The 57,229-nt window shown below is 58.3% G+C and carries 53 protein-coding genes and 1 pseudogene (1 of these 54 cut by a window edge); 26 read left to right on the top strand and 28 right to left on the bottom strand.

The features are described 5' to 3' along the window. The 3 genes and pseudogenes from QN399_RS13270 to QN399_RS13260 form a co-directional block, all read left to right on the top strand. Positions 1–876 carry the 3' portion of a HAMP domain-containing sensor histidine kinase gene (locus tag QN399_RS13270; RefSeq protein ID WP_322181759.1) on the top strand. The gene continues 405 nt to the left of window position 1, outside the view, so only the last 876 of its 1,281 coding nucleotides appear in the window; the start codon falls outside the window, past its left edge; it ends in the stop codon at positions 874–876. A 243-nt stretch (positions 877–1,119) separates the two neighbouring features. After that, positions 1,120–1,215 (top strand): annotated as a pseudogene (locus QN399_RS13265) (InaA protein); the annotation flags it as partial. Continuing rightward, positions 1,215–1,442, top strand: coding sequence for a hypothetical protein (locus QN399_RS13260; protein WP_330201029.1), 228 nt, complete (start codon positions 1,215–1,217; stop codon positions 1,440–1,442). The pseudogene QN399_RS13265 and the gene QN399_RS13260, both read left to right, overlap by 1 nt. A gap of 48 nt (positions 1,443–1,490) precedes the next feature. On the opposite strand, the gene QN399_RS13255 is transcribed toward QN399_RS13260, so the two are convergent. The 9 genes from QN399_RS13255 to QN399_RS13215 form a co-directional block, all read right to left on the bottom strand. Continuing rightward, complete coding sequence (locus QN399_RS13255; RefSeq protein WP_330201028.1) at positions 1,491–4,538, bottom strand: multidrug efflux RND transporter permease subunit; 3,048 nt, start codon at positions 4,536–4,538, stop codon at positions 1,491–1,493. A gap of 14 nt (positions 4,539–4,552) precedes the next feature. Then, positions 4,553–5,704 (bottom strand): efflux RND transporter periplasmic adaptor subunit, encoded by a 1,152-nt coding sequence (locus QN399_RS13250; protein ID WP_322217915.1) that lies wholly within the window; start codon positions 5,702–5,704, stop codon positions 4,553–4,555. 132 nt (positions 5,705–5,836) lie between these two features. Then, positions 5,837–6,949: a DUF1513 domain-containing protein gene (locus QN399_RS13245; RefSeq protein WP_322181753.1), complete on the bottom strand. Its 1,113-nt coding sequence runs from the start codon at positions 6,947–6,949 to the stop codon at positions 5,837–5,839. Position 6,950: 1 nt separating this feature from the next. After that, on the bottom strand, positions 6,951–8,015 hold the full coding sequence (locus tag QN399_RS13240) for an imelysin family protein (protein ID WP_322181751.1): 1,065 nt from the start codon (positions 8,013–8,015) through the stop codon (positions 6,951–6,953). A 36-nt stretch (positions 8,016–8,051) separates the two neighbouring features. After that, entirely contained in the window at positions 8,052–9,437 is a 1,386-nt protein-coding gene (locus QN399_RS13235) for a di-heme oxidoredictase family protein (RefSeq protein WP_323566115.1), read from the bottom strand. Positions 9,438–9,630: 193 nt separating this feature from the next. Then, positions 9,631–10,959 (bottom strand): imelysin family protein, encoded by a 1,329-nt coding sequence (locus tag QN399_RS13230; protein WP_330201027.1) that lies wholly within the window; start codon positions 10,957–10,959, stop codon positions 9,631–9,633. Positions 10,960–11,131: 172 nt separating this feature from the next. Next, positions 11,132–13,183 (bottom strand): EAL domain-containing protein, encoded by a 2,052-nt coding sequence (locus QN399_RS13225; RefSeq protein WP_322181747.1) that lies wholly within the window; start codon positions 13,181–13,183, stop codon positions 11,132–11,134. A 310-nt stretch (positions 13,184–13,493) separates the two neighbouring features. Next, complete coding sequence (sodB, locus tag QN399_RS13220; protein WP_219062217.1) at positions 13,494–14,090, bottom strand: superoxide dismutase [Fe]; 597 nt, start codon at positions 14,088–14,090, stop codon at positions 13,494–13,496. A 277-nt stretch (positions 14,091–14,367) separates the two neighbouring features. Further along, entirely contained in the window at positions 14,368–14,970 is a 603-nt protein-coding gene (locus tag QN399_RS13215; protein WP_219062216.1) for a LysE/ArgO family amino acid transporter, read from the bottom strand. A 156-nt stretch (positions 14,971–15,126) separates the two neighbouring features. Here QN399_RS13215 and QN399_RS13210 point away from each other — a divergent pair, with 156 nt between their 5' ends. The 4 genes from QN399_RS13210 to QN399_RS13195 all read left to right on the top strand — a co-directional run bounded on the left by QN399_RS13210 (position 15,127) and on the right by QN399_RS13195 (position 19,113). Beyond that, a complete protein-coding gene (locus tag QN399_RS13210) occupies positions 15,127–16,026 on the top strand; it encodes a LysR family transcriptional regulator ArgP (protein ID WP_322181743.1) in 900 nt (299 codons plus the stop codon). A 71-nt stretch (positions 16,027–16,097) separates the two neighbouring features. Next, positions 16,098–17,090, top strand: coding sequence for an NAD(P)-dependent oxidoreductase (locus QN399_RS13205; RefSeq protein ID WP_330201026.1), 993 nt, complete (start codon positions 16,098–16,100; stop codon positions 17,088–17,090). A gap of 79 nt (positions 17,091–17,169) precedes the next feature. Further along, positions 17,170–18,024 carry an ATPase gene (locus QN399_RS13200; RefSeq protein ID WP_322181739.1) on the top strand — a complete coding sequence of 285 codons (855 nt, stop codon included), beginning with the start codon at positions 17,170–17,172 and terminating at the stop codon, positions 18,022–18,024. 318 nt (positions 18,025–18,342) lie between these two features. Then, positions 18,343–19,113 (top strand): hypothetical protein, encoded by a 771-nt coding sequence (locus QN399_RS13195; protein WP_330201025.1) that lies wholly within the window; start codon positions 18,343–18,345, stop codon positions 19,111–19,113. Positions 19,114–19,238: 125 nt separating this feature from the next. Here the strand turns inward: QN399_RS13195 and QN399_RS13190 are convergent, their stop codons facing one another. From QN399_RS13190 to QN399_RS13180, 3 genes are read right to left on the bottom strand one after another with little or no spacing between them, the layout of a single operon-like run. Beyond that, positions 19,239–20,288 carry an alkene reductase gene (locus QN399_RS13190; RefSeq protein WP_322181734.1) on the bottom strand — a complete coding sequence of 350 codons (1,050 nt, stop codon included), beginning with the start codon at positions 20,286–20,288 and terminating at the stop codon, positions 19,239–19,241. 20 nt (positions 20,289–20,308) lie between these two features. Then, positions 20,309–21,475: an MFS transporter gene (locus tag QN399_RS13185; RefSeq protein WP_322181732.1), complete on the bottom strand. Its 1,167-nt coding sequence runs from the start codon at positions 21,473–21,475 to the stop codon at positions 20,309–20,311. 28 nt (positions 21,476–21,503) lie between these two features. Beyond that, on the bottom strand, positions 21,504–21,806 hold the full coding sequence (locus tag QN399_RS13180) for a helix-turn-helix transcriptional regulator (RefSeq protein WP_322181730.1): 303 nt from the start codon (positions 21,804–21,806) through the stop codon (positions 21,504–21,506). 161 nt (positions 21,807–21,967) lie between these two features. Here QN399_RS13180 and QN399_RS13175 point away from each other — a divergent pair, with 161 nt between their 5' ends. Continuing rightward, positions 21,968–22,561: an ACP phosphodiesterase gene (locus QN399_RS13175; RefSeq protein WP_322181727.1), complete on the top strand. Its 594-nt coding sequence runs from the start codon at positions 21,968–21,970 to the stop codon at positions 22,559–22,561. On the opposite strand, the gene QN399_RS13170 is transcribed toward QN399_RS13175, so the two are convergent. Together QN399_RS13170 and olsB are read right to left on the bottom strand one after the other, a co-directional pair. Beyond that, the gene (locus QN399_RS13170; protein ID WP_322181725.1) at positions 22,525–23,310 is read right to left on the bottom strand and encodes a lysophospholipid acyltransferase family protein; all 786 of its coding nucleotides are present in this window, start codon (positions 23,308–23,310) and stop codon (positions 22,525–22,527) included. The genes QN399_RS13175 and QN399_RS13170 overlap by 37 nt on opposite strands. Beyond that, a complete protein-coding gene (gene olsB / locus QN399_RS13165) occupies positions 23,310–24,065 on the bottom strand; it encodes an L-ornithine N(alpha)-acyltransferase (RefSeq protein WP_322181722.1) in 756 nt (251 codons plus the stop codon). The genes QN399_RS13170 and olsB overlap by 1 nt, the downstream gene beginning before the upstream one ends. Before the next feature lie 217 nt (positions 24,066–24,282). On the opposite strand from olsB, the gene QN399_RS13160 reads away from it, so the two are divergent. The 6 genes from QN399_RS13160 to QN399_RS13135 all read left to right on the top strand — a co-directional run bounded on the left by QN399_RS13160 (position 24,283) and on the right by QN399_RS13135 (position 28,581). After that, on the top strand, positions 24,283–25,398 hold the full coding sequence (locus QN399_RS13160) for a serine hydrolase (protein WP_322217896.1): 1,116 nt from the start codon (positions 24,283–24,285) through the stop codon (positions 25,396–25,398). Then, complete coding sequence (locus QN399_RS13155) at positions 25,395–25,724, top strand: amidase (RefSeq protein WP_322217894.1); 330 nt, start codon at positions 25,395–25,397, stop codon at positions 25,722–25,724. The genes QN399_RS13160 and QN399_RS13155 overlap by 4 nt, the downstream gene beginning before the upstream one ends. 94 nt (positions 25,725–25,818) lie before the next feature. After that, positions 25,819–26,412, top strand: a complete 594-nt coding sequence (locus QN399_RS13150) for a YceI family protein (RefSeq protein ID WP_322181716.1) — start codon at positions 25,819–25,821, stop codon at positions 26,410–26,412. A gap of 1 nt (position 26,413) precedes the next feature. Continuing rightward, a complete protein-coding gene (locus tag QN399_RS13145; RefSeq protein WP_330201024.1) occupies positions 26,414–27,571 on the top strand; it encodes a phosphatidylserine/phosphatidylglycerophosphate/cardiolipin synthase family protein in 1,158 nt (385 codons plus the stop codon). Between the two features lie 113 nt (positions 27,572–27,684). Continuing rightward, complete coding sequence (locus tag QN399_RS13140; RefSeq protein WP_322181712.1) at positions 27,685–28,266, top strand: DJ-1/PfpI family protein; 582 nt, start codon at positions 27,685–27,687, stop codon at positions 28,264–28,266. A gap of 9 nt (positions 28,267–28,275) precedes the next feature. Continuing rightward, positions 28,276–28,581 (top strand): ribbon-helix-helix domain-containing protein, encoded by a 306-nt coding sequence (locus tag QN399_RS13135; protein ID WP_322181710.1) that lies wholly within the window; start codon positions 28,276–28,278, stop codon positions 28,579–28,581. Positions 28,582–28,653: 72 nt separating this feature from the next. Here the strand turns inward: QN399_RS13135 and QN399_RS13130 are convergent, their stop codons facing one another. After that, complete coding sequence (locus QN399_RS13130) at positions 28,654–30,177, bottom strand: fumarate hydratase (RefSeq protein ID WP_322181708.1); 1,524 nt, start codon at positions 30,175–30,177, stop codon at positions 28,654–28,656. A gap of 485 nt (positions 30,178–30,662) precedes the next feature. Between QN399_RS13130 and QN399_RS13125 the strand changes: the two genes are divergently transcribed. Then, positions 30,663–31,769, top strand: a complete 1,107-nt coding sequence (locus tag QN399_RS13125; RefSeq protein ID WP_322278449.1) for a GGDEF domain-containing protein — start codon at positions 30,663–30,665, stop codon at positions 31,767–31,769. Further along, a complete protein-coding gene (locus tag QN399_RS13120) occupies positions 31,762–32,700 on the top strand; it encodes an iron-sulfur-binding ferredoxin reductase (RefSeq protein ID WP_322181706.1) in 939 nt (312 codons plus the stop codon). The genes QN399_RS13125 and QN399_RS13120 overlap by 8 nt, the downstream gene beginning before the upstream one ends. A 118-nt stretch (positions 32,701–32,818) precedes the next feature. Here the strand turns inward: QN399_RS13120 and pyk are convergent, their stop codons facing one another. Continuing rightward, positions 32,819–34,270, bottom strand: coding sequence for a pyruvate kinase (gene pyk, locus QN399_RS13115; RefSeq protein ID WP_322181704.1), 1,452 nt, complete (start codon positions 34,268–34,270; stop codon positions 32,819–32,821). Positions 34,271–34,427: 157 nt separating this feature from the next. On the opposite strand from pyk, the gene QN399_RS13110 reads away from it, so the two are divergent. Both QN399_RS13110 and QN399_RS13105 read left to right on the top strand, forming a co-directional pair. Next, positions 34,428–34,802, top strand: coding sequence for a tetratricopeptide repeat protein (locus QN399_RS13110; RefSeq protein ID WP_322181702.1), 375 nt, complete (start codon positions 34,428–34,430; stop codon positions 34,800–34,802). 308 nt (positions 34,803–35,110) lie between these two features. Continuing rightward, positions 35,111–35,470, top strand: a complete 360-nt coding sequence (locus QN399_RS13105) for a PilZ domain-containing protein (protein ID WP_322181700.1) — start codon at positions 35,111–35,113, stop codon at positions 35,468–35,470. Between the two features lie 45 nt (positions 35,471–35,515). Here the strand turns inward: QN399_RS13105 and QN399_RS13100 are convergent, their stop codons facing one another. The 6 genes from QN399_RS13100 to QN399_RS13075 are packed head-to-tail and all read right to left on the bottom strand — an operon-like array spanning position 35,516 to position 42,346. Further along, positions 35,516–36,859, bottom strand: coding sequence for a DUF58 domain-containing protein (locus tag QN399_RS13100; protein ID WP_322181698.1), 1,344 nt, complete (start codon positions 36,857–36,859; stop codon positions 35,516–35,518). Continuing rightward, positions 36,856–37,866, bottom strand: coding sequence for a MoxR family ATPase (locus tag QN399_RS13095; RefSeq protein ID WP_322278445.1), 1,011 nt, complete (start codon positions 37,864–37,866; stop codon positions 36,856–36,858). Before QN399_RS13095 ends, QN399_RS13100 begins: the two co-directional genes overlap by 4 nt. Before the next feature lie 11 nt (positions 37,867–37,877). Beyond that, the gene (locus tag QN399_RS13090; protein WP_330201023.1) at positions 37,878–39,071 is read right to left on the bottom strand and encodes a DUF4350 domain-containing protein; all 1,194 of its coding nucleotides are present in this window, start codon (positions 39,069–39,071) and stop codon (positions 37,878–37,880) included. Next, a complete protein-coding gene (locus QN399_RS13085) occupies positions 39,068–40,657 on the bottom strand; it encodes a DUF4129 domain-containing protein (protein ID WP_322217889.1) in 1,590 nt (529 codons plus the stop codon). The genes QN399_RS13090 and QN399_RS13085 overlap by 4 nt, the downstream gene beginning before the upstream one ends. Beyond that, positions 40,644–41,624 carry a stage II sporulation protein M gene (locus QN399_RS13080; protein ID WP_322181692.1) on the bottom strand — a complete coding sequence of 327 codons (981 nt, stop codon included), beginning with the start codon at positions 41,622–41,624 and terminating at the stop codon, positions 40,644–40,646. The genes QN399_RS13085 and QN399_RS13080 overlap by 14 nt, the downstream gene beginning before the upstream one ends. After that, positions 41,621–42,346, bottom strand: coding sequence for an RDD family protein (locus tag QN399_RS13075; RefSeq protein WP_322181689.1), 726 nt, complete (start codon positions 42,344–42,346; stop codon positions 41,621–41,623). The genes QN399_RS13080 and QN399_RS13075 overlap by 4 nt, the downstream gene beginning before the upstream one ends. Positions 42,347–42,537: 191 nt before the next feature. Between QN399_RS13075 and sbcB the strand changes: the two genes are divergently transcribed. Next, positions 42,538–43,968, top strand: coding sequence for an exodeoxyribonuclease I (gene sbcB / locus QN399_RS13070; RefSeq protein WP_330201022.1), 1,431 nt, complete (start codon positions 42,538–42,540; stop codon positions 43,966–43,968). 126 nt (positions 43,969–44,094) lie between these two features. On the opposite strand, the gene mvaT is transcribed toward sbcB, so the two are convergent. Then, positions 44,095–44,472 (bottom strand): histone-like nucleoid-structuring protein MvaT, encoded by a 378-nt coding sequence (mvaT, locus tag QN399_RS13065; RefSeq protein ID WP_322181685.1) that lies wholly within the window; start codon positions 44,470–44,472, stop codon positions 44,095–44,097. Between the two features lie 361 nt (positions 44,473–44,833). Here mvaT and purU point away from each other — a divergent pair, with 361 nt between their 5' ends. Continuing rightward, a complete protein-coding gene (purU, locus tag QN399_RS13060; RefSeq protein WP_322181683.1) occupies positions 44,834–45,685 on the top strand; it encodes a formyltetrahydrofolate deformylase in 852 nt (283 codons plus the stop codon). 101 nt (positions 45,686–45,786) lie between these two features. After that, positions 45,787–45,969, top strand: coding sequence for a hypothetical protein (locus QN399_RS13055; protein ID WP_322181681.1), 183 nt, complete (start codon positions 45,787–45,789; stop codon positions 45,967–45,969). Here the strand turns inward: QN399_RS13055 and QN399_RS13050 are convergent, their stop codons facing one another. The 5 genes from QN399_RS13050 to QN399_RS13030 form a co-directional block, all read right to left on the bottom strand. Beyond that, a complete protein-coding gene (locus tag QN399_RS13050; protein ID WP_322181678.1) occupies positions 45,970–46,965 on the bottom strand; it encodes a lysylphosphatidylglycerol synthase transmembrane domain-containing protein in 996 nt (331 codons plus the stop codon). Continuing rightward, on the bottom strand, positions 46,962–47,732 hold the full coding sequence (locus tag QN399_RS13045) for a polysaccharide deacetylase family protein (RefSeq protein WP_322181675.1): 771 nt from the start codon (positions 47,730–47,732) through the stop codon (positions 46,962–46,964). The genes QN399_RS13050 and QN399_RS13045 overlap by 4 nt, the downstream gene beginning before the upstream one ends. Further along, positions 47,725–48,837, bottom strand: coding sequence for a glycosyltransferase family 1 protein (locus QN399_RS13040; protein ID WP_322217882.1), 1,113 nt, complete (start codon positions 48,835–48,837; stop codon positions 47,725–47,727). The genes QN399_RS13045 and QN399_RS13040 overlap by 8 nt, the downstream gene beginning before the upstream one ends. A 194-nt stretch (positions 48,838–49,031) precedes the next feature. Continuing rightward, the gene (locus QN399_RS13035; RefSeq protein WP_322181673.1) at positions 49,032–50,504 is read right to left on the bottom strand and encodes an inorganic phosphate transporter; all 1,473 of its coding nucleotides are present in this window, start codon (positions 50,502–50,504) and stop codon (positions 49,032–49,034) included. Positions 50,505–50,744: 240 nt separating this feature from the next. Then, entirely contained in the window at positions 50,745–50,942 is a 198-nt protein-coding gene (locus QN399_RS13030) for a hypothetical protein (RefSeq protein WP_219062180.1), read from the bottom strand. 902 nt (positions 50,943–51,844) lie between these two features. Here QN399_RS13030 and pcaR point away from each other — a divergent pair. From pcaR to QN399_RS13005, 5 genes are all read left to right on the top strand, one after another. After that, the gene (pcaR, locus tag QN399_RS13025) at positions 51,845–52,687 is read left to right on the top strand and encodes a pca regulon transcriptional regulator PcaR (protein WP_219062179.1); all 843 of its coding nucleotides are present in this window, start codon (positions 51,845–51,847) and stop codon (positions 52,685–52,687) included. A gap of 207 nt (positions 52,688–52,894) precedes the next feature. Further along, on the top strand, positions 52,895–53,752 hold the full coding sequence (locus QN399_RS13020) for a CoA transferase subunit A (RefSeq protein WP_322181670.1): 858 nt from the start codon (positions 52,895–52,897) through the stop codon (positions 53,750–53,752). Next, positions 53,753–54,532, top strand: coding sequence for a CoA-transferase subunit beta (locus tag QN399_RS13015; protein WP_330201021.1), 780 nt, complete (start codon positions 53,753–53,755; stop codon positions 54,530–54,532). Continuing rightward, complete coding sequence (gene pcaF / locus QN399_RS13010; protein ID WP_322217880.1) at positions 54,529–55,734, top strand: 3-oxoadipyl-CoA thiolase; 1,206 nt, start codon at positions 54,529–54,531, stop codon at positions 55,732–55,734. The genes QN399_RS13015 and pcaF overlap by 4 nt, the downstream gene beginning before the upstream one ends. Positions 55,735–55,872: 138 nt before the next feature. Further along, positions 55,873–57,186 (top strand): MFS family transporter, encoded by a 1,314-nt coding sequence (locus QN399_RS13005; protein ID WP_322217878.1) that lies wholly within the window; start codon positions 55,873–55,875, stop codon positions 57,184–57,186. Positions 57,187–57,229 lie beyond the last annotated feature (43 nt).

Genomic DNA, 57,229 nt, shown 5'->3' with positions numbered 1-57,229 from the left:
GTGCTGGTCGGGTTCGTCCTTGCGCTGGGGCTGGCAGTGTTCCTCGGCTGGATATTGGCGCGAAAAGTAATGGCGCCGGTGGTAAGGCTGGCCAGACAGGTCAGGCATCGCGATCAACTGTTGGGGCTTGCGCCGCTCTTGGCGCCAGACTATGCCGCCGATGAAGTGGGTGAGCTGGCCGTGGCCTTTGATACCACGCTCGGGCGTTTGCGTCAGGCCCTGACGCGAGAGCGCTTGTTCACCAGTGATGTCAGTCATGAGCTGCGCACGCCGCTGATGGTACTTGCCAGCTCCTGTGAGTTGCTGCTTGAAAATCCGGCCCTCGATCAGCGCGCACGCGCTCAGGTGCAGCGTATTGCTCGTGCCTGTGAAGAGATGCGTGATCTGGTGCAAACCTTTCTCATGCTGGCGCGGACCCAGCGTGAGGATTCGGACATGGCGCCGAAGCTATCCCTCGCTGCGGCAGCTGATCAGTTGATAACGTTGTGGCGAGAACCCATTGAGGCCAAAGGTTTGACACTGTTGTTTGAGCCTGGTCAGTCTTCGGACACAGGCTACAACGCCACGTTCCTTCATGCGGTGATGGGCAACTTGCTGCGCAACGCATTGCATTACACCGACAGCGGGTTTATCCGGCTTACGCTAGAAGCAGAAGGCTTTGTGGTCGAGGACAGCGGTGTCGGGATTCCCGAGGAAAAACGTGAAGCCATGTTCCAGCCGTTCGTGCGCGGCAACGAGCAGCGAGGTGAAGGGTTGGGCTTGGGGCTTTCACTGGTCCAGCGGATCTGTGAAAACCAGGGCTGGAGCGTGAGTCTGAGCAACGTAGAGCCAAATGGCTGTCGTTTTAGAGTTGACTTGAAGGTGGCGCCACGCTGAGTTTTGGCGGAGGCGCGGCCCAATGCCTTGTAATACCATTTGCAAAATAAAGGAACCGTTTCGCTCGCAGAGGTGTCCCACGTTGGCTTTGCTGCGTGAGTTTCTGCGGGTAAGGCCGAGTTTATTTATTGCGCAAGAGGTAACAGGATGACGGTGGACTTTGTCGCAGAACCGAATGTTGCAGTTCAGGATCGTTTCGCGTACTTCTGGACCCGGCGAGGAGAGTGGGTCGACGAGCCCGATCTTCGTCGCCATTCGTCGTTCAGTGCAACAGCATGGCAGAAACTCGTCTACTTTTACGAGACGGCGTTTGGCAGCGCTATCAAAGGCTTGCATTAATGAAACTCGAAATAGCCCGAGGTTTTTTTTTGGTGGGGGCTTTAGGGATCGCATCCTTGGCGCTGGCCCTCTGGGAGCAACCTGGGCCCAAGATATTGAGTGCGCAACATGGCGAGGGTCGATGCCTCTTGCCACGTGTGGCCAAGGTTCAGGAGTCTATGAGGCCCGATCATGACCTATTACTGTTTATGTATGGCTTGACTCAAGGGGTGAGACAAGAAAATTGAAAACTTTCGTCAATCAAAAGGCTCCGTTTTTACGGGGCCTTTTGGTTTCTACAGATCAAGGGCCAGATCAGCCCTCTTGTCAGGTGCCGCCAGCAGCGTGTACACGCACGGCAGCACGAACAGGGTGAACAGCGTGCCGATCGACATTCCCGTGGCAATCACGGTGCCGATGTCGAAGCGGCTGACGGCCCCGGCACCGGTAGCAAGAATCAGCGGCACCATGCCAAATACCATCGCAGCCGTGGTCATCAATACCGGACGCAGACGAATCGCAGCGGCTTCTTCGACCGCTTCGCGGGCGCTCAGGCCCTTGTCGCGGCGTAATTGGTTGGCGAACTCAACGATCAGGATGCCGTGCTTGCTGATCAGCCCTATCAGCGTCACCAGTCCCACCTGTGTATAGATGTTCATGCTCGATAGCCCCAGAAACAACGGAATCAGTGCCCCGCAGATCGATAGCGGGACCGTCACCAGAATGACCAATGGGTCTCGAAAGCTTTCGAACTGCGCCGCCAGCACCAAAAAAATAATCGTCAGTGCCAGAGCAAAGGTCATCCACAAGGCATTGCCTTCCTGCACGAACTGCCGCGCAGCGCCCGCATAGTCGTAGGCATAACCGTGTGGTGCTTCTTCTGTGGCGATCTGGCGAACGGTCTCGATAGCCTCGCCCATGCCGACAATCGGGAAACCCTGAATAATCGCCGAATTCAGTTGCTGAAACTGGTTCAACTGACGCGGTTTGGCCCGGTCATGGACCTTGATCAGCGTCGACAGTGCCAGGAGTTCGCCTTTGTTGTTCTTCACGTAGTAATTGTTCAGCCAGTCAGGATTGTCCCGATACGGCCGTTCGACTTGCGCGATGACCTTGTAGCTGCGGCCATCAAGGGTGAAACGGTTAATCTCCGCTTCGCCGAGCAATGTTGCCAGCGTGCCGCCCAGATCGAGCATGGACACACCCATCTGCGCCGCCTTGGCCCGATCGATATCGACCACTACCTCGGGCTTGTCGAAGGCCAGATCAATATCGAGAAACGCAAACTTGCCTGACTCGGCCGCGCGCGTCTTTATCCGGGTGGCCACTTGCAGCAGCGACTCATAGTCGTTCGGCGTATTGATCACGAACTGGAAAGGCAGGCCTTCGCCCGTACCCGGCAGCGACGGCAAGTTGAAACCGAACACTTGCAGGCCCGCGATCTTCGCGACTTTGGCCTGCAGCTCAGGCAGAAGCTGCATCTGCGTGCGGTTGCGCTCGTTCCACGGCTTGAGCAGGAAACCGCCGATACCGGTCTGCACCCCGTCAAAGCCATTGATCTGGAACGAGGAGTAATACTCGGGAAACGTCCTGAAGATCCCGATGAACTCATCGGTGTAGGCGTTCAGGTAGTCGAGATTAGTCGGTTGTGGCGACGTGGCCATCATGAAAATGATGCCCTGGTCTTCATCGGGCGCCAATTCCGATTTGGTGAACTTGAGCAGCGCCGGAATCAGGCATAACACGATCAAGGCAAACACCAGCACCACGGGCCGCGTATTCAGCGTGCTGTGCAGCATGCGTTGGTAGCGGGCCTTGAGGCGTCCGAAGGTCTGATCAAGTTTGTGCGACAGGCCACGAGGATTCTCGTTGTGACGTAAAAGCAGGGCGCACATCATCGGCGACAACGTTAGCGCTACCACTCCCGAAATAACCACCGCGCCTGCCAGCGTCAGGGCGAACTCCTTAAACAGGGCCCCGCTCAGGCCTTGAAGAAAACCGATGGGTGCATAGACGGCTGCCAGGGTCAGGGTCATCGACACCACCGGCCTCGCGATTTCCCTGGCGCCTTCAATGGCCGCGTTGAACGGCGTCTTTCCCTCCTCGATATGCCGATGGATGTTCTCCACCACCACAATCGCATCGTCCACCACCAGCCCGATCGCCAGCACCATCGCGAGCAAGGTCAGCAAGTTGATCGAGTAACCCATCAGTTGCATGAAGAACAACACGCCGATCATCGACAACGGAATGGTAATCACCGGGATCAGCACCGAACGCAGGGCGCCGAGGAACAGGAACACCACGACAATCACGATCAACACCGCTTCGATCAGGGTTTTCATCACCTCATGAATCGATGCCTGAATAAACAGGGTAGCGTCATAGGCAATGGAAATTTTCAGGGTGGGCGGCAACTGGTTTTCCAGCTCCGGCAAGATCTTGCGCACTTCCTTGATCACGTCCAGCGGGTTGGAACTGGGCGTACCCCTGATAGCGATATAGACCGACGGCGTGCCATCGAAAGAACTGATCGCGTTATAGTTTTCCGCCCCCATTTCCACTCGGGCGACATCGCTGAGCAGCACGCGGCGGTCGCCCGAGATTTTCAGCGGGATGGCGGCAAAGGCTTCGGCAGACTTCAATTCGGTGGCAGCATTGATGCTGGTGACCACGTATTCGCCTTTTACTTCGCCGGCAGCGGACAGGTAGTTGTAGCGGCGCACGGCCGCAGTGACATCACTGGCGGTCAGGCCGTAACCGGCGAGGCGCACTGGGTCGAGCCACAGGCGCATGGCAAAGACTTGATTGCCGATAATCTCTGCTTCGGCCATGCCCGGCAGGGTCGCAAGCTTGGGCTGAATCACCCGTGACAGATAGTCGGTGATCTGCGGGTTACTCAATTCGCTGCTATAGAAGCTGATGTACATCAGGGCGGTTGAATCGGCGGCCTGCTTGTTCAATACAGGGTCTTCAGCGTCTTGCGGCAGCTTGTTCTTGACCTCGTTGGCCTTGGCCAGCAGCTCGGTGAAGAGCCGGTCGCTGTCCGCACCGATGCGTGCATAAATCGACACCACCGAAAAGTTCTGACGACTGACCGAGGTCATGTAATCAATGCCTTCGGCGCTGGCCAGACTCTGTTGCAACGGCTGGGTGATATAGCCCTGGATAGTCTCGGCGTTGGCCCCGGGGTAAGCCGTTGTCACAGTGATCAGGGCGTTTTCCATCTGCGGGTATTGGCGAATGGTCAGCTTGCCGAATGCCTGGAAGCCCAAGAGTACAATCAGCAGGCTGATGACGGTGGCCAGCACCGGACGACGGATGAACGGATCTGTAAACGCCATGAAGAATTCCTTGATCAGTCAGCGCGTGGCGGGCTGTTCTGTTCGGCTTGCAGTGTCTTGTCGGCACTGATGGCGACATGGGCTCCAGTGTCCAGTTTGAGCTGGCCAGCGCTGACCACCCGTTCACCGGCGCTCAGCCCTTTGCTGACAACCACTCGACCATTGCGGTGCTCGCCCGTCTCGACGAAGCGCCGCTCCACGGTCCATTGCGGCTCGCCTTTGGCGTCTTTTTCGGGCTCGCCCCCGGCGGTTTTTTTCGCCACCACGAGATACACCGAATTGCCGTAGAGGGTATAGCTGATCGCGCTTTCCGGGACCACCACGCGGGTGCTGGCGCCGGGTAGCAATACCTGCAGACTGGCGAACATCCCCGGCAGCAGCTCGCCGCCAGGGTTAGGCAGCGTGGCGCGGACCAGTATGTTGCGCGTGGCGTCATCGACTTTCGGGTTGATTGCGCTGATTTTCGCCTCAAAGGTTTGTGCCGGATAGGCCGCTACGGTGACCAGCGCTACCTGGCCAACCGCCAGTTTCGGCACCGCTTGCTCAGGTACATAGAAGTCGACGTACAAACTGCTCAAATTCTGCAACGTGGCGATCATCGTGCCGCTCGCGAGGTAATCACCGACATCCACCTGACGAATGCCGATGGTGCCGCTGAAGGGGGCGAGGATGCTTTTTTTCGCCAACGCGGCATTTAATTGTGCGACCGAGGCGTAGGCTTTTTTCAACTGTGCGGCGAGCCGGTCGAAATCGCCTTTGGAGATGGCCTGGCTACCGACCAATTGGCTGCCACGTCCGTGCTCAATCTTCGCCAGGCCCAATTCAGCTTCAGCGGTGCCCAACAGCGCCCTTTCAACATCGCTGTCCAACTGCAGGAGCAGCTGACCAGCAGTGACCTTCTGCCCGGACTCGAACTGCAAGGCCTTGACCGTCCCTGCAATCTCCAGGCTCAGATCGACCCCTTGCAAGGCCTTGAGGGTGCCAATCGCCGGGAGCTGACTCTGCCACGGTTGTTCGTTGGCGGTAACGACGGCAACATTGATGGGCGGTTTGGGGGTGGCGAATACCTGGATCTGCCGATAGACGGAAAAGGCTTTATAGCCCGCTAGGCTCAGCGCCACGAGCAGCACAACCCCCAACATGATCAGCATCCGGCGACGCAGCATATTCCACTTCCTTGGAAAAACCGTTGAATCGGGCTAGCACATGAATCCCGCCGCCCCGGCGTTGTCTCGGGGCGATACTGCAGGAACTACGGGCGTGCTGGTTCAGGATAAGCCAGCTTTGCTGGCCCTGCATCAAACCAGATGCAGATGGTTATCCCAGAGCCCCGCCGGCAATTCAAGAGGCTTTGCCAGCAGCTCTGTTTGCCGACAATCGTAGAATCGACAGCGTCCCTGGCCTGAGGTGACGACGAAACCATCCGTCACTGCGCCGACGCCTGCGCAGTCGGCCAGTGACGCATCGAGACGCACTTCGCCGCTGTCCAGATCCCAGATAAAAAAGCGGTTGCCGCGCGGTGCGGTGAGGGCCACCAGACGCAGTTCGCTGTGCACTGCAACGCTGGCGGTGTAGTGATTCATCGCCTGCGATTGGCTGTCGGCCACCGGGAACGCCACGAAGGGCTGGCCGGGGCGTTTGATCGCCAGCAGTTCAGACGACTCGTGTGCTTCGCCCATGAACTGCTGCCCCGCGACAATCGTGCCGTCGCTGGCGATGGCCAGATGGCGGATGCTGTTCATCGACTGGCTGAGGGCTTCTTTGCTCAACAAGGTGCCATCGCGCTGCATCAGCACCAAGCTGGGCTGCATGGCATTGAGGTTCATTTCGACCCGGCTTTCGGCTTCGGTGCGAATCCCGCCGTTGGCGACCACCAGGGTTTCGCCATCGGGCATCCACGACACCTGATGAGGGCCGACGCCGTGGGTAGGGATTTCGCCACTGTGTACCAGGCGTTCGTTGACGAACTGATAGACGCTCAGCACCCCGCGTCCTGGGTCGGTGGTGTCGTTTTCAGTGGCGTACAGCCATTCGCCACTTTTGTGAATGACGGCGTGGCCGTAGAAGTGCCGGTTGGGCCGGGACGTGAGGGTCTGGAGCAAACGACCGTCCCGCAAGTCGAGCAGGTAGCTTTGCGTCCCGGGCCTGCGCGCGACGAACAGCGCCAAGGGCAGGTCAGGGTGATTGATGATGTCATGGCAACGTTGGCCGACCTGAGTGGCGAAGACTTGGCTGCCGTCCAGACGATACCCCACGGCATAGTGCTTGCCGTTGCCATCGTCCCGAGCGGAAAGCAGCAGAGGGTTCGCCCCTTTTTGCCGAAACCCCTTTTGCTGAAAGAGTGTCCAGCCGCCCAGCGTACAAGCGCCGAGCAGCAGACTTCCAAGGGCCAGGGCCTGACGTCGCAACATATCAGTCACCATCATTAGCGTTGAAGCCAAGCTGGATATCCAGCGCCTTGGCGAGTTCGCCTTCATGCAAACGATGGAGGGCGTTGAGGCTGTCGTAGAAGGCATTGAGCTGCTGACGACCAGCGTCGGTGGCGAGCAGGTCGGTCAACGGAGGTTTCAACGCTGAAAGCAGCTGGCGGCTGGCGGCATAAGCGGCATCGATTTTGTCGGCCAGTGGTTTTTGTTCGGCGGGCAGCAGGCCACGCAGGCCGTGGTTGTCGACGCCAGACCACACCGTCTCGGCGCTGATCAAGCTGGCTTCCAGGCTACTGAGCGATGCCTTGCTGCGCCAGGCGTCGGCCTGGAACGGCTGTGGTATGCCCTTGGTCTGACGACCCAATGGCGTGCCAAGTTTTTTCTTCAGGCTGTCCAGTGCGGTGACCTGCACCCGAAGCAATTCAGCGATGGCTTCATGGGCGTCGGCATAACGCGGATTAGGGAACTTGCTCAATTGTGCGAGCATGCCATCAGTGCTGTTCCAGCCGGTCAGGATCTCCTCGGCCAGCGCTTTCTGGCGCTCACCGATAGCGATCAGCAGGGGGCAATAACGGGTTTTTTGCTCGGTGTTGGCCATGTCGACATTGGCGTCGAACAGGATGTATTCATACGCCGAAAGGCCCTGCACCACGACGCTGGACTTGCTCAGTGCGTCGGCATTGATCTGCGGTTGTGCGCTGACCAATTGCTCTACCTGGCGCCCCACTAGGTTCTTTTTGTCTGGCCAGAACTGGACTTGCCAGGCGCGATTGCCTTCGGCCAATGGACCAATCAGCAATGGCTGTAATTCAGCCCAGGCTTTTTGCGCGTGCAGGAAGTCGGCGCGGGCGGTGTCCAGGTCTGACGTGCCCTGACAGAACGCCAACGCGCTGATCGACAGTTGGCGGTCGGCATCGACCCAGCGACTGTAGGTCGGCAGTATCACCTGTTTGGCGATGGCGGCAGACGTCACGGCCTGTGGGTCTTGTGGCGAGCAGGCGGCGATGGCAAAGGCGGCCAGGCTGGTGAATAACAGTTTGGGGCGGAACATGTCCGGCTCCTCTTCTCATCAATAGGGATTACATCGTTAAAGCGAGTTCAAAAACGCTAATAATGCAGTGCGCTGTTCGGCGCTAAACGCCAATACTTGTTGCTGCGCGGCGTGCGCTTCGCCACCGTGCCAGAGCACGGCTTCAAGCAGGTTCCGAGCGCGACCGTCGTGTAAAAACTGTGTGTGCCCGCTGACTGTTTCGGTCAGGCCAATGCCCCACAACGGCGGAGTACGCCAGTCGCGGCCAGTGGCTTGAAACTCGCTGCGATGGTCGGCCAGTCCTTCGCCCATGTCGTGCAGCAACAAATCGCTGTAAGGGCGGATCACTTGATTGGCCTGCTCGGGTTCGGCGGCGTTGGCACCCGTGGTGAACTGTGGCGTATGACACTGCTGACAGCCTGTTTGATAAAACAGAGTCTTGCCGGCCAGCACCTGTCGGTTGTCGACATCCCGTCGCGCGGGCACTCCCAGGTTGCGGCTGTAAAACAGCACCAGACGCAGGATGTTATCACTGACCTCCGGTTCGCCTTCAGGGCCTTTACCGGTTGGCGCGTTGAGGCAGTCGATTTGGGTCGAGGTGCAGTCATCGGCGGTTTTGAGGCCGGTGGTCAGGCCCATATCGCCCGAGAAGGCGTGCGCATTTTGCTGGTTGAGATTCGGCTGCCCGGCTTTCCAGCCAAATCGCCCCAGCACGATTTTCTGTTGTGCGTCGTCCCAGACCCGGTTGGGGCGCCCGGTAATGCCATTGTTCCGTTGGTGTTGAGTGTCGGCGTTGGCCAGAATTGCCGCATCCGGGATCGCCTCCAACAGACCTAACCCAATCATCGGTGGTGCGACCCGCGCGGAGAAAAGGGTGCCGGGGTGCATCGGTCCATAGCCGAGTTGGGTAATCTGCAGTTTGGGCTGACGTAATTCGATCCGTGTGCCGTCCTTGAAGGTCACCGGCAACAGCTCATAGTCGACGCGAACCTTACCTTCCGGTGCGACGCCGGGGATCGCCATGTCCTGCAGTTGCCCGCCATACACCGGTTCGGGCAGCACGCCCGATTGCTCAATGAGTGTGGCGTAGGCGGGATCATTGGGGATCGACAGGCGCACCAGCATCGACACCGCATTGCTGTCGCCTGGTGCAGGTGGATGGCCGCGGCCGTCCTTGATGTGGCAGTTCTGGCAGGCGTTGGTATTGAACAGCGGGCCCAGGCCGTCACGGGCGGTGGTGGTCGACGGCGCGATCACCCACGGGCTGCGAAAAAAGCTATTGCCGACGCTGAAATCCAGACGCCGTACAGGCGAAAGATTGGCTGAGGGCAGCGAAAAAGCATTCCGGTCTGTCTTGCTCACCGTCGCGCTTCCCCCCGACAACGCTTCACCCGGCTCGGCTTTAGTGAAACGCGGCGCGTGATCGCACGCACTCATGGTCATGACCAGGAGCAGGGGAAGGGATAGGCGGGATAGCAAGGGAATCACTGGAGCATCCTGATAGTGCGGTTTTGGCCTGACATACCGCTTTCGTGAATGAGTTCACTCCCACAGGGAATCGCATGTTTTCTGTGGGAGTGAATTTATTCACGAAGAGGCCATCACACTTACCTATGTAATGGGTATGAACCTTGAATCAGAGCTCGTGATCAGCGTTGTCCGGGTTCAGGTCGGTGATGCCGAGCTTGGTCGCAGCTTGTTCGATGGCGCCGGTCTGGGTGACCAGTGATGCGATGGCATCGCGCACGATCTGGTTGCCCTGGGTGTTGCCGGCAGCGATCAGTTGATCGAAGTGCTCGCTCTTGTTGGCATGGTCGACGATCACTTGCAGCTTGGCCTGCGTGGCGTTCAAGTCGGCCTTGAGCGTGGCGTCGGCGGTGGCGTCCGCTTTGGCGACCAGCGAGGACAGGCTTGGGCCGCTGATTTTGTTGCCGTCCACACGGGTGTATTCACCCAGATAGACGTTGCGGATGCCCAGACCATTGTAGAAGTGAGAGTTGTGCGTGTTGTCGCTGAAGCAGTCGTGTTCGTCTTCGCTGGAGTTGGCTTCCAGCGCGACTTTCATGCGTTCGCCGGCCAGTTCGCCGAGGGACAGGCTGCCCATGCCGAAGAGCATTTTGCGCAGACCGCTTTCGCCGGACTCGGCTTCCAGCGAGGCGCGGTAGTTGCCTGCAACACCTGGTTTCCAGTTGTCGACCATTTTTTCCAGATCGCTGACCAGCAGGTCGGTCACTGCTTTGAGGTAGGCGCGACGACGATCATTGTGGCCGCCAGTGCCCGCTGCGCCTTCGACGTAATCAGTGGCCGGGCGCTCGCCGGCACCTGGACCGTTGCCGTGCAGGTCCTGGCCCCAGAGCAGGAACTCGATGGCGTGGTAGCCGGTGGCGACGTTGGCTTCGGAACCTCCCAACTCGTTGAGGCTGGCCAGTTTTTCGCCGGTGATTTGCTTGACGTCGACTTTGTCTTCGCCAACCTGGATTTCGGTGTTGGCGATGATGTTGGCGGTCGCGCCCGGGTTGCCCAGCGCGTGCTGGTAATCGCCAGCTACGTAGTCGATCAGGCCTTCGTCCAGGGGCCAGGCGTTAACCTGACCTTCCCAGTCATCGATAAGGGTATTGCCGAAGCGGAAGACTTCACTCTGCATGTAAGGCACGCGAGCGGCGACCCAGGCAGCACGGGCTTTCTTGAGGGATGCGTCGTTGGGGGTGGCGAGGAAGTCGTTCACCGCCGTGCGCAACGTTTTCGCAGTGGATTCGGCATCGCTGAACACGGCGAAGACCATGTTGGTGTAGTTGGCGACCACTGCCTTGGCCGCGACGTCGTCGAGCTGGCCTGCGGCAACAGGTGTTGTGGTAGCAGCAACCGGGGCTTGCGGCGCGGCGGCTTTGTCCTTGCCTTCGCCGCAGCCAGCGAGCGAGATAGCGAAGGCCAACAGACTAGCGGTTGCGAGAGGCATACGAATCATGACGAAATCCTGCGTCGAGAAGTGAATAACACGCGTTAGCAATTGGAAAGGCGGCGCCATAATGCGAAAGATATGCATTCTATGTAAAGGGGCCGCGCAGAAAAACTTGGTTACTCAGCATTTCGGCGTGTAACTGCGGGGGGAAGGAGTGGTAGAGCGGGGCCGTTCCGGGTTACAGGATTTCCGCGTTGGAGCGCTGGGCTTGCTTCAAGTAAGCCAGCAGTTCACGGGCGGGCAGGGGCTTGCTGTAGAGGTAGCCCTGGCCTTCGTGACAGCCTTCAGAAATGATGTAAGCCTCTTGTTCGGCTGTTTCTACGCCTTCGGCAATCACCTGCATGCCGAGACTTTTACCCAGCTGGATGATAGCGCGCACGATAGTGGCGTCATCGTCGTCATCAATCAGGTCCTGGACGAAGCTCTTGTCGATCTTGATTTTGTCCAGCGGCAAGCTCTTGAGGTAACTCAAGGAAGAATAGCCGGTGCCGAAGTCATCAATAGCGATCAACGCGCCGGAGCGGCGCAGGCTAAGCAGATGCTGGGCTGCGGTGCTGATGTCTTCCATCAGGCCGGTTTCGGTGACCTCCAGTTCCAGGCTGCGCGGCGGCAGGCGGTAAATCTGCAGCAGGTTGTTTACCACGCGCGGCAATTCGGCGTGGTGCAGTTGCACGGTGGACAGGTTGACTGCCATGCGCAGGTCACTGAACCCCTGGTCGTGCCATTCGCGTAACTGCCGACATGCCTGATCGAGTACCCACTCGCCAATCGCGATGATCGTGCCGTTCTGCTCGGCCAGCGGAATGAACAGGTCAGGCGGTACCAGGCCGTGCTCGGGGTGCTGCCAGCGTATCAAGGCTTCAACCCCGACGACGCGGTGATCGCGGTAGCTGATCTGCGGCTGGTAGACCAGATACAGCTGATCGCGTGGCAAGGCTTCGCGCAGGTCTTTTTCAAGCTCACGGCGTCGACGCATTTCGCTGTCGACGCTAGCGATATAGAACTGATACCGATTGCGCGACCTGGACTTGGCCAGGGTCATGGTCTGTTCGGCTTTTTGCAGCAGCTTCTCGGTGCTGTCGCCATCTTCTGGGAACAAGGTGATGCCGATGGTCGCGCGCAGACGGATTTCCTGCTGGTCCAGCGCAAAGGGGGCTTCCAGATCGTCGAGGATATTCTGCGCCAGCTCGGCGGCCTCGTAGGGCTGTTCGATATCGGCTTGTACCAACGCAAACTGATCGCCGCCCAAACGGGCGAGGGCACCCAGTCGGCCGCTATGGCCACGCAGGCGGTCAGCCAGCGCCAGCAACAGTTGGTCGCCAGCCTGGTAACTGAACTGTTCGTTGATGCCTTTAAAGTCATCAAGCCCGACACACAGCACCGCAACCCGACGTTGCAGGCGGCCGGCATCGACCAGAATTTTGTCCAGTTGTTGTTGAAATTGTTGGCGGTTGGGCAGTCCAGTGAGGAAGTCGTACTGGGACATGCGCAGCAGGCTGTTCTCGGCTTCGTGGCGCAGATGCGTGTTGCGTTCAATCGAGGCCAGCAATTGGTTGGCGGTGGTGACCCAAATGCCTAATTCATTTTTTTCATGACCCTTGAGCAGCGGCAGTTGATACTGGCTGGGGCGGTCGGGGTTGATATGGGCCAGGTGTTCAATGATTTTCGACAGCGGTTTGGTCAGCAGCCAGTGATAGACCAGGTACAGCACCAGGCCCATGGCCAAGGCTCGCAGCACGCCGGAAATGAAGATGATCACTGAACTGACGATAAAACTTTCGCCATAGGTGGCGGTATCGAGGGTGATGCGCAGGTCGCCGTAATACTCACTGTACGGGCCATGACCGACCAGCTGAGTAGTGAAGCTGCGCTCCTGTCCGAGGATCAGGTCGGTCAGCCAGCGGGTGGACGTCTGTTTCAGTTCCCGGGATTTCTCCGCGAGCATGGTTTCGTTCGGATGCCCAATGGACGCCATGCGCACCGCATTGTCCTGAAACAGTCCCTCGATGACCTGCATGCCCATCTCCCGGTCCAGGCTGTACACCGCCTGGGTCGAGGGGTCTCGGAACATATCGAGGATGCGTCCGGCATCACTGGCGACGGCTTGTCGGGTCTTGTAGGCGTCGAAGACGATCTGCGCACAACTCAAGACCACCCCTACGATCAACGTCGAGAGCAGCACCACGCGCAGCAGCTTTACCGACAAGCTGTTTCTGAGTTCCAGCTTCAAATGGTTATTCCTTAATCCGTGCTGGGAGCGTGTGACCGTGTGCGAGTATTGGTAAACACAAGCGGCTCGTCAAAGGGGCAATCACATCTGTAGGTCAGTTGCGTGTACCCGGCGTTAACGCTGTTCTAGAGACCGAGGTAAGGCTGTCCCTATTTATGTCGGTCGAATACAGGTGGAACTTGAGCGCTGATCTGTAAAGTTGTCAAGAAACTGATATTAGTCTGCTATCGCATGGTGACAATACAGAAAAGAGCCAAGCACAAACGAAAAAAAACCCGGCAATGCCGGGTTTTTTTGTCTGGATCAGCGCTTAGGCTTTGAAGGTTTTGCCTTCAAATTGCTCAGCGACGAACTTCCAGTTGACCAGATTCCAGAACGCTTCTACGTACTTCGGCCGCACGTTGCGGTAGTCGATGTAGTAAGCGTGTTCCCACACATCGCAGGTCAGCAGCGGTGTTTCGCCGCTGGTCAGCGGGTTGCCGGCACCGATGGTGCTGGCCAGAGCCAGGGAACCGTCAGCCTTTTTCACCAGCCAGCCCCAACCGGAACCGAAGGTGCCGATGGACGTTTTGCTGAACTCTTCTTTGAACTTGGCGAAAGAGCCGAACGCAGCGTTGATCGCGTCAGCCAGAGCGCCGGTAGGTTCGCCGCCAGCGTTTGGCGCCATGCAGTTCCAGTAGAACGTGTGGTTCCATACTTGAGCGGCGTTGTTGAAGATACCGCCCGAAGAAGTCTTGATGATCTCTTCCAGGGTCTTGCCTTCGAACTCGGTGCCTGGCACCAGGTTGTTCAGGTTCACGACGTAGGTGTTGTGGTGCTTGTCGTGGTGGTATTCCAGGGTTTCACGGGAAATGTGCGGCTGCAGGGCATCGTGTGCGTAGGGCAGCGCTGGCAATTCAAAAGCCATGGTTAATCTCCTAATCAGGTCAGTTGCGGTGAGCGCAAGGCCGATCACGGGCGGCCAGACATAAACATGCGTCGGGGAGTTTGTACTCTTTGCGACGCAGGGGCTGGATCATAGCACCCGGCCTGCGCCATAACCACGCAACAACTGTGTGGAATAGAGGTTCCAGAGCCTTGTCGTAAACCTGATGATAAATATTGATCAGCCAACGAGACCTGATAACAATCGCAGATGGGGGGTCGATCCACGGGGTTTATGCGTTGCCCCGAACACTCCGCACTCAGCTCGCTCGAATCAATTGCGCCGCCACACTGAACATCATCACCGCCACCAGTAGATCCAGCATGCGCCAGGTCGCTGGCCGCGCGAGCCAAGGGGAGAGCCACGCCGCACCCACGGCCAGCGTGGTGAACCACAACAATGAGGCACTGGCGGCACCGACCACATAAGCGCCGGGCACACTTTGCTGCGCGCCAAGCGAACCGATCAACAGCACGGTGTCCAGATACACGTGGGGGTTGAGCAGCGTTACCGCCAAAGCACTGAGCAGCACTGCACGCCGTGAGCGCAGCCCGGGTTTTTCATTGAGTTGCAGGCTTTGCCGGGAGCACGCGCGACGCAGCGCCAGGCTGCCGTACCACAGCAGAAATCCGGCCCCGCCCCAGCGGGCAATCGACAATAACAGTGGATTTTGTGCCAGCACATTCGCCAGCCCGAAAACCCCGGCGGCCACCAGCAGGGCATCACATACGACGCACAGTGCCGCCACGGGCAGGTGATGTTCGCGGCGCAGGCTTTGTGCGAGGACGAACGCGTTTTGCGTGCCGATCGCCATGATCAGCCCAGCGGCCACCAACAGGCCATTGAGATAACTTTGCCACATATCCGTCATTCCTCTGTAAAGCTACTCATGTTTGCGCGGCCATCGGCGTCAAAAATGGAGACGTAATTCCTTGGTTGATGCAGTTTGTGTGGCGAGTGTGGGGTGCTTGGCTGTATAAGAAAAACAAATAATGCTCATCACTCATTAGAAAAAATGATGTTCGACTATAAATTGCTCTCCGCTTTGGCGGCTGTCGTCGAGCAGGCGGGTTTCGAGCGTGGCGCTCAGGTCCTGGGCCTGTCCCAATCAGCGGTATCGCAACGGATCAAATTGCTTGAGGCGCGGGTCGGTCAGCCCGTGTTGATCCGTGCCACCCCGCCGAGCCCGACAGAGATTGGCCGACGCTTGCTCAACCATGTGCAGCAGGTGCGTCTGCTTGAACGAGACCTGCAAAGCCAGGTGCCAGCACTGGACGAAGAAGGCATGCCCGAACGCCTGCGCATCGCGCTTAACGCCGACAGTCTGGCGACATGGTGGGCAGCCGCAGTCGGGGATTTTTGCGCCGAGCAGCATCTATTGCTGGACCTGGTGGTCGAGGACCAGGACGTGGGCCTCAAACGGATGCGTGCCGGTGAAGTGGCCGCTTGTGTGTGCGGCACCGAGCGCCCGGTGGCAGGCGCGCGCAGCGTGTTACTGGGTGCCATGCGCTATCGTGCCGTGGCCAGTCCCGGTTTTATCACCCGGCACTTTCCGCAGGGTGTTGCCGCCGTGCAATTGGCGCGCTCACCGGCGCTGGTGTTTGGTCCCGATGACTTTCTTCAGCACCGTTACCTGGCATCGCTGGGCGTGGAGGGTGGCTTCGAGCATCATTTGTGTCCGTCGTCCGAAGGGTTTCTGCGCATGGCCGAAGCGGGGCTCGGTTGGGGGCTGGTGCCGCAGGAGCAGGTGCGTGATCAGATGCAGCGCGGCCTGTTGGTGGAACTGTTGGCTGATCACCCCATCGATGTCCCGTTGTATTGGCATTATTGGCGCAATGGCGGTCAGTTGCTGACGCAGTTGACGGAGCATCTGACCCACCGGGCAGGTCAATGGCTAGTGCCGCTTAACATTTCGTGAGCGTCACTTGCTTCGAGCCACGCAATAAACAACACACGTAATGAACACACACACAGTTAACGGAGCGGTAAATGAAGATTCTGGTCACCGGCGCAAGCGGCTTCATCGGCGGACGCTTTGCGCGTTTCGCGTTAGAGCAGGGCTTTACCGTGCGGGTCAACGGCCGTCGTGCCGAGGGCGTCGAGCATCTGGTGCGCCGTGGTGCGGAATTCATTCAGGGTGATTTGTCCGATCCCGAACTGGTACAGCGGCTATGCCATGACGTCGAAGCTGTGGTGCATTGCGCCGGAGCCGTGGGGGTTTGGGGTCGACGTCAGGACTTTCAGCAAGGCAACGTGCAAGTGACGGAAAACATCGTCGAAGGCTGCCTCAAGCAGCAGGTGCGGCGGTTGGTGCATCTGTCGTCGCCGTCGATTTACTTCGACGGTCATTCGCATCTGGGGATCAAGGAAGAACAGGTGCCCAGGCGCTTCATCAATCATTATGCGGCGACCAAATACCTGGCAGAGCAAAAGGTTTTCGGTGCCGAAGAGTTCGGGCTGGAAGTCATCGCCTTGCGCCCGCGCTTCGTCACGGGCGCAGGCGATAACAGCATCTTCCCGCGGCTGTTGAACATGCAGCGCAAAAAACGCCTGTCGATTGTCGAAAATGGCCTGAACAAGGTCGACTTCACCAGCATCCAGAACCTCAATGACGCACTGCTCAGCAGTCTGCTGGCGGCCGGTTCCGCCTTGGGCAAGGCCTACAACATCAGCAACGGCATGCCGGTTCCACTGTGGGATGTGGTGAATTATGTGATGCGTCAGATGGAACTGCCACAAGTCACCCGCTACCGCTCCTATGCGCTGGCTTACAGTGCCGCCGCCTTGAACGAGGGGGCTTGCCTGTTGTGGCCGGGGCGCCCGGAACCGACGTTGTCGCGGCTGGGCGTGCAGATGATGAGCAAGGATTTCACGTTAGACATCAGCCGGGCCCAGCATTATCTGGACTATCAGCCACGGGTCAGCCTGTGGACGGCACTGGACGAGTTTTGTGGCTGGTGGAAAGCGCAACAGTCGATTTGAAGCAGGACCTCTTGGTCGGCGGGTCAGTGGTTATACTGCAATCCTTTTCAGTTTCCAGCAGCTTCCAAAAGGTTTAACCATGCGTAACGACCCGCACGATGACTTCCATGATGTGCCGAACCTCAGTGCCAAAGACGACGATGACGATTTTGCACCGACCGCCGCTGCTCGTGAGCGCACGACGGTGTATTCGCGCAGCACGCCAGTGGTAAAGGTCAACCGCGCCAACACCGGGCCTATCTGGGCGTTGGTCGGCGCATTGTTCATTGCCTTCGCTGGGCTGGCCTGGTGGAGTTTTCAGCAGGTTTCGTTGATGGAGCAGCAACTGGTTGCGACTCAGGAAAGCTTTGCTCGCATCAGCGAGGAAGCAGCAGGGCGGTTACAGGATATCTCCGGGAAAGTGGTGGCAACCCAGTCGGTCGCCAGCAATGGCAGTGAGGCGTTGAAACTGCAAATTCAGAAGCTGGAAAGCAAACTGAACGATCAGGACAAACAGCAAGAGGGCGTCGTCGGCCAACAAAGTGGCTTGGGCAAGCGTCTGGAGCAGATGTCTGCGCAGACTGCCCAGTTGCAGACCGCCAATGCTCAGCTAGAAGAGCAAGTGAAAAGCCTGGGTAGCGAACTGGCGGCATTGAAAGGTGCCCAGCCCGACGTGAAGTCCACGCAGTCCATTCAAGCCCAGCTTGATGCCCAGATGAAAAGCCTGAGCGCTGATGTGGCCGCGCTGAAAAAGCAGGGCAATCCAAGTGTGGCCATCGACCGTCTTGAGCAAGAGGTATTGGTGCTCAAGAGCGAGCAGGACAATCGTCCGGCTGCTGCGGCTCAAGGTGGCAGTACCGCTGAGTTTGATGCGTTCCGTGGGCAAGTCACGCGCAACATTAGTACCTTGCAAAGCCAGATTCAGAATCTGCAACAGCAGATTAACGCCCGTTAGTCAGCAGTGAGCACATAAAGGCGCGCACGCATTGGTGTATCGATAAAACCGGTGCGCAGCGTGGCCCTAAGTATTTACAGTGATTGGAATTAGCTCGGTTGCGTGTGGGGCTTTTCTGTTTATTGATGTTTCTTGATAATGAGCCGTGGAGAGGCTTGTCTTTTGTTAGTTATTTTGTAAGGTGTCTTTAGCGACTGAGTTGTTCTGGGTCGAAGCGGGTTATTGAAGTGCTGCATGCCCGTTAAATAAATAACCTTGCGATAAATAATTAACACCCGGTCAGGCTATTTGTTGCGGGCCGGGTAAAAGGAAAATGTGATGAATGCACCACTCGATAGTATTGGCTCTGGCCTTGGGACTGATGTTCCTCATGCGGAAGCTTTGATTGCGTCCCCTGCCAGACCGCCTGGTGATAAGTTTAAAAAGCCGATAAAAAAAGATACGTCCGGGGACAAAACGTCGACGTCCAAAGATAAGCCCAAGGGCCCTTCAACCAAGCCACCGCTGACTCTGGACAAGCCAAAAGGCCCTCCAGCCAAACCATCGATTTCCCTGGACAAGCCAAAAGCTCCACCCGCCAGGCCACCGATGGTCTTGGACAAGCCAAAAGCTCCGCCCGCCAAGCCTCACGTCGATCAGGCGGGCTTGCCAGCCCGAGAGCTTCCGGAAAAACCGGCGCCCCGCAGTATCCTGGAAAGCGTTAGCACTGCCTTTGATATAGCCGCTAACGCCTTTTCGATCGCTTCCACCATCAAGGATTTGTCCACTGGCCAGCCCGCTCCCATCGTTAAGCTGGCCGATGGAACCGTGGTCAATAACGAAACGTCGACCGTTACACTTCCCGATGGGAAAGTAATCGATGACGCTAACAAGACAGTGACTCATCCAGATGGAAGTAAACAATACGCAGACGGGACGACCGAGTATCCGGATGGGTCAATCAAAGACCCTGTCGGTGATATCAAGTACCCGGATGGAAGGTGGTATTACTCGGCAGACAAAGTGATGCGTCATGTTGACGGCACTTTTGAATATGAAGATGGCACGGTAACCGACGCAGACGGTAAACCCGTCGGCAAGCGTGCGTAGGGCGCGCGGGAATACATATTGACTGCTCTGGCGCTGTTTGTAATGGGCGCTAGTTGTTTGTGTGGTCATTAGATAAAAAGCCCCGGCTCTAAGGATCGGGGCTTTTTTAGTGTGGCGTGAACGTCTTACATTCGTGGGTAATCGATATAACCGACCGGGCCCTTACTGTAGAAAGTTTCCAGATGTGCGGGGTTTAGCGGTGCATCTTGTTGCAGACGCTCCGGCAGATCCGGGTTGGCGATGAACGGCACGCCGAACGCAACGGCATCGGCTTTGCCACTGGCCAGCCAGGCGTTGGCGCTGTCTTTGGTGAAGCGTTCGTTGGCGATGTACTGGCCGCCGAAGGCTTTTTTCAGCTGTGGGCCAAGGCTGTCGCCAGCTTCTTTTTCACGGGAGCAGATAAACGCGATCCCACGCTTGCCCAGTTCACGGGCTACGTAGGTGAAGGTTTCGGACAGGTTCTCGTCGCCCATGTCATGGGAGTCGGCACGTGGCGCCAGGTGCATGCCGACACGGCCCGCGCCCCAGACTTCGATCACCGCATCGGTCACTTCCAGCATCAGGCGTGCACGATTTTCCAGCGAGCCGCCGTATTCGTCGGTGCGGTGGTTGGTGCTGCTTTGCAGGAACTGATCGAGCAGGTAACCGTTGGCACCGTGGACTTCGACACCGTCGAAACCGGCGGCCTTGGCGTGTTCCGCTCCTACGCGGTAAGCATCGACGATCTCGGCGATTTCAGCGGTTTCCAGGGCGCGCGGTACCGGGTAGTCAGACAGTGGACGAACCAGGCTGACGTGGCCCGCAGGGGCAATCGCGCTCGGAGCGACCGGGGTTTCACCGTTGAGGTACGACGGATGGGAAATCCGGCCAACGTGCCACAGTTGCAAAACGATACGGCCGCCTGCAGCGTGCACGGCTTTGGTAATGTTGCTCCAGCCCCGTACCTGGTCGTTGGACCAAATACCGGGCGTGTCAGGGTAGCCGACGCCCATTGGCGTGACCGAGGTCGCTTCGCTGATGATCAGGCCCGCCGAGGCGCGCTGAACGTAATACTCAGCCATCAGTGCATTGGGGACGCGACCTTCATCGGCGCGGCAGCGGGTCAGCGGCGCCATGATGATGCGGTTCGGCAATTTCAGATCGCCCAGTGTAATCGGGTCAAAAATAGTGGTCATGGTGTAGAACCCTCTAAGGATCAGTCGGTAGCAGGTGCCAGATCGGGGTTAACGCTCTGGCGAAAAGTAAGCAGGGTCACCAGCAGTGCGAGCACCGCCAGCGCTGCAGCGGCCACAGGCACGCGGGTCAAGCCGAAGCCGTGTGCGATTACGCTCCCACCCACCCAGGCGCCCAGGGCGTTGCCGATGTTGAAGGCGCCGATGTTCAGGGTCGAAATCAGGTTGGGCGCGGCCTTGCCGAAGGTCATCACGTTCACTTGCAGGGCGGGCACGGCTGCGAAGCTGGCGGTGGCCCAGAGGAACAGGGTTATTTCAGTTGGAATGAGCGCGGTGCTGGTCCAGGTCAGCACGGTGGAGACCACCGCCATGACGATGAACACGCCGATCAGGGTCAGCGACATGTTGCGGTCGGCCAGCTTGCCGCCAATCACATTGCCCAGGGTCAAACCCAGGCCGATCAGCAGCAGGGTCCAGGTCACGCCGCTGGGTGATACCCCGGTGACGTCGCCGAGCAATGGGGCGATGTAGGTGAACAGGGTGAACACGGACGCGGCGAACAACACGGTCATGCTCAGTGATAGCCAGATTCCGGCGCCAGTCAGGGCGGCCAGTTCGGCACGCATGTCGAGTTTTTCCTCGTCATGTTTGGCCGGCAGGAAGCGGATCAAACCGATCAACGAGATCACGCCGAGCAGCGTCACCGCCCAGAAGGTCGAACGCCAGCCCGCCAACTGCCCCAGCGCGGTGCCCAGTGGCACGCCCAGGACGTTGGCCAGGGTCAAACCGGTGAACATCATGGCGACGGCCGAAGCGCGACGATTGGGCGCGACCAGGTTGGCCGCAACGACCGAGCCGATACCGAAAAATGCACCGTGACACAGGGCGGTGACAATCCGGGCGAACATCAGCAGGTTGTAGTCGCTGGCGAGGGCGCAGAGCAGGTTGCCGATGATGAAAATCACCATCAGCGAAACCAGTGCGGCCTTACGGGGCAGTCTGGCGGTGACCAGGGCCATGAACGGCGCGCCGATAGCCACGCCCAGGGCGTAACCGGTCACTAGCCAGCCAGCGCCAGGGATCGAGACACCGAGGTCAGCCGCGACATCGGGCAGCAGCCCCATGATCACGAATTCCGTGGTGCCAATAGCGAAGGCGCTCAAGGCCAGCATCAGTAGCGAAAGAGGCACGAAGCGTCTCCTGAAAAGTGGGAAGAAATCAGAGCTGCTTGTTCATTTCTTGCAGGAACGCCTGGATGGCGTCTTCGTTGCGTTTGAAAAAGTGCCATTGGCCGACCTTTTTGTTGGTGATCAGACCGGCACGTTGCAGGACCGCCAAGTGCGCAGAAACGGTGGACTGGGAGAGGCCGGCACGTTGGTCGATCTGTCCGGCGCAAACGCCGTTGTCCAGCGAGTGATCCTGATTGGGAAAGCAGGCGTGAGGGTCTTTGAGCCACGCGAGTATTTCGCGGCGAACAGGGTGGGCCAGCGCTTTTATTATTTCGTCGAGGTCGATAGACATGTCGTTCTCAAATCCGTGTATAGCGGTATATCGCGATTCAGCGAACTTTATATCTATATTTCGCGATATACAAATATGAATGGGTGCTAAGCATCGCATAAAACGCTATATCGGGTTATATCGATATAGGCCTCGGTGCGGAATAGGCGTACGCTTGGCTCATGAATTATCTCGCACACCTCCACTTGGGCGGTCAGCGCTCGGCGCAATTGCTCGGCAGTCTGTACGGCGATTTCGTCAAAGGACCGCTGCCGGGACGTTTTACCCCCGAACTCGAAGCGGCGATCCAGCTGCATCGCAGCATTGATTCGTTCACCGATACGCACCCGCTGATCAAGCAGTCCATCGCCCGCTTCCCGCTGGAGCGACGGCGTTTTGCCGGCATCGTCCTGGATGTGTTTTTCGATCATTGCCTAGCGCGGGACTGGGCGGTGTATGCCGAACAACCGCTGGATGCATTCACCGCCAGGGTTTATCGGGTGCTGGCCGCCGAACCGGCGTTACCGGAGCGTCTGGCCCTGATCGCGCCGCGCATGGCGGCCCAGGACTGGCTGGGCTCTTATCGGGAGTTCGAGGTGCTGGAGCAGGTGCTGAGCGGGATTTCACGACGCCTGTCGCGACCGCAAGGATTGGCCGGCGCCATGCATGAATTGCAGGCGCTGTATCAGCCATTAAGTGCGGATTTCGCAGAGTTTTACCCGCTGTTGCAGGATTTTGCTCAGGCTGCTTTGGCCGAGCGCTCAGCCCTTGGCTGAGCGACCTCGCCAAACAGGGCCAGGTGCACGGCTTGCTGAGCCTGAAACGCCAAAGCAGCGCGTTCTTGATGTTGGCTGGCGATCGGAGGGAGTAACTGGATATGCACATCACCCTGCTCGTTGGCGAACAAACGGCGCAGGTGTGAGAGCAGGTCGTCGTCGCCGATGAACGGCGCTATAGGGTCAGGCTTGCCGTCACGCAGATAACGAATGGCAACCGGCTGCAACGGCACGCCTGCATCGATTGCGCTGGACAGCAGGCGACCATGGAAGGTGCGCAGGCTGCGGCCGTCGGTGGTGGTGCCCTCGGGGAAAATCATCAGCGCATCATTTTCTTGCAAGTGCCGGGTCATTTGTCGCTGGATCAATCGGCTATCGCCCGAACCGCGACGGATAAACAAGGTGCCCGCTTTCAACGCCAGCCAGCCAGCCACCGGCCAGGTCCGCACTTCAGCTTTGGACAGAAACGACAGAGGGGCGAGCATCCCCAGCAAAGGGATATCGGTCCACGACACATGATTGCTGACCCACAGCATCGGCTCACGCGGCAGCTCGCCGCTGACGGTTACGCGAAAGGGCAGGGCGCCACTCAAGTGGGTCATGAACCAACTGGCCCAGCGTTGCCGACGCGCCATGGAGTTGCCGATGCGCAAGCGTTCAAGCACACCGAACGCGCCGGCAATGGTCAGCCCCAGAGCAATCACCCACAGCACCCGCGCAACACGGGCATAGCCGCGTACCCGGCTCATCACACGGCCGCCTTGAAGTGGCGGGCGTAACGGGGGCACAGCTCGTCGCGTTTGAGCAGAATGAAAACGTCGGCCACCTGGAAGTCTTCATCCCAGCATGGCTCGCCGCAGATTTTTGCCCCTAACCGCATATAGGCTTTGAGCAGTGGCGGCATTTCACAGATGACGTTCTTGGGCAGGTCGAAGACTGGCAGCGGATTTTTCGGCTCGGCACGCAGATGTTCAGTGCTCAGGTAGCGTTCGCGCAAGCGCTGCATGATCGCGTGGGCCTGGATGCCACCATCTTGCATCGGAATGCTGGCACAGCCCATCAGGTAGCTGTAGCTGCCTTCATTGAGGATTTCCGCCAGCTCACTCCACAACACCGCGATGGTGCCGCCGTTGCGGTACGCCGGATCAACGCAGGTACGCCCCAGCTCCAGAATCGGGCCTTGCAGATGGCCGAGGCCGTGCAGGCTGAATTCCTCTTCGCTGTAAAAACGTCCCAAGGTGTTGGCGGCTTTATGGTCGAGCAAACGGGTAGTCGCCACCAGACGGCCCGTGGTGAGGTCGCGTACGCCGATGTGCGCACAGTGCACATCGTAGTCATCCCTGTCCAGGCCAAGTTCGGCGCCTTTGAGTTTGGCGTTGAACTCGCCGCTGAACACGCTGAAGCGTAAGGACTGGGCTTCATGCAGTGCCTGTGGTCCAATTAGGCGTTCAGCCTGAAGGCGACGTTCGGCACCTGTGTCACGACTGCGGGCGATCTGGGTCATGGGTCGTCTCCGTAAGCCAGCCATGGGTTTGCGGCCGGTCGACTGTGTGGTACGGAGTTAGGCTAGGGAGAGCCGATGTCACCACCATTAAGCTTTGGTGATGCTTGTATGACAGGACCGCCGGAGGGTCATCGCGGCCTGACAGAATCGGAGCGGTCCTCTCAGGCTTGTCACGAATCGCTGCTAGGGTTATAGAGACTTCGCAAGAGATTACTCCATGAATCTTCGGCTTTTTTTGCGTTTGTGCCAGTCCGTGGCATTGGGCTTGTGCGCCTGTTCGGCGTTGGCGCAAAACTGGCCCGGCGAACAATGGTCAAGCGCCCCTGCGGCACGGAGCCCGGCGGTGCTAGCGTTGGAGGATTACGCCTTCCCAGCACGTGATGACGCGACCCGCAAAGGCATCCGCACCGATGCGCTGTTGGTGATCCGCGACGGACAACTGGTTTACGAGCGCTATGCGGCAGCGACCACGGCCAACACGGCGCATTTGACTTGGTCAGTCAGCAAAAGCGTGATGGCCAGCGTGCTTGGTGTCGCGTTTGGTGAAGGGCGTTTCCAGCTGGGCGATTCAGTGAGCACATTCTACCCACCGTTCAAGGCCCACCCGGACATCCGTGTGCAGGATTTGCTGCATTGGGCCTCGGGTCTGGATTGGCAGGAAGACTATGAGTACGCGCCGCTCAACTCCTCAGTGGTAGCGATGCTTTATACCCGAGGGCACCGCGATATGGCCCGATTCACCGCTGGGCATGGCGTGGCCTGCGCGCCGGGAGCCGTCTACCGTTATTCCAGCGGTGACAGCAACGTATTGTCTGCAGCCTTGAAAGGCATGGTCGGTGACAAGGCCTACCCGGACTATCCCTGGACTGCGCTGTTCGAGCCGCTGGGCATTCGCAGCGCGGTGTGGGAAACCGATGGGAGCGGCATCTTCGTCAGCTCGTCTTATGCCTACATGAGCGCGCGGGATCTGGCGCGTATCGGCCTGCTGATGCAGCGTGGCGGTCGCTGGCAGGACAAGCAGTTACTGCCTAAGGCCTGGGTCGACTTCAGCCTGACGCCATTCGCTCACAATCAATCTGCGTCAGATAATGAAGTGCCGGGCGGACAGTGGTGGTTGAATCGCCTGCCCGATGCCGACACCTCAATAAGGCCTTGGCCCGATGCACCGCCGGATGCCTTCGCCGCGCTCGGGCATTGGGGGCAGGCCTTGTATGTGGTGCCCAGCGCCAATCTGGTGATCGTGCGTTACGCCGATGACCGTGATGCGCGTTACGACGACGATCAATTGCTCAAGCGGGCACTGGCTGCGTTTGCCGGGGAGGGTGAGCAGTGAACAGTCATCGCTGGTTTGTCCTGCGCCGCCCATTCAGCAGCCTGCTGTTGCTGGTGGCCCTGATGGTAGCCGTGTTGGCTTGGCAGAACCGTGTTGCATTGCGGGTTTTCCCGAGCATCATCAGTGCCTATACGGCCAAGGAGTATTGTTCGTGCCGATACGTGACGGGCAACCCTGCTGACTATTGCGCGGCGTACGTGAAGCAATACGTGCCCAGTAGTCTGGTCGATGACGTCGAGAATAAACGCGTGACCGCCACTGGCTTTGGCCGTAGCAGCAGCGCGGCATGGCAGAACCCGCGTCAGGGCTGTCAGCTGGATCTATGACCCGCTGAGGCGTTGCCCGCTGGCGTTTGCACAGCATTTGCCAGCTCTCTGACAGCCGGTTAAGGTTGGCGCCAAATGCGCACCTGGAGCTTGCATGCACACGATGACCCGCCTGGCCCTCCTTGGCGTGCAGGCCCTGCTTGGAGTCCTGGCTTTGCCGGCCCACGCCAGTTGGTATCTGGATAACGAGTCATCGCGACTGTCGTTTATTTCCACCAAAAATGCTGACACGTCTGAAGTGCATCGCTTTCTCGTCTTGCACGGTAAGGTCGACCTGAAAGGCATGGCCGAACTTCAGGTCGAGCTCGACTCCGTCAGCAGTGGTATTCCCCTGCGCGATGAACGCATGCGTGATCAGTTGTTTGAGGTTAAACAGTTTCCTTCGGCGCAGATTGCCGCGCAACTCGACTTGCGGCCGATCAACGACCTGGCGCCCGGTGCTCAACTGGAACTGCGCCTGCCACTGACCGTCACCCTGCACGGCGCCTCCCACCGCTACAGTGCCGAACTGCTCGCCACCCGGCTTGATGATCGACGATTCCAAGTGGTCACCCTGGAGCCTTTAGTGGTGCATGCCGAGGATTTCGATTTGGTGCCTGGCCTGAGCGCTTTGCGCAAGGTCGCCGGGTTGTCGGCAATCAGTTTGTCGGTACCGGTGGGTGCCGTGCTGATTTTCACGGCGCGCTGACATGAGTCGAGCGATCTTTGCCTGGCGCAGCAGCAATAAATTCAGTTTGCTGGTCGACGGTCCTGCGTTTTTCCCGCGCATGATCGAGGCTATAGAACAGGCGCAACATCAGATTGAACTGGAACTTTATCTGGTCGAAGCCGGAGCCTGTGCCGATGCGGTGGTTCAAGCGCTGGTCCACGCGGCGTCACGCGGGGTCATTGTGCGCTGCTTGTTCGACGACTATGGCGCTCAGGCATTCACCTTGAACCTGCGCAATCGCTTGATCGAAGCAGGCGTCGTTCTGCGCTTTTACAACCCTGTGCGTTGGCACCGTGGTTTTCGTAACCTCTACCGCGATCACCGCAAGTTGCTGTTGGTGGACAAACGTCTGGCGGTGGTGGGGGGGACGGGCGTGACCGATGAGTTCTGGTTGCCGGAGCAGAACACCAGCCAATGGCATGAAGTGATGGTGGAAATCACGGGGCCGATGGTTGCTGACTGGCAAGTGCTGTTCGACCGGCAATTTCACGCTAATCATCGCCCTTTCGCATGGCGGCCGACGCTTCGTTTCGGGTTGCCGCACTTGCCCACGGTGCCGGTCGCCAGTCAGGGGTTGGGCCGCGTGGCCTACGCCGACGCCCGCCAGCACCGCGACATTTTGCAATCGTTGGTGCGTGCGATAAATAGTGGAAAGCGCCGAATCTGGCTGGCAACTCCGTACTTTCTCCCAACCTGGAAAGTCCGTCGTTCCCTGCGTAGAGCCGCTATGCGGGGTATCGATGTACGCCTGCTGCTGACCGGTCCACGTACCGATCATCCGTCGGTGCGTTATGCAGGCCATCGCTATTACCCGCGACTGCTCAAGGCGGGCGTGCAGATATTTGAATACCAACCGTGCTTTTTGCATTTGAAGATGGTCTTGATCGACGACTGGGTCAGTATCGGCTCGTGCAACTTCGATCACTGGAACCTGCGCTTCAACCTGGAAGCGAATCTCGAAGCCCTCGATCCCGGCCTGACGCTTGCGGTCGCTGCCAGCTTCGAAAACGACTTTGCGCTCAGCTCACCGGTCAGTCTCGAAGCCTGGGAGGCTCGGCCATTCTGGCGTCGGGTCAAGCAGCGTGCCTGGGGCTGGATTGACCGCCTGGTCGTCAACGTCCTCGACCGACGAGACTGATCCTTCCCGCAGCTTTTCACCGTCGTAGTAGTTGCCTATTACCTGTCTTGCCCCTATCGGCCGTAGCTTGACTACGCTTATTGCCCAAGCCCTACATTCAAGGAGAGCTTCAAATGGCCGCTAAAAAAATTCTCATGCTGGTTGGCGATTACGTCGAAGACTATGAAGTGATGGTGCCGTTCCAGGCGCTGCAGATGGTCGGGCATACCGTCCACGCGGTCTGTCCGGGCAAAACCAATGGCCAATCCGTGCGTACGGCGATTCACGATTTTGAAGGCGATCAAACCTACAGCGAAAAACCCGGGCACAACTTTGCCCTCAACTTCGATTTTGATCAGGTCAAGGTTGAGGACTATGACGCGCTGCTGGTGCCTGGTGGTCGCGCGCCGGAGTACCTGCGTTTGAATGAAACCGTGCTGGAGTGGGTGCGCGCGTTCGACAAGGCCGATAAACCCATCGCGGCGGTCTGCCATGGCGCGCAACTGCTCGCCGCAGCGGGTATCCTCAAAGACCGTCAATGCAGTGCTTATCCTGCGTGCGCGCCGGAAGTGCGTCTGGCCGGTGGCGAGTTCATCGACATCGCGGTAACCGCTGCGCACACCCAAGGCAATCTGGTCACCGCGCCAGCCTGGCCTGCGCATCCGAGCTGGTTGAACGGCTTCCTGAAACTGCTCGGAACCGAAATTATTTTGTAAGGAGGGCGTATGTGCGAGCTGTATGTCAAAGCTGATCCGATTCTCTACGAGTCGCGCTCACGGTCGCTGCGCATTTGCGGTGTGGTGACGACGCTGCGCCTGGAAAATCAGTTCTGGGACATCCTCGCCGAGATCGCTCAGCTCGATGGCATGACCACCAATCAGCTGATTGGCAAACTGTATGAAGAGGTCATGGATTATCGCGGTGAGGTGGTTAATTTTGCCTCGTTCCTGCGGGTCAGTTGCACGCGGTATTTGAGTCAGCGTCGCGTGGTGACGCCTGAGTTGAGCGTGGTGCGCTCCGCCGTCAAGTAATGTGCAAGGCATAAAAAACCCGATCAAGTGATCGGGTTTTTTATGCGAGGGGGCGTATCTGATACGTCGCTTTTACTGAACTTCTACCGCCAGACTTTCACTGATTTTCTTCTGCCAGATAGCTGGCCCAGTGATGTGTACCGATTCGCCTTTGCTATCGACTGCAACGGTGACCGGCATGTCTTTGACGTCGAACTCGTAGATCGCTTCCATGCCCATTTCGGGGAAGGCCACCACACGGGATTTCTTGATCGCCTGAGCAACCAGGTAAGCCGCGCCGCCGACAGCCATCAAATACACGGCTTTGTAGTCCTTGATCGCTTCGATGGCAGTCGGGCCGCGTTCGGATTTACCGATCATGCCCAGCAGGCCTGTCTGGTCGAGGATTTGGCGGGTGAATTTATCCATCCGCGTTGCGGTCGTCGGGCCAGCAGGGCCAACCACTTCGTCGCGCACCGGGTCGACTGGGCCAACGTAGTAGATGAAGCGACCCTTGAGGTCGAAAGGCAGTGTTTCCCCCTTGTCCAGCATCTCGACCATGCGTTTGTGCGCGGCGTCGCGACCGGTGAGCATCTTGCCGCTGAGCAGGATGGTTTCGCCGGTTTTCCAGCTCAGCACGTCTTCCGGTTTCAGGGTGTCGAGGTTGACGCGGCGCGCGGATGGACCGGCTTCCCAGACGATTTCCGGGTAGGCATCCAGCGGTGGCGCTTCCAGCGAAGCCGGGCCACTGCCATCGAGCACGAAGTGCGCGTGACGGGTCGCCGCACAGTTAGGAATCATGCACACCGGCAACGAAGCCGCGTGGGTCGGGTAGTCCATGATTTTCACGTCGAGCACGGTGGTCAGACCGCCAAGGCCCTGAGCGCCGATGCCCAGTTGGTTGACCTTCTCGAACAGCTCCAGACGGATCTCTTCGATACGGTTGGACGGGCCACGCAGTTTCAGCTCGTGAATGTCGATGGAGTCCATCAGTACTTGCTTGGCCATCACCGCAGCTTTCTCGGCGGTGCCGCCGATACCAATGCCGAGCATGCCGGGTGGGCACCAGCCAGCGCCCATGGTCGGTACGGTTTTCAGCACCCAGTCGACGATCGAATCGGACGGGTTGAGCATCGCCATCTTCGACTTGTTTTCCGAGCCGCCGCCTTTGGCCGCCACGTCCACTTCCACGGTGTTACCCGGGACGATGGAGTAGTGGATAACTGCCGGGGTGTTGTCCTTGGTGTTTTTACGAGCGCCAGCCGGGTCAGCCAGGATCGAAGCCCGCAGGACGTTTTCCGGCAGGTTGTAAGCGCGACGCACGCCTTCGTTGATCATGTCGTCCAGGCTCATGGTGGCACCATCCCAGCGCACATCCATGCCCACACGAACGAACACGGTCACGATGCCGGTGTCCTGGCAGATCGGCCGATGGCCGGTCGCGCACATGCGCGAGTTGATCAGGATCTGGGCGATGGCGTCGCGGGCCGCAGGCGACTCTTCGCGAAGATAGGCCTCATGCATGGCCTGAATAAAGTCTACGGGGTGGTAGTAAGAAATGAACTGTAAGGCGTCGGCGACGCTCTGTATCAGGTCGTCTTGCTTGATCACGGTCATGTGGCACGCTCCTCTGCTAGGACGGGAACATTCGATTAGCTGTTTCCAACAGTACCGCCGTGCTCTGCTGAAAAACATCTTTAAGTAAGCGCGCCGACTCACAACGCCGACGCAAAAAAGGCGCCGCAGTATAGCGTGGGGTTGGCCTGGACACATCCGCTTGCGTGCAAACGAAGGTCGGGCAAAGGGTGGGCACTGTTTTTGCGTGGCTAGAAGAAGCGTTGCCGTAATGGGGGGCGAGAATTGAATAGTTATTTTTGAATAGTCGCACTAAAGTAGCAATTGGCCTCTATGGTGGACCTTGTTAGCTCGACGGTTTTAATCGTACGGATTCTTGATTCATGCGCTGCAAGGCGTCGCAGGCCGGCAGGGGACGCGGCAGCGAACACCGGGTGTCCAGGCAGAACGCTGACTAATGGAATTAGCCACAGAGGCCGTTTGTGCCAGCACGGGAAGGAGTCCCTTTGAGCACGGTGAGTCAACGAGTGACCCCTAAAGCCATACAGAGTTTGTTGCTGAAACGATTTGCTTTGGCTGCCAGCACGTATGTGTTGGTGCTGGCACTGGTCTGGGTGGCAATTTTTACCGACTATTACCAGGCTCCCCTGCGCACGGCTGTCATTGGCAGCTGTCTGGTGGTGCTCTGCCAGTTGCTGCTGTTGGGGGTGTTTCTTGGCGGCTTCAACCTGCGTTTCAAAGACCCGAGTCTGACCGAGCTTCAGGTGCTGTTGGCGCTGGGGTGGCAAACATACCTGCTGGCCAATCTCGATAGCGCCCGGGGCACATTCTTGGTCATGTATGTGCTGATCATGCTGTTTGGCCTGTTCCATCTGACGCCCAAGGTATTTGTGCGCTGCGTGGCGTTTGTGTTCTTGAGCTTCTCCGGATTGAATCTATGGGAAGCCTTCCAGCGGACACTGGCGGATCCAGGCTTGGCCGCGTTACAAGTCTTCGCGCTGTTTATCGTATTGCTTTGGCTATGTCTGTACGCCCGCTATGTCCAGGCCTCGCGGCAGCGCATGCGTCAGCGCCGCTTTGCGCTCCAGGCGCATCAGGAGACCTTGCGCGGGATGATGCGTCAGCTTGAAGATCTGGTGGCGACTGACGAACTGACCGGCTTATATAATCGTCGACACTTTCTGCGCATGGCTTCCCGCGAACTGGAAACCATGGACAACAGTTATTCTCACGGTTTGGCGCTGATCGACCTGGATCACTTCAAACGCATCAACGATGCCCACGGCCATGCTGCCGGTGATCAGGTGTTGCAGGCTTTCGCCGCTGTTGCCACTGCCTGTCTGCGCGGGGGCGACGTATTGGCTCGCTATGGCGGGGAGGAATTCGTGCTGTTGATACCGCATTGCACTGCTGCACACCTGACCGGTTGTTGCGAGCGGCTGCGCGAGGCATTTACTCATGTCGAACTGGTTGGTCTGGAAGTGACTGAATTGAGCCTGTCAGTGGGGATGACCTTGCTGGAAGTGGGCGACGATCTTGACGAAGCCTTGCAGCGTGCGGATCAGGCGCTTTACCGCGCCAAGCGCGGCGGGCGAAATTGTTGTGCCGCGGCGTGGGAAAACGCCGATGCCTGACATCCGTGTCGGTGACCGGCAATGGCCGGTCGCTGCGGCGAGCAATCTGCTCGATGCCCTGAATAACGCCGGGATCGCCGTGCCCTACAGCTGTCGGGCGGGCAGTTGCCATGCCTGTCTGGTTCGCTGCCTGCAAGGCGAACCTGCGGATGCTCAGCCAGAAGCGCTGGACGCCGACAAACGTCAGCAGGGTTGGCGACTGGCCTGTCAGTGTCGGGTCGTCGAAGACCTGACCGTGGAAATTTTCGACCCCGGCCGCGATGGCCTGCCAGCCAAGGTTGCCAGTTGCGACTGGCTAAGCCCGACGGTATTGCGCTTGCGCCTGACACCCGAGCGGCCACTTCGCTATCGCGCCGGGCAGCATCTGGTGTTATGGACCGCCAATGGCATCGCTCGTCCCTACTCGCTGGCGAGCTTGCCGGAAGAGGATCGCTTCCTCGAGTTTCATCTTGATTGCCGTCACCCTGGCGCTTTCAGCGATGCCGCGCGGCAGTTGAAAGCGGGTGACCCGATGCGGCTGGGTGAGCTGCGCGGTGGTGCTTTGCACTATGATCCGGACTGGCACAACCATCCGTTATTGCTCCTGGCGGCAGGCACTGGGCTTGGTCCGCTGTGGGGCGTGTTGCGCGAGGCGCTGCGTCAGGAACATCAGGCGACCATTCGCGTGATCCATGTGGCCCAAGACTCCAGCGAGCATTACTTATCCACAGCACTGGCTGAACGGGCGGTGGCTTATCCACAACTGCAGATCCAATTACTCACCACAGCCGAACTCCCGGCCGCGTTGGCGGAACTGCGACTTGCTTCACGACAAACCATCGCCTTGCTTTGCGGGCACCCTGCCAGCGTCGAGATTTTCGCCAAGCGCCTTTATCTTGCGGGCTTGCCGCGCAGTCAGCTGTTGGCCGATGTGTTTCTCAGTCGCAGTTGAGCGCTGATCTCCCGAAACAAGGCGAAGATGCCCATTCAGGGACGGGATATTCAGGCGTAAAAAAGGCCCCGCAGTTCAAAAATGAACTGCGGGGCCTTTTGATACTGCCGTGGCAGCCTTAGACCATTGGATCGCCGACGTGCAGGATCTTCATGCCGTTGGTGCCGCCAATGGTGTGATAGCTATCACCTTTGGTCAGGATCACCCAATCGCCTTGCTTGACGAGACCACGTTTGACCAGCTCGTCCACCGCCGCCTGGCTGACCTGGCCCGGTGGCAGGGCCGCAGGGTCGAACGGTACGGTATAGACGCCACGGAACATCGCGGCGCGTGCCTGGGTTTCGCGGTGTGGGGAAAACGCGTAGATCGGCACGGAAGAACGAATCCGCGACATGATCAACGGCGTGTAGCCACTTTCGGTCAAGGCGATGATCGCCTTCACACCGGGGAAGTGGTTGGCGGTGTACATGGCCGCCAGCGCAATGCTTTCGTCGCAACGCTCGAATTTCTTGCCGATGCGGTGGCTGGAGGTTTTGCTGGTCGGGTGCTTTTCAGCGCCGACGCAAATCCGTGCCATGGCCTGGACTGCTTCGATCGGGTACGCGCCCGCAGCACTTTCTGCCGATAGCATCACTGCGTCGGTGTAGTCGAGCACTGCGTTGGCGATGTCCGACACTTCAGCCCGAGTCGGCATCGGGTTCTGGATCATCGACTCCATCATCTGCGTCGCCACGATGACTGCCTTGTTGTGGCGGCGTGCGTGCAGGATGATTTTTTTCTGGATACCGACCAGTTCCGCGTCACCGATTTCCACACCCAGGTCACCACGGGCAACCATGACGGCGTCACTGGCGCGAATCAGCGCATCGAGGGTTTCATCGTCTGCGACCGCTTCTGCGCGTTCGATCTTCGCCACCAGCCAGGCAGTACCGCCGGCTTCGTCGCGCAGTTTGCGAGCGTATTCCATGTCGGCGGCATCGCGTGGGAACGAAACGGCCAGATAATCCAGCTCCATTTCTGCTGCCAGCTTGATGTCGACCTTGTCTTTCTCAGTCAGGGCTGGTGCTGTCAGGCCACCGCCGCGACGATTGATGCCTTTGTGGTCGGACAGCGGACCACCGATCAACACCGTGCAATGCAAGGCATCGGCGGTGGCGGTATCAACGCGCATGACGACACGTCCGTCGTCGAGCAGCAGTTCGTCGCCTACGCCGCAGTCTTTGACCAGATCCGGGTAGTCGATGCCGACGATGTCCTGGGTGCCTTCAGTCAGTGGATGAACGGTAGAGAAGGTGAAGTGATCACCAATCTTGAGGTCGATCCGCTTGTTGGCGAATTTGGCGATACGAATTTTCGGGCCTTGCAGGTCGCCGAGCAGTGCGACGAAGCGCCCGTGCTTGGCGGCAATCTCGCGGACCAGGCGGGCGCGAGCTTTGTGCTCGTCCGGCGTGCCATGGGAGAAGTTCAGACGAGCGACGTCCATACCTGCCAGGATCAGTTGTTCGAGAACTTCCGGCGAGTTACTGGCAGGGCCAAGGGTAGCGACGATTTTGGTACGACGAACGGTCATTTACAGACTCCTTTGCTGAGGCGCTGCGAGAGGCTACTACTGTCCAGTCCTGTAGTCATTGTTCCTTTGCACTACCTTGGCCCGTCTTTTCTGGGCAAAAAACATCTTGAAGAAATCCTTGGTCGGGTCGATACATTGCAGAGCACAGGAGAGACCCATGCGAATTTTGATCGTTTTAGCCGTGATGGCCAGTGTCGGGGGCTGCACGCGTTGGTCGATGGACCAGCATCTGAACAGCGCTTACCGCTCGTATGCCGAGGGTAATTGCGACAGCGTGATGCTCGAATTGTCCCAGGTCGAGCGTGAAAGCCGTTCGCGTCGATACATCCAACCAGAGGTGTCGATGCTACGAGGGCAATGCCTGGAGCGTCAAAGCTTGTTCGTCGATGCGGCTCAGACCTACCAGTTCATCATTACCCAGTACCCCTCCAGCGAGTATGCGTTTCGAGCGCACGCACGTCTTGATACCCTGCAGCAACTCGGCCACTACCGCCGCGGTGAACCGGCACAGCCGAGCCCAGCCTCACTTTAATTACACCCGATTGGATGGGCGGTCATGTTTGGGAGTGCTCATACGGCTGTGTTGAGCTAGTCTCTGGGCGCAGGGAGTAAAAATACGTAAAAATAGTCGCACACGTGGCCATGGACCGGCGTACATCACGCAAAAAAATGCTCTGTTCCGAGACTCTGTTTTTAAAGGGTTCAGGTTATGGATGTGTTTGATGGCGTGCAGGTATCAAGGGAGAATTTGCCTCGGCAGCGATTATCGCCACGCCCCCGCGAACTCGAAAAGCACTAGCGCAACCATGCTTAATGGTTCATTCATAGCGACCGTCAAACATGCTTATCGAACGACGAATCGAACGTCATCAACTGCCTTATTTTTTGCAGGTTTTTAATCGATATACCGATAAACCGATAGGATGTCTCGGCAATGTGTCACAAGACGGTTTGATGTTGATCAGCGAGCTGCCGATTCTGGTAGGCGCGGATTTCGAGCTGCGTTTGAAGATACCGGATAACAATGGTGAAGAGAGAACCATCGATATCGATGGTCGTTGCCTCTGGTGTCACGAAGACGAAACGCCAAGGAACTACGATTCAGGGTTCCTGTTGCAGGCTTCACCCATCGAGTACGCACAGTTGATCCGTGCGTTGCAGCGTTACTTCAGCTTCCACTCTCTGGAAGCCCCGGTCTGAGCACAGGGTCTGTTTGACGCGGGCACTGCATTCACCTGCTTTGATTCAAAGCGTACCGGCCTTTTTCCAGCTCAGATAACAGCTGACCAATTGCGCCCCGAGTTCTCCGGGGCGCGCATCCAGTACCGGCACACCGTGGGCGATCAAACGTTCGTGCAGACCTGCGCGTGCGTTGAGGAAATCAATGGTGCCGCAGTAGGCCAGGGCGTCTTGCCAGGTTTGCACGGGGGTCTGACGCAGGCTGTCCAGCACTTCCTCTCGTAAACTGGCGACCAATACCCGATGCTGACGGCTCAGCTGTTTGACCGCGCCGAGCAATTGCTCATCGTCTTCATCACGCAGGTTGGTGACCAGCACCACCAGTGCGCGGCGTTTCTGCCGGGCGAGCAATTGGCGCACGGCGACGCTGTAGTCGGCGGGACGTTGTGTGCTCTTCAAGTCATAGACACTATTGAGCAGCACATTCAACTGTCCCGAGCCTTTGACCGGTGCCAGGTAGTGGTCCTTCTCGCCAGCAAAGGTGGTAATCCCCACCGCATCGCCCTGGCGCAGCGCGACGTAACTGAGCAGGAGGCAGGCATTGAGCGCATGGTCGAAGTGCGCCAGGTCTCCATCCTGACTGCGCATGCGTCGGCCGCAATCGAGCATGAATACGATCTGCTGATCACGTTCATCCTGATATTCGCGGGCGATGGGTGTGCGTTGGCGTGCTGTAGCTTTCCAATCGATCTGGCGCAGGCTGTCGCCTTCGCGAAATTCGCGCAGCTGATGAAACTCCAGTCCCAGGCCACGACGCTGACGCTGGCGCACGCCCAGTTGGCTGATCCAGTTATCCACCGCGAGCAGCTGGCCGCCATACACACGTGCAAAGTCGGGGTAAACGCGGGTGGCATCGACCAGCGGCAGATAGCGGCGCGTGGTCCATAAACGCAAGGTGCTGGGCAGGTTGATTTCGCACCGTTCGAAGCCGAAATGGCCGCGACTCAGCGGGCGCAGACGGTAGCCAAGCTGGGCGTGTTCGCCGGGGAGCAACGTGATGTTTTGTGGCAGGTTTTCAACGGTCAGGCCCTCAGGCACGTGATCGAACACGCTCAGTGTCAGCTGCTGGCTGAAATCATGCTCGACCGTGATGCGTACTTCGCTCCAGCGTCCCAGCGCCAGACTGCCCGGCAGTTGACGTTGCAGGCGCGGCGAGGGCTGGCGAGTGAGCCGCCAGGCATCAAGCAGGCTGAGCAGTATCAGCGCCATCAACAGCCCCCAACCTACCGCCGAAAGTTTCGCCGGAAGATCGATGCCCAACGCGTCCAAAGTGCCAAGGACAACAGCCAGGCACATCAATGCGCCAAGCCAGCCGAGCAATAAGCGAGAGGGCTTGAGCGCCTGCTTCATAGACGTGGCGCCGGAACCTGATCGAGCAGTTGTTTGAGCACTTGATCCACCGACAGCCCTTCGATGTCCAGCTCGGGCGAGAGCCTGACCCGATGGCGCAACACCGCAAGCGCGCAGCCTTTGATGTCATCCGGGATCACGAATTCGCCACCGCGCAACAGGGCTCGCGCCCGCGCCCCGCGAACCAGTGCTATCGACGCACGTGGCCCGGCACCCAAGGTCAGGCCTGGCCAGCTACGGGTTGCGCGCGCCAGGCGCACGGCGTAATCGAGTACCTGTTCGTCCAGCGGTAATTCACTGGCAATGCGTTGCAGGGCCAGCACGTCCTTGGCTTGCAGGACGGTGCGCAGCGGCTGTACATCGAGCATATCGGCCTTGGTCGAGCGTGTGACCTGACGAACCATGCTCAGTTCTTCGGCGGAGTCTGGATAGTCCATGCGCAACTTGAGCATGAAGCGGTCGAGTTCAGCTTCGGGCAGAGGATAGGTGCCTTCCTGCTCGATAGGGTTTTGCGTGGCCAGCACCATGAACGGCTGTGCGATCGGCAGGGCGCGTCCCTCCAGGGTGACCTGTCGTTCCTGCATGGCTTCGAGCAGCGCGGCCTGGGTCTTCGCCGGAGCACGGTTGATTTCATCGGCCAGCAGCAGGTTGGTGAACAGCGGACCTTTGCGCAGTTTGAACTGTTCGGTCTGGAGGTCGTACACCGCGTGGCCAGTGACATCACTGGGCATGAGATCGGGAGTGAACTGAATCCGGGCGAAATCCCCGCCGAAGCAGCGGGCGAGGGCGCGGACCAGTAACGTTTTGCCCAGCCCCGGAACACCCTCGATCAGCACATGGCCGCCAGCGATCAGCGCAGTCAACACATCGTCAATCACTGTGTTCTGGCCGATCAGGACTTTTTGCAGCTCCTGGCGCAGGGTCTGAGCCAAATGGCTGGCACGTTGGCGTTGCTGGGCCTGATTGCTGGGCGCTGTCGTGGTCTCGGCGCTGCTTTGCGGGTCCATCGGGTAGTCGCTCATAGGGCATTCCTGAGAGTTTGCAGGTGGGCAACCTGACGGGTGAATTCTGCGCTGGACAGTCGCTGAGCGGGCCGTGGGCGCAGGGCCTGACTGACAGCGCTGGTGGGTTGGCGCGTCAGGCGCCCAAGCACATGCCATTGGTCGGCGATGCCGAGGTGTTCGAAACCGGGATGACGCTGTCGGGCGCGACGCAAGATGTCTTGCTGCAATCCACGCAACAGGACCTGTTGACCGCTGCGTCTGAGCAGGAAATCGGCACTGGCGCGCAGGTGTTCGGTCAATTGCCGACGCGCACGGGAGGCCGGGGCCTGCAGCGGGCCGTGACGCTGGCCTGCATGCCACAGCAGCAAGGTGATCAGCAACATCAGCGCGGTCAACGCCTCCGGAAAATACCGCAGCAACAGGCTGAACAAATCAGCGTGCCCGGATTGCAGCAACATCGTCACCGAGCTGTCCTGCGTCAGATACCACAGCAGCCAGGCATTGTCGTAGCGGGCGATGGTCTTGTTTTTCCACAGGTCGCTGTCGCTCAGGACGGTGATCAAACCGTCGCCGTAGGCCAGTTGCATCATGTGCGTGGCCGAGCCGCTGTTGGCCCAGGACTGAGCACGGTCCTTGGGGTCGTCCAGGTGAAAGTCAGTATCGAAACTGAAATAGGCCGGGTCGTCTTCGTTTTCCAGGTACAGCTTGGTCAGGCTTGGGTAGTCCGTCGGCGCCAGGGGGGCAGGCTGCCTGGGCACGATGGCTTTTGCCCGGTCCTGTGTTTGCAGGTCCGCGCTGAGGAATTGGTGAATCTGCACCCGGTCCAGCAGCAGGTCGCCGCTGCGGCCTTTCTGTTCATCCCAGAGTTGCTCGGCGACGAACAGCAGATGACCGCCGGATTTGGCCCAGTCCAGCAGTCGCTCGACTTGCCGGGGCGTCATGTTCTCGCGGCTGGCGAGGAGCATCAGGGTCTGCGGCTCCTGACGCGCGTCGGGCAAGTTCTGGAGTGCATCGGTGACCTGGACCGGCACCGAGCGTTGGCGCAGGAAATTTTCGGCGGCCAGGTAGGGATTGCCGCGTACGTCGGGCGACGGACCTTGGTCGATGACCTCGGTGTAACGCTCTAGGTGCGTGTACAGATAACGGCCGGCCAGCCCGAGCGCGACGATTAATAGCAGGCCAATCAGCAGTGTGTTGCGTCTGGTCATCGGGGGAGCCCCGAACCGAACAGTTGCCGCCAGCCGTCACACAGTTCCTGCTGCAGATGCGCTGGGGGCAGGTGATGGCCATAGGCGAGGTTCTGCCAGTGTTCAGTCAAGTGTTGGCTGTACTCGTGCAATGCCTGCTGTTTGAGCTGCGCAACCTGCTGCAAGACCTCGCCCTCGGTGTCGGCATTCTTCAGCGGCAGCTGGTAGTCGGTCAACAGGCGGCTGAGCAGCGCTCGATACAACAGGCCCAGGGCCTTGCGGGGTTGAGTGGCCCACAGGCGTTCGGCGGTGCCAGCCACGTCATCGGGCAGGCTTTGGGCGTTGACCTGCAAACCGAATAATTGCCGGGGGACGTTGCGTTGAGTCTTTTCCGGGCCTTGGCGACGGCTGACGAAGGTGCTGATCCAGGCCCGGTATCGCCAGATCAATACGCTGACCAGGATGATCGCCCCTGCCCACAGCAGCACTTCAAACACATGGGCAAGTACGCTGGCGATACGCGCCAGCCAGTTGATCAAGCGCAGTAGCCACTGGGCTGATTCCGCAGGTTTTTCCGCTTTGCTAGCCGCTTTGTCTTCGATCAAGCGCCAACCGGTCACGGTCTTGGGGTTCTTGAACGGCGGTTGTGCCAGTTGCGCGTTGATGCTCTCGCGTGCGGCGTTGCTGGTCAGTGCCTGATGAGTCAGGCGTGGGCTGTCCGGCCCGGTGGGGGCGTGTTCGGGTGATGCAGGATCAAGCGGTGGCAATGGGCAGCTATAGCTTTGCTCCGTAGCCCAGGCGGACGGGGTGGGTGTTGAAAAAACCAGGCCCAGGCCGATCAACATGACATAGGCGCTGCCGATCAGGCGTTGGCGCAAACGGCGCAACACCAGTTCGATATCCCAGGCTTCCAGCGCGGTGCGCCTGTTCAGGTACAAAGTGAAGCCGCTGGCCACATAAATCGGTTCCCAGAAAATCAGGATCAAAGCATAAAAAGCATTGCTCAGGTGTTCGAGCCAGTGCCAGTTGCCTTCGATGTCGAGCAGGCTGTTCCAGCTCCAGTTCAGTTCGACCTGTTGTGGGATCAACAAATAGAAGACGCTCATCAACCCGAGCCATAAGGTCATTTCCAGTGCGCTGCCGACCGATGTCAGCCAGCGTGCGGCGCGCAGGTTGTGTTGGCTGAGAATGCCGATGCGCTGCTGGCGTGCCGGGCCGGATAAGTGTTCAAGTTGTTGCACCGGCAGTTTGAAGCTGCGGCTGAGGCTCAATCGGCGCCAGGTCAGGCTGGCCAGCAACTGCGGCTTGAGTGCTTTTGGCCAGGCTTTCAGGGCTTGCTTGAGGCTGGGCGTCGAGCCAAAAATCGCTTGCGAAAGAATCAGCAGCGGCAGGCGCTCAAAGGCTGGTTTGAGCCACCAGAACACCAGGATCGCAATCGTTGGCGCGTTCCAGAACACCACGCTGAGCACGGCGAAGATCGGCAGCGTAACGACGGCCCAACTGGCCATGAGTAAGCCGCGATGCTCGCGAGCCAGCAGCACGCCAAGGTCGATGGCTTCCCATGGATTGCGCGGGCGAATCACGACACTGGCGTCAGTCAGGCGCATGGCCACTCCGTCCAGCGAAGATCAGGTACGCCCCGACGAGCCCCCACAGGCAGGCGCCGACAAGGTATTTGGTCAGCGGTTGAAAAGTTGTCATTGATGACCAGTAGGCTTCGATAAAGGCCGCGATCAGCAGAAACAACATGACCCCACACATCAACTGCACGCTCACTTTTGCCGCCAGCCGCAGCGCCTCACTGCGCGGTAGAGGCCCGGGCGCAAGCAAAGCCCAGCCCAGCTTGAGGCCTGCGGCGCCAGCGAGGGCAATGGCGCTGAGCTCAAAAGCACCATGGCCTATGACGAATGACCAGAAGGTCTGCCCGTAGCCGACTCCGCTGAGATGGCCGGCCACCGCGCCGATCATCAGACCATTGAAAAACAGAAAAAACAGACTGCCCAAGCCGAACAGCAGTCCGGTGGCGAAGGTCTGAAAAGCGATCCCGATGTTATGCATGATGTAATAACCGAACATCATCCAGTCTTCGCTGGAGCCTCGCGTCGCCGCCTCACCGATGCGCCGCGCCGCCGGGTCGTACATGCTTTCCATCTCGGTCACCTGCGCGGGGCTGACGACGCTGTAGACCAGGTCCGGAAAGACATACACCAACAGGCCGATGCCGATCAGGCTGCCGAAAAACAGCAGGCTGGCGACCAGCACGAAACGCCATTGCGTCCTGACCAGTCTCGGAAAGTCGGCGAGGACGAAACTCAACAGATGCGCACCCAGTTGGCTGCGGTGCCGGTACAGTTGTTGATGGCCGCGCATCGCCAAGTGTTGCAGCGGGTCGACCAGATGACTGCTGTAGCCGCGCTCTTGCGCCAAGGCAAATTGCTGGCAGATTCGGCGGTAGTCGCTGGCGAAGGCCTCGCAGGCCTTGCTCTCGGCTTTGCCGTGCTCCAGCGCGTCCAGCAGTTCGGCGAAGCGCTGCCAGTCAGGTTGATGGCGACTTTCGAACAGGGATTGCTTCATGTCGGCCCCAGCAGGCCGCGAGCGATCCCATTGAGGTGCGCGACGGCTTGATCTGCGGGGACTTGCAAGGGCTGCGCAAGAATCGCGGCCAACTCCTGCGTGCGCTCGGCGGACAGGCTGGCCTGCCGCTCAGCGAAGCCCAACAGCGCGCGCTGCTCGTCCAGGGTCAGGGCGAATGGGGCAATCAGCGGCAGCGCATGGGGCAGCGTCGGGCGCACGCCGGGCGGGTCGCAATAGACTACCAATGTGCCTGCGGCCAGATCGCCCAGACGTTTGAAAGTGGGGTGCTGCAAGCAGCTCACGGCACCCAGAAAGTAACCGAAGGGCAGCATGTCGACGAAACGCAGCAGGTTGCGGGTCAATGACGCTGGCCAGCCAATCGGCGTGCCGTCGTCGTGAACCACGCGAAGGCCCATGATCTGCTTGCCGACAGTGCGCCCTTGATTCAGCACCTCGAACAGGACCATGTACCCCCACGTCCCCAGAAACAGCACAAGCGCGCTCAGGCCCATGCCGAACTTATCGAACAGGCTGAGGAAGATAAATAGCCCGCCCATGACCAGTGCACGAACCAACAGGTCGAGAGTAAACGCCAGCGTGCGCGGCACCAGGCCTGCCGGGCGCAGGATCAGATCGATGCCTTCCGGGGTTTCGATACGGGCGCGAGTATCCAATGGTATGTGCGGCGCAGCACTCCTTGGTAAAGCTGGGGGGAAGGACATTATCGAGTGATGCACGCCTGAAGACAAAGCCCGATGCTAGCCAGCACGGGCCATCGAAGCAACCAGACTCTCCAAACGGATAGGTACAAGACGTGTGAGTAAATGTATCCGCTGCGTGCCTGAATCAGCCGATTGGCCATTTATGCTGCGCACCCCCTACACTTTGCCGGTCTTCTGTTCAGGAATAGCCCGTGACCTCCAGCATCTTTTGGTACGACTATGAAACCACTGGCATCAACCCGCGCAATGATCGTGCGCTTCAGGTTGCCGGTATCCGCACGGACGCTGAGCTCAATGAGATCGCTGCGCCGATTAACCTCTACTGTCAGCCGAGCGAGGACATCCTGCCGCACCCGGCAGCGTGCCTGATCACCGGCATCACCCCTGACCGCCTGGCCGAACAGGGTTTGAGTGAAGCCGACTTCATGACCCGGGTGCATGCTGAGTTGTCGGCACCAGGCACCTGTGGCGCAGGCTACAACACCCTGCGCTTCGACGACGAAGTGACCCGTTACAGCCTGTATCGCAATTTTTTCGATCCCTATGCGCGGGAGTGGCAGGGCGGTAATAGCCGTTGGGATTTGATCGATGTCGTGCGAACGGCATATGCGTTGCGCCCGGAAGGGATCGTCTGGCCCGAGGAGGAGGGGCGAGTGACCTTGAAACTTGAGCGTCTGACCGCCGCCAATAGCATCGATCACGGTCAGGCTCATGATGCCTTGTCCGATGTGCGCGCTACGATCGCCTTGGCGCGTTTGATTCGTGAGAAGCAGCCGAAACTGTATGACTATTTGTTTCAGCTACGCAGCAAGCAGCGAGTGCAGGAACAGATCCGTTTGATGCAGCCGCTGGTTCACATCTCCGGGCGCTTCTCCGCTGCGCGCAGTTACTTGGGTGTGGTATTGCCGCTGGCGTGGCATCCGCACAATCGCAATGCGCTGATTGTCTGTGATTTACACCAGGACCCTGCGCCGTTGCTTGAGCAGGACGCCGATACATTGCGTCAGCGCTTATATACCCGGCGAGATGATCTTGCCGACGGTGAATTGCCGGTGCCGCTCAAGCTGTTGCATATAAACCGCTGCCCGGTGGTCGCGCCGCTCAACGTGCTGCGTGCCGAAGATCAGCAGCGTTTGCAATTGGACATGGCCCAGTATCAGGCGCGCGCGCAGCAGTTAACAGACGCGCAGGAACTTTGGCAGGATAAAGTGAAAGCCGTTTATGGCCGTGAAAATTTTACGCCCAGTGAAGACCCGGAGCAGCAGTTATATGACGGGTTCCTCGGTGACCGTGATCGACGGTTGTGTGAGCAAGTACGCACTGCCGAGCCGGAACAATTGGCCCGCGACGAATGGCCTTTTGATGATGAGCGTCTGCCTGAATTATTATTCAGATACCGCGCGAGGAACTTTGCCAACACCTTGACTGTCGAGGAGCAACAGCGCTGGTATACCTTTTGTCAGCAGCGCTTATCGCGGGCTGAGAGCGGAGCGCCTAATACATTACAAAGTTTTACGAAATCCCTGGTTGAGTTGTCCCTTAGTGCTACACCAGCCCAGCTTAAGGTATTGAGCCAATGGCAGGATTACGCCCAGCAACTGCGCGAGCGCTTCAGCCTCTGAAGGGCCATCTGGTTGGGGGAGGGGCATTTTCTGTAATGCGTGGCAGGCCATAAACGGCAGATAATAAAAAACGCCAGCAAGCTGGCGTTTTTTTATGAGCCGTCATTGCTGACGACCGGTGTTCACTTAGCCCAGCAGAGTTGCCCAGCCTTCAACTACATCACCGCCCCACTTGGCTTTCCACTCTTTCAGAGTCTTGTGGTTGCCGCCTTTGGTTTCAATGACTTCGCCGTTGTGCGGGTTCTTGTACTGCTTGACCTTGCGCGCACGCTTGGTGCCGGTAGTCTTCACGGCGCCGCGAGGAGTCTTGCTAACTTTGGACTCTGGATCAAGCAAGGCGATGATGTCGCGCAGCGATTTTTGATATTCGCCCATCAGGGTGCGCAGCTTGCCTTCAAATTCAAGCTCAGTTTGCAGTTTGTCGTCTTGCGACAGACTTTTCAAACGGGCTTGCAGTTCTTTGATGGCTTCTTCTGTGGCACGGTATTCGTTGATCAGGGACATGAAGGGGTACCTTATGTTCAGAGGGTGGCAGGGACGCAGTGATGCAATAATAGTCAGACAGTTTGATCAAGTAAACATTAAAGAAAAGTTTTAGGGCAATTATTTATAAAATAGGCCCTGCGCAACAGTGCGACGACATTAGATGTTGTACCGTGGGCGCTGAAGGATATCGCCATAATGGCCCTTTCTAATGCAGGGCATTAGTCGGTGCTGAGTAGACAGCTATCATGGAAAGCGGCGCTGCCTGAGGACGCGGGCCCCAATGACCTCGGCGGTTTCAGACTCGGCGAGAGGAGTACTGCAGTTTCTCTGCGTAATCGCTAGAATGGCGGCCTTTGCGAAGTTCTGGAGTTTTTCCCTCATGCGCACTTTTCGGCTGGTGATTGCTTGCCCGGACCGCGTCGGCATCGTTGCTAAAGTCAGTAACTTTTTGGCCGCCTATAATGGCTGGATTACCGAGGCGAGCCATCACTCGGACAATCTCAGTGGTTGGTTCTTTATGCGTCACGAGATTCGTGCCGACACAGTCCCCCTGGAACTTGAAGAATTTCGCAAGGCGTTCACGCCGATTGCCGAAGAGTTCTCCATGGACTGGCGCGTCACGGACTCGGCGCAGAAAAAGCGCGTGGTGTTGATGGCCAGTCGTGAATCGCACTGTCTGGCAGATCTTCTACACCGCTGGCACACCGATGAACTGGACTGCGAAATCGCCTGTGTGATTTCCAACCATGAAGACCTGCGCAGCATGGTCGAGTGGCATAACATCCCTTATTACCATGTTCCGGTGGACTCAAAGGACAAGGAGCCGGCGTTTGCCGAAGTCTCGCGTCTGGTCAAGCACCATGAGGCGGACGTAGTCGTGCTGGCGCGTTACATGCAAATTCTGCCGCCGCAATTGTGCCGTGAATATGCGCATCGGGTGATCAACATCCACCACAGCTTCCTACCGTCGTTCGTGGGGGCCAAGCCCTACCACCAGGCTTCGCTACGTGGCGTGAAGCTGATTGGTGCGACCTGTCACTACGTGACTGAAGAACTCGACGCGGGGCCGATCATCGAGCAGGACGTGGTACGCGTCAGCCACCGTGACAGCATCGAAAATATGGTGCGCTTCGGTCGCGACGTGGAAAAGATGGTGTTGGCTCGCGGGCTTCGTTACCACCTGGAAGATCGGGTACTGGTGCATCACAACAAGACGGTCGTGTTCGACTAGTCTCAAGTACCTGGCTTACTGCCATTCGCGAATAAATCCGCTCTCACACAGGTTTGCTGTGGGGTGAGTTTATTCGCGAAGGCATAGCGATGGAGGCGAAGATGACCGATCCACTCGACAAAGCCACATCGAGAGCACCGCCCACGCTTGGCGAGGGCTGCCTGAGTCGTTATGACCCGGAGGCGCTGGGTCTGGAGGACGGTGCGGACTTCAACGGTGCCGCCGAGCTTTGGCGGCAATTGCAGCAAGCGCCTGAGGCGCCAACGGGCACACCGAAAAAATAATCAGGCGTGTTTGAGGCGTATCAGCTTGTTCAGCAACGGTCGTCCGACCAATAGTAAAAACACCGGCCCACCGGCGATCAAGTAGAAGTAGTACGTCACCGCCCGCCAGATCAGGATCGCCGCAGCTGCCGTGGACTTACCCACCATGGGGGCCAGCAGTGCCGCCGATGTCAGTTCTGCAGCGCCTGCGCCACCCGGCAACAGGCTCAGTTGCCCCGCACTCAGTGACAGCATTTGAATCAGAAAACTCCAGGCCCACGCTATGTCCACGCCCAAACCATGCAAGGCGAGATACAACACGCTGTAACGCAAGCCCCAATGCAGGCAGGTCAGCACGAACACCTGCGCCAGTTTTTGCCGAGGCATCTTCAGCGTGTCGACAAACGCATCACGAAAATGCAGCAGTTTGCGTGCCCAGTGCCGACGAGTCGTGGCACTGGTGTTGACGCGTTTGAGCAGGCCCCCGTTGAGTTTGATGATCTGCCGATGGTAGCGGGCGAAGCCGATGCCCAGGCACAATCCGCCAAGCATCAGAATCACACTCAGGCTGAGCATCCACTCCAGCTTCTGACTGAGTTCGTGAAACAGTGCATACAGCAGAATGCCAAGCAGGGCACACAGGAAGAACAGCAGATCACTGAGTTGGTCAGTGGCGAAGACCGCGCTGCTTTTAGCCGGGCGTATGCCATTGCGCGACAGCAATGTCATTAATGTCAGTGGCCCGCCACTGCCGCCCGGCGTTGCGCAAATCGCGAACTCGGTGGCTATGACCACCCCGAGGCTTTTCAGCGGACTTAGCCCGCCCACGCTGTCACCCAGCAATAGACGCAAGCGTAGCGAGTTCAGGCCCCAGCACGCGGCGATCATGCCAAGCATTCCCAATAGCAGGTCCAGAGGGAAGCTGCGCAGGCGCAGGAACATCTCACTGCCACCCAACACAAGCGGAATCAGTAGGGCGGCGAGCAGCCCTGCCAATAACCAGGCAAGTCGTTTCACGCGGCTGACCTCATGGCTGGATGCTGTGTGGCAAGCCAGTGTGCCTTGGTCATGGGCGTACGGCCGCTCTGGATCAGTCGTTGCAGGATTTGTAGCCAGTAGCGGCGGGCATACTCATGGCGCATGTCGACCGGGTGTAAGCCCAATCGAATGGTCGATGCCGCCTGAAACCTGTGTTCGAGGTGCCCGCTGAGGATTTTCGACACGCCGCGACGCCAAGGGCTGCGGGCACTCCAGACAATGCCCGGCGCTTCAATCCGGGCGAAGTCCGGCAGCCGATACAAATGCTGAGCATCGCTGGTGTAGTGCAGAGGCAAGCTGCGCAAGGCGTCTCGCGTGCCCTCACTCATCAGCCAGGCGGGGGCAATGAACCCATGGAGCGGCCAGCCTAAGCGCTGAAATAATTCGATTCCGGCATGCAGTCGTACCAACGCCTCATCCCGGTCCAGAGCATAAAACTCGCCTTCCCACGTGAAAATGCGCCGCATGAAATAGTCGCGCGGTGTGCGCGGCGGCGGGCTATCGTCGCAATGGTAGTAGCCATGCAGCGCCAGTTCATCGCCGTGGGCAATACGAGTTTCCAGCACGCGCTGAAAGTGATTGTCAGTGCTTACCGCATTGCGTTTATGAAAGTCGGGAACCACTAACAGAGTCATTGGGATATTGCCCAAAGCGTCTATGGCTTGAACAAATGGCTGGTAATCGGTCCAGGTTTCGGGCGCCACATCATGAAGCACCAACAATACGCTACGTTCGATGTCAGCCATGAGCGAGCACCGGTAAGCGGCTGCCCAGGACAGCTTGATAGTGTTCAAGCAGGCCCTCGACCACAGTGTCCCACGCGTATCGCTGTTCTACGTGCTGTCGCGCCTGGTAGCCTTTTTGCACGCTGTTGTGGCTGAATAATTCTCGTACGGCGCTGGCCATTGACAATGGATTGTTCGGCTCGCAGAGCAGGCCGCACGCTTCAGGGACGATTTCGGAAAAGGCGCCAGCAGCCACAGCAATGACGGGAATGCCGCTGGCCATGGCTTCGAGAATCACCAGGCCAAAGGTTTCCTGATCGCCTGCATGCAGTAAGGCGTCGGCGCTGGCCAACAAACGGGCGATTTCGCTGGCGGGGCAGAAATGACCGATGACCGACACATTGTCCGGAACTGCATCTGGCATGTGCGAGCCGACCAACAACAGGTGATAGCCAGCGCCCAGTCGTTTCATGCAGTCGAGCAGCACGGGCAGGTTTTTTTCACGCGATCCGCGTCCGGCGAAAATCAGCAAACGGGTGTCTTCGTTGAGGCCTAGCTCGGCTTTAAGGCATGGATCGCGAAGGGTTGGTGTAAATGTCACAAGGTCCACGCCCAGCGGTTGCATGTGCACATTCTCGACGCCCAATCGGATCAACTTGTCGGCCATGATGGTGCTGGGCGCCAAGACCCGGTCGAAATTGTTATACAACTTGCTGACGTAGGTCTCGACATTAGTGCCGAGCCAATTACCGATGCGATTACTGACCAGCAGTGGTAAATCCGAGTGATAGAAACCAATGACCGGTACATCCAGTTGGCGACGCGCGTCCAGTGCGGCCCATGCGGTTAAATAGGGATCGCCGACTTCGATCACGTCGGGCTGCAGATCTTTCAGGACATTGCGCCACGGTGCGAGGCGGAGAGGGAAGCGATAGCCGTTACCGAAGGGCAGGGCCGGCGCCGGTACCTTATAAATGCCGTCTTTGTGGCTCAGGCTGGCGCCGGGGATCAAGAGGCTGTGACGAACGCCTGAATAACGTCCCAAACGACGATGTTTTGCATCTAGATAAGTGCGCACGCCACCGCTGGCTGGTGCGTAGAACATGGTCATGTCAGCGATATGCACGGCAATCCCTCCGCAGCGTGGTTGTTCCTAAGGTTGACCACTGAGAAGAATAGATGTTCGGTGCAAAAAGGTGAGGCGCTGGTGTGGCAGCACCAAAATTAAACGTTCGGTGCTACTTTGTTTGATCGCTGAGAATCCAGGCTGACAGGCCAAAAAAAAGCGCCGAACAGGGCGCTTTTCTTGAGTCTTACTGTTTAAGCCAACACTTTTGACGCCACCCAGAACAAGCCAGCCGACAGTGCGATGGTCGCTGGCAGGGTCAAGACCCAGGCCAGGATAATGGCGCGCACCGTGCCGCCTTGCAAACCGCTTTTGTTTGCGACCATGGTCCCGGCAACGCCAGAGGACAGGATATGGGTGGTCGAAACCGGCAGACTGAAAACGTTAGCCAGGCCGATCGCGCAGGTGGTGGTGATCTGTGCCGACATGCCTTGGGCATAGGTCATGCCTTGCTTGCCGATTTTTTCACCTATGGTCAGTACCACGCGTTTCCAGCCAATCATGGTGCCCAGGCCCAACGCTAGGGCGACGGCAAGAATGACCCAGAACGGCGCATATTCAGTGGTCGCCGTCAGGTCCTTGCGCAGCTTCTCAAGGTCGGATTTTTCACGAGGTGCCAAGTTGGAAAGTTTGCCGACTTTTCGGGCAGTGTCATCCATGCAGAGCAGGTAGCGACGCACTTCGATGCGGCTTTCAGTCGACAGAGCGTGATAATCGACGACACCTTTAAGCGTGCTGAGCAGGGCGTTGATGGTCGGCTCGGTTTGCGTCGGGTTACAGCTGAAGCGCTCCGGCAAGTCGCCATCCTTCGATTTGCCCAAGGCCAGGAACTCACTCAGGGTGTCGGTGTTGCGCTGATAGAACTGGCTCAGGTGCAGGGTTGCATCCCGGGTCCGTTCGATCTGATAGGTGGTGCTGCTCAGGTCGAGAACGAACTGGCTTGGTACGATACCAATCAAGACCAACATGATCAGGCCGATACCCTTCTGACCGTCGTTGGAGCCGTGTACGAAACTGACGGTCATGGCGGAAACCACCAATACCAGACGGTTCCAGAAAGGCGGGTGTTTTTTGTCATCGATCTTGCGGCGCTGCTCCGGCGTTTTGTGCATCTTGGACAGCGGGCGCCACCATCTCAGAATGAGCAACACCAAACCGGCAACGATGAAGCCTGCCAGCGGCGAAAAGATCAGCGACGCACCGATGTCGATCGCTTTTTGCCAGTTCACGCCGTCGGCCAGCGGAATGCCGGTAATCAATGCGTTGGCGAGCCCGACTCCCAGAATAGAGCCGATCAGAGTGTGCGAGCTGGATGCCGGAATCCCGAAATACCAGGTGCCGAGGTTCCAGGTAATCGCCGCCGCGAGCAGCGAGAACACCATGGCCAGGCCATGGCCGGTGTTTACGTTGATCAGCAGTTCGACGGGCAGCAAGTGGACGATGGCGTAGGCCACGCCTACACCGCCCAGCAATACACCCAGAAAGTTGAACAAACCGGAAAAGAATACGGCCAGGTTGGGCGGCATGGCTTTGGTGTAGATGACAGTAGCTACCGCGTTAGCGGTGTCATGAAAGCCGTTGATGAACTCGAACGTGAGAACGAAGGCCAGGGCAAGCAGCAAGCTCACAAGCACCCAAGCATCTAGCCCGCTGAATAAATCGATCATGAAAATCTTCTGACCCGGTCGTAAGGGGGCGCGATTATGCCAGAAAACCCTATAAATCGATGCACTTGCTGCTCATTGGTTACATCATTAAACGAAATGGATGGCCACAGCTACCGCCCCAAAGGGCTGTCGGGAAGACAGCCTTTGGTTCAAAGTTGCCTCAAACCTCAGTAAAAACGAGCTCTGCGCCCATCAAGAAGGTGGCGCACCGTAAACCGCTACTGATTTTAGCCGCAAAGGCTAAGGTTCTTCCTTGAGGTCTTTTTCCATTTTTTGCAGTTCTTGCTTGAACGCCTGATCGAGAAGGCTGGCTCTTTTGCGCCAAGGCTTACGTTCGGGCTCTGGTTGTGCGGCGTAGGTGGTGACTTCCCCGCCGTATACATCCTTGTAACGTTGTTCCTGGCGCTCAAGTTCCACGCGCAGTTCATCTTTCGTCACAGTGTTACCTAATAATGTCGAGATTAATTCCGGTGACAGCGCAGAGCGCGGGAAGTGCTTACACCGGCGATGTCCAGTCTGCCGGGCTGTTTAAACAGTCGGACATTCCTTTACACACTACGTGTAAATACCTTCTTGCTGCTCGCGGCTACGGGCACCAGAAAAAACAGCTGTCGTAGCAACAGATATGGATTACAAGCGCGGTGGCTATCAATGGCTCGGTATCTCATCCGCGGACTGTCTGGATCGTGCACCGGGTCAGTGCAGGGTCCACGTGACTGGATCCACGCTTAGCGCGCTGGAGTTTCAATCACTGCGGGGCATTATAGCCAGTCAACCGAAGAACACTATCTCCAAGATGTTCGGTGCCGTCAACTTTATGTGCGCGATTGTTACGATATGTCTTCCATCAGTACTCTTTTTCTGTACGACAGTTCTGAAGTTTAGACGGCGATTGAATACCACTACAACTTCATGCCCGGGCCACAGACTGTTTCCAATTGAGGATGATCAGTAGGGGCACGGGTATAAGCCACGGTTTTTGTGGCACAGCGCGCAGGGGCAGACAGGGCGCATCAGAAACAATAGCGCAGCGGTTCTTCCGTGGTGCCGGAAGAGGCTGCGTATCGGGTAGCGTTGCGCTCGTGTACGGCGCTGAAAGAAAACGGCCTCGCTTCGTGGGCAAGGCCGTACCAATGGACTTCTCGTGGGTACCTGACCAGTATTTCCAAGAAGCCACTTAAGCGGCGAGTGAAAGGTATAAGGATAAAGGCGATGGGTCAATTGCGATTATCGGTCATTGGTTCGATAATCGCCCGAGACGGGCCCGATGAATTCCTTAGTGAAACGTTGTGAAGGGCTTTGTATCCGGCCTGAAAAGGCGTCGATAGGCGGTGTTTGGGATGAACGATCAACTGCGCAACTCATTTGCCTCGCTGGCGCCGCCGATTGTGGCGTCACCGGCCAAGCGGATTCAGGCGCTGACCGGCGACCCGGATTTCATGACGTCCCTGGCCAGAGGTTTGGCGGTGATCCATGCCTTTCAGGAGCGTAAGCGTCAATTGACGATTGCCCAGATCAGCCATCGCACGGAAATCCCCCGCGCGGCGGTACGCCGTTGCCTGCATACGTTGATCAAGCTGGGCTACGCCACCAGTGATGGCCGGACCTACTCGCTGTTGCCTAAAGTGCTGACGTTGGGGCATGCCTATCTATCATCGACGCCGCTTGCGATCTCGGCCCAGCCTTATCTGGACCGCATGAGCGATCAATTGCATGAGGCCTGCAACATGGCGACCCTCGAAGGCGACGATATTCTGTATATAGCCCGCTCGGCCACGACCCAGCGATTGATCTCGGTGGACCTCTCGGTGGGCGGACGGTTACCCGCCTATTGCACGTCCATGGGGCGCATTCTGTTGGCCGCGCTGGACGATGTTTCGCTCGGTGAATACCTCGATCACGTCGACCTGCAACCTAAAACCAGTCGCACGTTATCGACACCCGAGGACTTGTTGGAATGCCTGCAGCAGGTTCGCCAGCAGGGCTGGTGCATCGTTGACCAGGAACTCGAGCAAGGCCTGCGCTCGATTGCCGTCCCTGTATATGACGCCTCCGGCCAAGTGTTGGCCGCACTCAACGTCAGCACCAGCGCTGGACGCGTGGCCCGCAGTGAATTGGAGCAACGCTTTCTGCCGATCATGCTCGATGCTAGCCGCGATTTGAGTACACAGCTATTTACCTGACATTTTGAATACAGGGTGCCTGTTCGATCTCTTCGCGAAGAGCGGGCACTTTCAGTCTTCAGTCGCCTTCTTTAATTTGTGCGATTAACGAACAGTTAGTCGATTATCGGATTGTTTGCCCCTTCGCTCAGGCATAACCTGATTCGCATTCCAGCGCAGCTCACTTGCGCTATTTATTGATTGTGATGCGAGATCGGGAGCAACTCCATGGCTGAAATTCTTTCTCTGCACGATGCCGTGAAGCAATTCGTCAACGATGGCGACATCGTTGCACTGGAAGGCTTCACCCATCTGATACCCACTGCTGCGGGCCACGAAATCATTCGTCAGGGTAAAAAAGACCTGACCCTGGTACGCATGACCCCCGACTTGATCTATGACCAATTGATCGGTGCTGGCTGTGCGAAAAAACTGATTTTCTCGTGGGGCGGCAACCCTGGTGTTGGCTCCTTGCATCGCTTGCGTGACGCGGTCGAGAAACAGTGGCCGCACGCGATGGAAATCGAAGAACACAGCCACGCGGACCTTGCCAACGCCTATGTTGCAGGTGCGTCCGGGCTGCCTTTCGCGGTGCTGCGGGCTTACGCCGGTTCCGACCTGCCCAAGGTCAACCCGATGATCAAAACGGTCACCTGCCCCTTCACCGGTGAAGTGCTGGCGGCGGTCCCTGCTATACGCCCGGACATCACCGTGATCCATGCGCAGAAAGCCGACCGTAAAGGCAACGTGCTGCTGTGGGGCATTCTGGGTGTGCAGAAAGAAGCGGCACTGGCGGCCAAGCGTTGCATCGTCACGGTTGAGGAGATCGTTGATGACCTCAAGGCCCCGATGAACGCTTGCGTACTGCCGACCTGGGCCCTGAGCGCCGTCTGCCTGGTCCCCGGTGGTGCGCATCCATCCTATGCCCATGGTTACTACGAGCGTGATAACCGCTTCTATCAAGCCTGGGACGCTATTGCCCGCGACCGTGACAGCTTCACTGCGTGGATTGCCGACTATATCCACGGCACCGCTGATTTCAATGAATTCAAAGCCCGGTTGGCTAGCGTTTCGGAGGCTCAATAAATGACGTACACCACCAATGAAATGATGACAGTCGCTGCAGCCCGTCGTTTGAAGAACGGCTCGGTCTGCTTCGTCGGCATCGGTCTGCCTTCCAAGGCCGCGAACCTGGCCCGCCTGACGTCCTCGCCGGATGTGGTGCTGATTTACGAATCCGGCCCGATCGGCGCCAAGCCGAACGTGCTGCCACTGTCGATTGGCGACGGCGAACTGGCGGAAACCGCCGACACTGTTGTCTCCACCGGTGAAATTTTTCGCTACTGGTTGCAAGGTGGCCGGGTCGACGTCGGTTTTCTGGGTGCCGCTCAGGTTGACCGCTTTGGCAACATCAACACCACCGTGGTGGGCGACTATCACAATCCGAAGGTCCGCTTGCCGGGAGCTGGCGGTGCGCCGGAGATTGCCGGTTCCGCGAAGCAGGTGTTGATCATCCTCAAGCAATCGGCGCGGGCGTTCGTCAACAAGCTCGACTTCATCACGTCTGTCGGTCACGGCGAAGGCGGGGATTCACGCAAGAGACTCGGTTTGTCCGGTGCCGGTCCGGTGGGGATCATCACCGATCTGTGCATCATGGAACCTGAAGCCGGTACCCATGAGTTCGTGGTCACGACCCTGCATCCAGGCGTGACTCGCGAGCAAGTCATCGCCGCCACCGGTTGGGAATTGCGCTTTGCCGAGAATGTCGTGTACTCGGCTGAACCTACCGAAACAGAATTGACCGCTTTGCGTGATCTGGAAGCGCGTACCGCCATCGCTCATGGTCAGGCACCGGGAGAAGCATGATGCGTGACGTTTATATCTGTGATGCGATTCGTACACCGATTGGCCGTTTTGGCGGTGGCCTGTCGACGGTGCGTGCCGATGACTTGGCTGCACTGCCGATCAAAGCGCTGATGGAGCGTAACCCGTCGGTGAACTGGGACGAGGTCGATGAAGTGTTTTTCGGCTGCGCGAATCAGGCCGGTGAAGACAACCGCAATGTGGCGCGTATGGCCGCTTTGTTGGCGGGCCTGCCGCAGAGCATTCCCGGGGTGACCCTCAACCGTCTTTGCGCCTCGGGCATGGACGCGGTCGGTACAGCCTTCCGCGCCATCGCCAGCGGTGAGATGGAGCTGGCGATTGCTGGCGGTGTTGAGTCGATGTCCCGCGCGCCTTTCGTCATGGGCAAGGCTGATGCCGCGTTTTCGCGCAACATGAAGCTGGAAGACACCACCATTGGCTGGCGCTTCATCAACCCATTGATGAAGGCTCAGTACGGCGTCGATGCCATGCCGCAGACCGGCGACAACGTCGCTGATGACTATAAGATTTCTCGTGCTGATCAGGATGCTTTCGCCCTTCGCAGCCAACAGCGCACGGCCGTGGCTCAGGCCGCAGGCTATTTCGCTGAAGAAATCGTGCCGGTGCGTGTTACGCATAAAAAAGGCGAAACCATTGTCGCGCACGATGAACACCCTCGTGCCGATACCAGCCTGGAAACCCTGAGCAAGCTTAAACCGGTCAACGGGGCAGACAAGACCGTCACCGCTGGCAATGCTTCAGGCGTCAATGATGGCGCGGCAGCCATGATTCTGGCCTCTGCCGATGCCGTGAAAAAGCATGGTTTGACCGCCCGGGCTCGGGTGTTGGGGATGGCCAGCGCGGCAGTCGCTCCGCGCGTGATGGGCATTGGTCCGGTGCCTGCAGTTCGCAAACTGGTCGAGCGTCTTGGCTTGGCCGTGACTGATTTCGATGTGATCGAACTCAACGAAGCCTTCGCCAGCCAAGGCCTGGCTGTGTTGCGTGAACTGGGTCTCGCCGACGATGCTCCGCAGGTCAATCCCAACGGTGGGGCGATTGCGTTGGGTCATCCTTTGGGCATGAGTGGCGCACGTCTGATTCTGACGGCCCTGCATCAGCTGGAAAAAACCGGTGGCCGGAAAGGGCTCGCGACCATGTGCGTGGGGGTCGGGCAAGGCTTGGCGTTAGCCATCGAAAGAGTCTGATCACAACGTTTTAAAGCATTCAGGAAAGGACCGCCTCCACAAGAGTCGGACCCTCTTCTGGATGATTGCGTTTTGAGAGGTCAGTCGGTTACAGAATGTGTCTAGAATGGGGTAGTTACCCCTCAGAGTGAACTCCCAATGACAATAACAAGTACCACCGTCTCCGAGCCCGTGCATTACACCGGGGAGGAGCGTCGCAAGCGGATTTTTGCCATTGTCGGTGCCTCTTCGGGCAACTTGGTGGAGTGGTTCGACTTCTACGTCTACGCCTTCTGTGCCATTTATTTCGCGCCGGCCTTTTTCCCTTCCGATGACCCGACCGTGCAGTTGCTTAACACGGCGGGCGTGTTCGCCGCCGGTTTTCTGATGCGTCCGATCGGTGGCTGGCTGTTTGGCCGGGTGGCCGACAAGCATGGCCGCAAGAACTCCATGATGATCTCGGTACTGATGATGTGCGGTGGTTCACTGGTCATCGCCTGCCTGCCGACCTACGGCACGATTGGCGCGTGGGCACCGGCCTTGCTATTGGTCGCCAGGCTGTTCCAGGGGTTGTCCGTGGGTGGCGAATACGGCACCACGGCAACCTACATGAGCGAGGTTGCGCTCAAAGGGCAGCGCGGCTTTTTCGCTTCGTTCCAGTACGTGACCCTGATCGGCGGCCAGTTGCTGGCTGTGTTGACAGTGGTCATCCTGCAGCAGTTTCTCAGTACTGAAGAGCTGCGTGCGTATGGCTGGCGCATCCCGTTCGTGGTTGGCGCCATCGCAGCAGTGATTTCCCTGTTCCTGCGTCGCTCGCTCAAAGAAACCACGACGGCAGAAACGCGTAAGGACAAAGACGCCGGGAGCATGCGGGCGTTGTTCAGGGATCACAAAACGGCCTTTATCACCGTGCTCGGTTACACCGCCGGTGGCTCGCTGATTTTCTACACCTTTACCACCTACATGCAGAAATACCTGGTGAACACCGGGGGCATGGAAGCCAAAACCGCTAGTTACATCATGACCGGCGCGCTGTTCCTTTATATGTGCATGCAACCACTGTTCGGTATGTTGGCGGACAAGATCGGGCGCCGTAACTCGATGCTGTGGTTCGGCGCGCTGGGCACACTGTGTACGGTGCCGATTCTGATGACGCTGAAAACGACGACCAATCCGTTTATGGCGTTTCTCCTGATCACTCTGGCGCTGGCGATTGTCAGCTTCTACACCTCGATCAGCGGTCTGGTAAAAGCCGAGATGTTCCCGCCTCAAGTTCGTGCATTGGGTGTCGGCGTGGCCTATGCCGTGGCCAACGCGATCTTTGGTGGCTCGGCCGAATACGTCGCGCTGAACCTGAAGAATATGGGTATGGAGAGCAACTTCTACTGGTACGTGACCGTCATGATGGCGATCGCTTTCCTGTTCAGCCTGCGCCTGCCGAAACAACCGGCGTTTTTGCATCACGATCATTGATCCATCCGCGCGCGCCCGGAAGGGCTGTCTCTTATACACATCT

It is taken from the genome of Pseudomonas sp. 10C3 (genome assembly GCF_036346185.1).
Classification (GTDB): Bacteria; Pseudomonadota; Gammaproteobacteria; order Pseudomonadales; family Pseudomonadaceae; genus Aquipseudomonas.
This window is presented reverse-complemented; position numbering and strand designations above follow the sequence as displayed.

What these genes read in the sequence shown, in the direction of transcription:
- QN399_RS13110 (WP_322181702.1), top strand. Translation starts at nt 34,428, where the DNA reads ATGCGAATTTTGATCGTTTTAGCCGTGATGGCCAGTGTCGGGGGCTGC.
- QN399_RS13180 (WP_322181730.1), bottom strand. Translation starts at nt 21,806, where the DNA reads ATGTCTATCGACCTCGACGAAATAATAAAAGCGCTGGCCCACCCTGTT.
- QN399_RS13100 (WP_322181698.1), bottom strand. Translation starts at nt 36,859, where the DNA reads ATGAAGCAGGCGCTCAAGCCCTCTCGCTTATTGCTCGGCTGGCTTGGC.
- sodB (WP_219062217.1), bottom strand. Translation starts at nt 14,090, where the DNA reads ATGGCTTTTGAATTGCCAGCGCTGCCCTACGCACACGATGCCCTGCAG.
- QN399_RS13135 (WP_322181710.1), top strand. Translation starts at nt 28,276, where the DNA reads ATGTGCGAGCTGTATGTCAAAGCTGATCCGATTCTCTACGAGTCGCGC.
- QN399_RS13090 (WP_330201023.1), bottom strand. Translation starts at nt 39,071, where the DNA reads ATGACCAGACGCAACACACTGCTGATTGGCCTGCTATTAATCGTCGCG.
- QN399_RS13240 (WP_322181751.1), bottom strand. Translation starts at nt 8,015, where the DNA reads ATGTTCCGCCCCAAACTGTTATTCACCAGCCTGGCCGCCTTTGCCATC.
- QN399_RS13015 (WP_330201021.1), top strand. Translation starts at nt 53,753, where the DNA reads ATGACGTACACCACCAATGAAATGATGACAGTCGCTGCAGCCCGTCGT.
- QN399_RS13020 (WP_322181670.1), top strand. Translation starts at nt 52,895, where the DNA reads ATGGCTGAAATTCTTTCTCTGCACGATGCCGTGAAGCAATTCGTCAAC.
- QN399_RS13160 (WP_322217896.1), top strand. Translation starts at nt 24,283, where the DNA reads ATGAATCTTCGGCTTTTTTTGCGTTTGTGCCAGTCCGTGGCATTGGGC.
- QN399_RS13140 (WP_322181712.1), top strand. Translation starts at nt 27,685, where the DNA reads ATGGCCGCTAAAAAAATTCTCATGCTGGTTGGCGATTACGTCGAAGAC.
- pyk (WP_322181704.1), bottom strand. Translation starts at nt 34,270, where the DNA reads ATGACCGTTCGTCGTACCAAAATCGTCGCTACCCTTGGCCCTGCCAGT.
- QN399_RS13245 (WP_322181753.1), bottom strand. Translation starts at nt 6,949, where the DNA reads ATGTTGCGACGTCAGGCCCTGGCCCTTGGAAGTCTGCTGCTCGGCGCT.
- QN399_RS13205 (WP_330201026.1), top strand. Translation starts at nt 16,098, where the DNA reads ATGAAGATTCTGGTCACCGGCGCAAGCGGCTTCATCGGCGGACGCTTT.
- QN399_RS13085 (WP_322217889.1), bottom strand. Translation starts at nt 40,657, where the DNA reads ATGCGCCTGACTGACGCCAGTGTCGTGATTCGCCCGCGCAATCCATGG.
- QN399_RS13175 (WP_322181727.1), top strand. Translation starts at nt 21,968, where the DNA reads ATGAATTATCTCGCACACCTCCACTTGGGCGGTCAGCGCTCGGCGCAA.
- QN399_RS13055 (WP_322181681.1), top strand. Translation starts at nt 45,787, where the DNA reads ATGACCGATCCACTCGACAAAGCCACATCGAGAGCACCGCCCACGCTT.
- QN399_RS13230 (WP_330201027.1), bottom strand. Translation starts at nt 10,959, where the DNA reads ATGATTCGTATGCCTCTCGCAACCGCTAGTCTGTTGGCCTTCGCTATC.
- QN399_RS13105 (WP_322181700.1), top strand. Translation starts at nt 35,111, where the DNA reads ATGCTTATCGAACGACGAATCGAACGTCATCAACTGCCTTATTTTTTG.
- QN399_RS13215 (WP_219062216.1), bottom strand. Translation starts at nt 14,970, where the DNA reads ATGTGGCAAAGTTATCTCAATGGCCTGTTGGTGGCCGCTGGGCTGATC.
- pcaR (WP_219062179.1), top strand. Translation starts at nt 51,845, where the DNA reads ATGAACGATCAACTGCGCAACTCATTTGCCTCGCTGGCGCCGCCGATT.
- QN399_RS13170 (WP_322181725.1), bottom strand. Translation starts at nt 23,310, where the DNA reads ATGAGCCGGGTACGCGGCTATGCCCGTGTTGCGCGGGTGCTGTGGGTG.
- QN399_RS13195 (WP_330201025.1), top strand. Translation starts at nt 18,343, where the DNA reads ATGAATGCACCACTCGATAGTATTGGCTCTGGCCTTGGGACTGATGTT.
- QN399_RS13045 (WP_322181675.1), bottom strand. Translation starts at nt 47,732, where the DNA reads ATGGCTGACATCGAACGTAGCGTATTGTTGGTGCTTCATGATGTGGCG.
- QN399_RS13145 (WP_330201024.1), top strand. Translation starts at nt 26,414, where the DNA reads ATGAGTCGAGCGATCTTTGCCTGGCGCAGCAGCAATAAATTCAGTTTG.
- QN399_RS13095 (WP_322278445.1), bottom strand. Translation starts at nt 37,866, where the DNA reads ATGGACCCGCAAAGCAGCGCCGAGACCACGACAGCGCCCAGCAATCAG.
- QN399_RS13190 (WP_322181734.1), bottom strand. Translation starts at nt 20,288, where the DNA reads ATGACCACTATTTTTGACCCGATTACACTGGGCGATCTGAAATTGCCG.
- olsB (WP_322181722.1), bottom strand. Translation starts at nt 24,065, where the DNA reads ATGACCCAGATCGCCCGCAGTCGTGACACAGGTGCCGAACGTCGCCTT.
- purU (WP_322181683.1), top strand. Translation starts at nt 44,834, where the DNA reads ATGCGCACTTTTCGGCTGGTGATTGCTTGCCCGGACCGCGTCGGCATC.
- QN399_RS13005 (WP_322217878.1), top strand. Translation starts at nt 55,873, where the DNA reads ATGACAATAACAAGTACCACCGTCTCCGAGCCCGTGCATTACACCGGG.
- QN399_RS13130 (WP_322181708.1), bottom strand. Translation starts at nt 30,177, where the DNA reads ATGACCGTGATCAAGCAAGACGACCTGATACAGAGCGTCGCCGACGCC.
- QN399_RS13035 (WP_322181673.1), bottom strand. Translation starts at nt 50,504, where the DNA reads ATGATCGATTTATTCAGCGGGCTAGATGCTTGGGTGCTTGTGAGCTTG.
- QN399_RS13255 (WP_330201028.1), bottom strand. Translation starts at nt 4,538, where the DNA reads ATGGCGTTTACAGATCCGTTCATCCGTCGTCCGGTGCTGGCCACCGTC.
- pcaF (WP_322217880.1), top strand. Translation starts at nt 54,529, where the DNA reads ATGATGCGTGACGTTTATATCTGTGATGCGATTCGTACACCGATTGGC.
- QN399_RS13235 (WP_323566115.1), bottom strand. Translation starts at nt 9,437, where the DNA reads ATGACCATGAGTGCGTGCGATCACGCGCCGCGTTTCACTAAAGCCGAG.
- QN399_RS13120 (WP_322181706.1), top strand. Translation starts at nt 31,762, where the DNA reads ATGCCTGACATCCGTGTCGGTGACCGGCAATGGCCGGTCGCTGCGGCG.
- QN399_RS13080 (WP_322181692.1), bottom strand. Translation starts at nt 41,624, where the DNA reads ATGAAGCAATCCCTGTTCGAAAGTCGCCATCAACCTGACTGGCAGCGC.
- mvaT (WP_322181685.1), bottom strand. Translation starts at nt 44,472, where the DNA reads ATGTCCCTGATCAACGAATACCGTGCCACAGAAGAAGCCATCAAAGAA.
- QN399_RS13075 (WP_322181689.1), bottom strand. Translation starts at nt 42,346, where the DNA reads ATGTCCTTCCCCCCAGCTTTACCAAGGAGTGCTGCGCCGCACATACCA.
- QN399_RS13150 (WP_322181716.1), top strand. Translation starts at nt 25,819, where the DNA reads ATGCACACGATGACCCGCCTGGCCCTCCTTGGCGTGCAGGCCCTGCTT.
- QN399_RS13250 (WP_322217915.1), bottom strand. Translation starts at nt 5,704, where the DNA reads ATGCTGCGTCGCCGGATGCTGATCATGTTGGGGGTTGTGCTGCTCGTG.
- QN399_RS13200 (WP_322181739.1), top strand. Translation starts at nt 17,170, where the DNA reads ATGCGTAACGACCCGCACGATGACTTCCATGATGTGCCGAACCTCAGT.
- QN399_RS13210 (WP_322181743.1), top strand. Translation starts at nt 15,127, where the DNA reads ATGTTCGACTATAAATTGCTCTCCGCTTTGGCGGCTGTCGTCGAGCAG.
- QN399_RS13260 (WP_330201029.1), top strand. Translation starts at nt 1,215, where the DNA reads ATGAAACTCGAAATAGCCCGAGGTTTTTTTTTGGTGGGGGCTTTAGGG.